Below are 43450 nucleotides of genomic sequence, written 5' to 3' on the forward strand. Positions count from 1 at the left end.
GGCCCTCGACGCCTGCCCCGGCCCCGCCTCCGCCGCCGGCCCCTCAACCGGCCCCGAAGCCCAAGCCGGATTCGGCACCGCCGGCACCGGCACCGGCCCCCGGCAGCAACGCGGGCATCGCCAACGCTGCCATCAACTTCGCGATGGCCAAGCAGGCGAACAACAAGAGCTTCTACGATTGGGGCGGCAGCGGGCCGTGGGGCTACGACTGCTCGGGACTGACGCAGGCGGCGTTTGGCAGCGCCGGTCGCTACCTGCCCCGCGTGGCGCAGGACCAGCTCGACTCCGCACCGCACAAGGTGCCGCTCGCCCAACTTCAGCCCGGCGACCTGGTCTTCTGGGGCGAGCCGAATGCCATCTGGCACGTGGCGATCTACATCGGCAACTGGCAAGTCGTCCATGCGCTAAACGACAAGGATGGTCTGACGGTGACCAATATCAGCCACATGTACGGCAAGCTGCACACGGTCGGCGCCCGCTGGGCCGTCTAGCCTGCACTGCTTAAAAGGGGCGGGCCCGGAACCTTTGAGGTTCCGGGCCCGCCCTTCTGCTACCTGCGGTTATTCGGCGTCGGGCAGGGGGCCGAAGTTGCGGCGGTCGTCCAGGCGAGGGTCATGCTTGTCCGGCACCACCATGACGGGGCCCTTGGCATGGTGCAGCACGCCCTGGCTGGTGGAGCCGAGCAGCATGCCGGCGAAGCCGCCGCGGCCGCGGGTACCAACCACCAGCAGTTCGGCGGTGCGTGACGCCTCGATCAACAGTTCTACCGGGGAGCCGTCCTGCACTTCACCGGTGACGCGCAGATCGGGGAAGTGGCTCTTGAGCCACGCCACGCCGGCGTCGAGCTGCTCACGGATATCCGCATAGAGCGCTTCGCGGTCCAGCGGTGCCGGCACCCACGCCAGCGAGCCCGTGAACGGTGGCATGGCGCAGATGACCTTCAGCGGATAGCCGAGCCGCTCGGCCTGCTCTGCGGCGACCAGGGTGGCGTTGCGGGCCTGCTCTGAACCATCAACCCCGACCACGACGACCTTCTGGATGTCCTCGGGGCGGATCGCCTGGTCCTTGGACCGGGGAAGCTCGATGTCCAGGTCACCGAGACGCGGCGCGCAGGCCAGCGGAATCGTCACCGTCGGACAGGAAGCGTGGGCCGGGACGGCGCTGCTCACGGAGCCCAGCAACCGGCCCATGAAACCACCGCGGCCGCGCGTACCGACCACGACCAGCTCGGCCTGTTCCGAGAGCTCCAGCAGCACCCCGGCGGCGTCGCCGGTTTCCACCCGCGCATCGATGTCCAGGCCGTAACCGGTAACTTTGGACACCGCCTGCTCGAGCACGGCTTCGGCGCCTTCGCGGATCACCGAATCGTCCAGGGTGGCATAGCCGGCGTCCATGCTGGAGGCAGCGAAGACCGGAACGGTGTAGGCGGTCACGACGTGCAGCGGGGTTCTGCGCCGTTGCGCCTCCTCCGCAGCCCAAACCAACGCGCAGATGCTCTGATCGGAGCCGTCAACTCCGACGACAATGCCGCGGGGTGCCGCGCCCTGTCCGGCGTCTGAACCTGTGGCTTCTGTCATTCGTTCCGCCTCCCTCAACGTCGCACGGGCATCCTCGCCCGCTACCCTCAGCTTACTCTGCAACAAAGCGCTTCTCAGTGGCCGAAAAGTTATGTAGGCTTCGATGAAAATTGTGTTAAATAACAGTTTCACAATGCGTGTGCGGGCGTCCTTTCGCCGCCCGAGGTTCTCGCTACCGTACAAGGAGTCCGTGCAGTGAGTGGCGTTTCCGTACCAGAAGTGCCTACCGAATACACCACCGCGGTGGTCATCGGTTCCGGGCTGCCCGGACTGGCCGTGGCGAGCGAGCTCAGCCGCCAGGGCGTGTCGTCAATCGTCGTTGAGGGGTTGCTCCCCCAGCCGGCCGACCAGGGACGCAGGTCCACGCTGGCGGACTCGACGCACCGGAGCGAGCGCAACGACCTGCTGCGGTTGCTGCAGGCGTACGCCGCCAGCCATGCGCTGGACATCCGCCACAGCACCCATGTCTGCGGCGTCACCAAGACGTCGGAAAAACCAGCGTCGGCGGCACCGGCGGACCCGTCCAGGCCACCGGCTGCCTCTGTGGCCCACGCACCCGCGATGAGCAGGGACAAGAACCAGAAGTGGGTCATCCGCACCGAAAACGGCTTGCTGGTCGCCGATTCCGTCGTGCTGACGGGCTGCGCGCAGAACCAGATGCGCCGGCTGCTCCGGAGCCTGGGCATCGCGGCCGGCGCAAACCTCGCCACCGTCCTGAAAGCGATCGGCCTCTACCTGGTCGGAGTGGCGGATCTGCTGGCGCCGAGCACACGGGACATCATCCGGCAGGCGAAGGTGGCCGGCAGCGCCATCGCTTCCACCTCCCGGCCGGCCGTCGCCTGACGCCGGGCGGGCGGGAAAACAGCGGCACCGTACGCTCTCCGCTAGACGCGGGGCGGCGGGAAAACAGCGGCGCCGTACGCTAGTCGCCTGACGCCGGGCAGGCGGGAAACAGCGGCACCGTACGCCGCCGCGTGCCGCAGGGGCTAGAATTTTGGGGAAATCCCTGACCATACCACTTACCTGTGGAGGACATCCCCCATGCCCCAAAAGGGAGCAGTAGCCGCCAAGACTTCGGTGCTCGACCGCTATTTCGAGATCACCAAGCGCGGCTCCAACTATTCGCGCGAAATCCGCGGCGGCCTGGCCACGTTCTTCGCGATGAGCTACATCGTGGTGCTGAACCCGCTGGTCCTGGGCGGCGCCGATTCAACCGGCGCCATGCTCGGCGCCGAACGCGTCGCGGCGGTCACGGCCCTCGTGGCCGGAGTGCTGACGATCGTGATGGGGGCGTGGGCCAAGTACCCGTTCGCCCTGGCCACGGGCCTGGGCGTCAACGCCTTCATCGCCATCACCGTTGCGACCAATCCGGGCCTGACCTGGCCGGACGTGATGGGCCTGGTGATCCTCTCCGGCATCACCATGCTGATCCTGGTCCTGACCGGTTTCCGGACCGCGGTGTTCAATGCCGTGCCGCAAAGCCTCAAGACCGCCATCGTGGTGGGAATCGGCATGTTCATTGCCCTGATCGGCCTGGTCAATGCCGGCTTCATCCGCCGCATTCCGGACGCGGCGGGCACCACCGTTCCGGTGGGGCTCGGGTTCGACGGCGTGCTGCTGGGCTGGCCGATCCTCGTCTTCGTCGTCGGCCTCATCCTGACGATCGCCCTGGTGGTCAAGAAGGTCAAGGGCGGCATCCTGATCGGCGTCATCGCCGCCACCGTGCTCGCGGTGGTCATCGAAGCGGTGGCCGACGTCGGCCCGTCGATGGGTCCCGACGGCCCCAATCCGCTGGGATGGTCCCTGGTAGTGCCCGAGCTGCCGAGCGGCAGTTGGGTGGGGCTGCCCGACCTCAGCCTGATCGGCCAGGCCAGCCTCTTCGGTGCATTCGGGACGCTGGGCGTCACCGCCGCTTCCCTGCTGGCGTTTGCGATCCTGCTGAGCATCTTCTTCGACGCCATGGGCACCATGGTCGGCCTGGCCAACGAGGCCGGGCTGACGGACAAAGAGGGCAACATCCCGAACGTCGACCGCGTCCTGATGGTCGACGCCGTGGGCGCCATCGCCGGCGGCGCGGGATCCGTCTCGTCCAACCAGATCTACGTCGAGTCCGGCGCCGGGATCGGCGAGGGCGCGCGCACCGGCCTGGCCAACGTTGTCACCGGCCTGCTGTTCCTGATCGCCATGTTCTTCACGCCGCTGATTTCGCTGGTTCCGTTCGAGGCGGTGGCGCCGGCGCTCGTCGTCGTCGGTTTCATGATGGTGTCGCAGGTGGGCAAGATCGACTGGTCCGACTGGGGCGTGGCCATCCCCGCCTTCCTGACCTTCACGCTCATGCCCTTCACGTATTCCATCGCCAACGGCCTGGGCGCGGGCTTTATCGCCTACGTGCTGGTGCGCACGTTCCAGGGCCGGGCCAAGGACATCCACCCGCTGATGTGGGCGGTGGCCGCGGCCTTCGTGCTCTTCTTCGGCATGGGCCCGGTTGAGCAGCTCATTGGCTTCCGCTGACCCCAGGTCCGTCGAGGCGAAAGGGACCGGTACCGCCCGCAACGGGTGGTACCGGTCCCTTCGGTTTTACTCGCTTGGCTTGCGCCGTTGCGACTAGGCCTGGGCCCGCACTTCTGCTTCCGTGCGTGCCAGGTCGGCCCGGTCCAGGTCGCGCAGGGAGGCGCCCTTCGTTTCGCGGGTGAAGATCACCGCCACGACGGTGATGGCCGACGCGACCACCAGGTACAGGGCAACCGGCAGCCAGTGCTCGAAGTCCTTCAGCAGCGTGGAAGCGATGATGGGGGCGAGCGAACCGGCGAAGATCGACGTCACCTGGTAGCCCAGCGAGACACCGGAGTAGCGCATCCTGGTCGGGAACATCTCGGCCATGATGGCCGGCTGCCCCGCATACATCAGCCCGTGCACGGCAAGGCCCAGGAAGATTGCGGCCAAGATGATGATCGGGTTCTGCGTGTCGAACATCGGGAAGGCGACGAAGGCCCAGACCCCCGACAGCACGGCGCCGGCCATGTAGACCGGGCGGCGGCCGATGTTGTCCGACAGGCGCCCGTAGAACGGGATCACGACGAAGTGGAAGGCGTGCGCCAGGATCAGCAGGCCCAGCACCGTGGTGACGTCGAAGTCGTGAACGGTCTTCAGGTACGTGATGGAGAAGGCCACCACGATGTAGTAGATGATGTTCTCCGCTACGCGCAGCCCCATGGCAGTGAACACGCCGCGCGGGTACTTCTTCATCACTTCCACGACGCCGTAAGACGTGGACTTCACCTTGGCGGACTCGGCCTGGGCCTCCAGGAAGATCGGCGCCTCGGTGACCTTGGTGCGGATGTAGTAGCCGACGAGCACGATGACTGCAGAGAGCCAGAAGGCGACGCGCCAGCCCCAGGCCTGGAACTCGGCCTCGGAGAGGATGCCGGACATCACCCACAGCACTACCGTGGCCAGCATGTTGCCCATCGGCACGCCCGCCTGCGGCCAGGACGCCCAGAAGCCGCGCTTGGCTGCCGGGCTGTGCTCGGCCACCAGGAGTACCGCGCCGCCCCATTCGCCGCCGATGGCAAAGCCCTGGACGAACCGCAGCACCACCAGCAGGCCCGGCGCCCAATACCCGATCTGGTCGAACCCTGGCAGGCAGCCCATCAGGAACGTGGCGGCACCGATCAGGATGATGCTCACCTGCAGCAACTTCTTCCGGCCCAGCTTGTCACCGAAGTGGCCGAACACGATCCCGCCCAGCGGCCGGGCAATGAAGCCGACGGCGAACGTGACGAAGGCGGCGATGATCGCGTCCAGTTCGGTGCCCGCATTCGGGAAGAACAGGGCGCCGAACACCAGCGTGGCCGCCGTGGCATAGAGGAAGAACTCGTACCATTCCACGACCGTGCCGGCCATGGAAGCGGTGACGACCTTGCGCAGGACCGACGGCGGCGACTCGTGCGTCGCGCCGGATCCGGGTCCGGTGGGGGTAGCGTGGGCGCTCATCATTCTCCTTGCATGGCGTGCGGTTAATGCGGCGTTCGCCGCCGGGACTCCCCCCGCACGCTGTGAGTGTGGTCACAATCAGACGTAGCCGAGTATTCCCCGCTCCCGCATGTGCATCAATGACAAACTTTGCAGGCATGGTCTGCAAAGATGCAGATATGCCTCCCGCGCCGCAGTCCGCCAAGCCGGACGACCTGATCATCCTCCTCGCCGTCGCCCGCACCGGCCGGTATACCGTGGCGGCCGAGAACCTGGGCCTGAACCACACCACCGTCTCGCGCAGAATCGCCGCCGTCGAAAAGGCCCTGGGCGGCCGCGTGTTCTCCGGGGCGCCGGGCGGCTGGGAGTTGACCGACCTGGGCCGCAAGGCGGCAGCGGTCGCCGAGCGGATCGAAGAATCGCTCACGGAGCTTGGCCGCACACCGGATCAGGCGGACCGACTGGCCGGTGTGGTGCGAATGTCGGCCACCGACGGTTTCAGCGCGTTCGTCGCCGCCCCGGCGATCGCGCGCCTGCAGCAGCGCCATCCCAGGCTCAGCGTGGAGATCGTTACCGCCGCCCGCCGGGCCACGCAACACCGGCCGGGCCTGGACTTCGAAGTCGTCGTCGGGCGGCCGCAGGTGATCCGCGCGCGATCCATCCGGCTGGGCAACTATGTCCTGGGTCTCTACGGCTCCCGTGATTATCTGGCCGAACACGGAGTACCGGACAGCGTGCGCGTGGCCATGAACCACCCGTTGGTCTATTTCGTCGACTCCATGCTGCAGGTTGACGACCTCGACGCCCCGCGCCGTTTGCTGCCTGCGATGTCCACGGCCCTGGGTTCCACCAACGTGTTCGTCCACGTCGAGGCAACCCGTGCCGGTGCCGGCCTCGGCCTGCTGCCGTGCTTCATGGCCAACCGCCATCCGGACCTGGTCCGGATCCTGCCGGGGGAACTGGAGGAGCGGCTCGGCTACTGGCTGGTGGCGCGGCCGGAGTCGCTGCGGCAACCGGCGGTGGCGGCGGTCGTCGATGCGCTCAGGCGCGAGACCCGCAGCAGGGAAGCCGAGCTGATGGGGAAGGGAACCGGCATCCGGTGAAAGGATTAATGACCGAGATGCCGGGCACTGGACCTAACTTGGGGGGATTAGGTTCTCAGCACCCGGCATCCGGCGCCGGATCAAATCCGGCTGAGCAGACATAGCGCTCCAGCCACCATCCATAGTGTCGAAGCCGTTCTTTCCATGCCTGCCTCCGGAGAGCCAGCCGCAAGCGGCTCGCTCCCGGGCCTGGTACGGCCGCTGCACGGCCGTTCTTGTCCATCTTACAAACAAATTCCGGCCGAAGTCATAACGTTCCGGGAAAGGTCCTAATTGGCCGGCCGGTCTTGCCGGATCGCCGATCCTCTGCAAAACTTCTCCACTCTCGGCCCGTCCCACAGCTGTGCCGGCATGGCACCGTGCAGCAACTCCCGGACGAGTCCGGGACCGGTTTCCAGCGGCTGGTCGCTGGCAGCGATGACCACGTTTCCGTGCCGGCGGCCCTTGAGCATCGGCGGGTCGGCGATGATCACCCGGTGCTCGAAAACCTCGCCGATGGTCGCCGCCTCCTCGCGGGCACCGATCAGCCGTGGCGTGTCGCCGCAGTTCACCAGGTAGACCCCGCCGGGTGAGAGGACTCGCCGCACCGCCCGGGTGAATTCCAGCGTGGTCAGTCCGTACGGGGTCTCGCTGCCGGAGAAGACGTCGCGGACCACCAGGTCCCGGCTGTCCTCGCTCAGTGATTCGGTGACCTCCCTTGCTTCACCCACCCGGATGCGCACCAACGGCGCACGCGGGATGTCGAACCACTGGCGCACGAGGTCGGCCAGCTTCGCGTCGATCTCGACCACTACCTGGCGCGCCTCCGGGTACGCGGCCGCCAGGTAGCGGGCCATCGAGCACGCCCCGCCGCCCAGGTGCAGGGCCCGAAGCTTAGCCCCGGGTCCCCATCGGGATGCGATCAGCGCCGCCATCCAGCGCATGTATTCGAAGTCCAGCCGCAGCGGATCGCCGACCACCACGTGGGAGGACTGGACGCCGTTGATCTTGAGCAGCCAGCTGTCCGCCGAGTCGGGCTCGCGGACCAGCTCGGCTGTCCCGGAGGAAATCTCATAGCGTCCCTCGGCCGGCCCGCCGGACGCCTCCGGCTCCCGTGCCGCCTCGGCACGGGTGCTTCGCCGCGCCATCGGCTACTTGACCAGCGCCAGCGCGAAGCCGTCCCAGCCCTTGCCGCCCACGGTCTGGATCGCCGTGGCGTCCAGGCGCGGGTCGGAGCCCAGCAGCGCCAGCGCATCCCGGGTGCCGCGGATGTCGCGGTCCTCCGCGCCGGCGTCGCCGCCGTCGGTCAGCACCTTGCCCGACCGGACGACGTTGTCCACCACGATAAGGCTGCCGGGACGAGTCAGCCGCAGGGCCCACTCCACGTAGTTCCGGTTGTTTTCCTTGTCCGCGTCGATAAACACGAGGTCGAACGGCCCGACGCCCGCTTCGGCCAGCCGCGGCAGGGTATCCAGTGCCGCGCCCACCCGGATGCTGACCTTGTCCGCGACGCCGGCTGCCTCCAGGTTCCGCTGCGCCACCTCGGCGTGCCGCGGTTCGTACTCGCAGCTGACCACTTCGCCGTCGTCCGGCAGTCCGCGGGCCAACCAGATGGTGCTGTACCCGCCCAGCGTGCCGATCTCCAGCACCTTGCGGGCACCGCGCAGCCGGGCCAGCAGCATCAGCAGCTTGCCTTGGGTTGCGCTCACCTCGATCGCCGGCAGGCCTTCTTGCGCGGCACCCTCCCTGGCTGCGACCTGGGACTGGTCCTCCCCCACCAAGGTGACGGTCAGGTAATCTTCGACGGCGGTCCACGCCGCTTTCGGATCGACGTCCGGCAGGCCCGGCTGGACGGTCACTGCTGCTCCTGCTCGGCGATGGCAGCCTCCAGGCGGTCCACCTTGCCGTTGAGCTCGCCGTAGTATCCCGGACGAATGTCCGCCTTGAGCACCAGGGACACGCGCGATCCGTGACGGCCTACGGCCTCGGTGGCACGCTTGATCACGTCCATTACCTCGTCCCACTCGCCCTCGATGGTGGTGAACATCGCGTCCGTGTGGTTTGGCAGCCCGGATTCGCGGACGATCCGGACGGCCTCGGCAACCGCGTCATGGACCGAGGCATCGTGGGGTGCGGGACCGGCGACGGGCACCCCGGAGGGTGCAACAGAGAAGGCTACAAGCATGGCTTCAGTCTTCCACAGCACCCGTGCCGGCGCACAGGTTCGGTGTCACCTGCCGCAACCACGGGGCCTTCTGCAGCACCGGACGTGACGGACTTTACATGCATTTGCATAAAAATTGCCGGGTTTCGGAGCTAGGCTGGACATGCGGGTTTCGCACCCGCACCGTTCCGCCGGTCCGTTCCACCGGTCGCCCGCGGAATGCCACCATCCGCGCCGAGCCACAGGAGACCCCATGAAAGCCTGGCAATTTACCAACACCCACGAGCCGCTTGAACTGAATGAGGTCGAGGAGCCGACCGCCGCACCCGGCGGTGTCGTCATCGACATTAAGTCGGCCGGGTTGTGCCACTCGGATGTCGGCATGCTTGAGGACGAGGGCTGGCTCTCGACGCTGGCCAAGCGCCCCATCACCCTCGGCCATGAGGTGGCCGGGGTCATCACCGAGGTCGGGGAAGGCGTCACCGACTGGAAGGTCGGCGACCGCGTGGGCTGCTGCCCCACGACTCCGGCCGGCGCTCCCGGCTACGCCTTCGACGGCGGCTTCTCCTTTAAGACTGCCATCGACCAGCAGGCTCTGGTCCGCATTCCGGACAACGTCAGCTTCGCCCAGGGTGCGGCCGGCACCGATGCCGGCATGACCAGCCACCACGCCGTCATCGCCAACGGCCAGGTCAAGGCCGGCGACAAGGTCGGCATCATCGGCTTCGGCGGCCTGGGCTCCATTGGCGCCCGCGTGGCCGTGCTGGCCGGCGCGGAGGTCTACGTCGCCGAGGTCAACGAGAAGATCTGGGACCAGGCCAAGGAGATCGGCGCCAAGGACGTGGCGAAGTCCATCGCCGAGTTCCAGGAGATCGGCCTGGACGTCGTCGTCGATTTTGCCGGCTTCGGCACAACCACCGCCGAGGCCATCGAGACGGTCCGCCCCGGCGGCCGCGTGGTCCAGGTCGGCATGGGCCGGCTGGAGTCGACCATCAGCACCAAGGCCCTGATTCTCTCCGAGGTCACCCTGGTCGGCTCGCAGGGCGGCACCCGCGACGACGTGCAGGGCGTCTACGATTACTTCGCCACCGGCAAGCTCACGCCGACCATCACCGAGATCACCTTCGAGGACATCCCGGAAGGCCTGGAGAAGCTGAAGAGGGGCGAAGTCGTCGGCCGGCTGGTCGCCAAGATCGCTGACTGACCCCTTACCGGATGCTTGACGACGGCGGTGCGAACCGCCGTCGTCAACCTGCCTTAAGCCGCGGCGCCGTGGTGCGCCGCCCGCAAGCACAATCGTCGGCGCCTTACCCAGCCGGCCGCCGTCCCCCCAGCAGATTACTGTTATCCCCAGCCGGCCAGGCGGAGCAGTGCGGCGGCGGCGGCGCCGGCGATGACCACCACCAGGAACGGGGCGCGCAGCAGCAGCGCGACCGCGGCGGCCAGCAGCGCCCCGACCCGGGCGTCGAACGCCAGGTGCTGGCCGGTGGAGAAGGCGTTGACGACGGTCAGCGACGCGAGCAGGCCGATGGTCATGGTGGCGGCGACCCGGGACATGCGCTGGTTCTTCATCCACCTGGCGGGCACCAGATAGCCGGCCAGCTTGGTGAGGTAGGAGATGGCGCAGGCGGCCACTATCCAGATCCACAGGCTCATGGCGCCTCCCTTCCGTCCCCGCTGCCGGCCGGATCGTCGCGGCCCGCCGCACGGCGCTCGGACCCGGCGAGCGTGTGGGACCCGTCGTGCTCGGAATACGGCTCGTCATAGGGCTCGATGTCCGGCGCCAGCCCGGCGGGAATGGGTTTGTGGGTGAACCAGCCGATGGCGGCCGCAACCGCCGCCGCCACCAGGATGGGCACTCCGCTGGGCACGAACGGCACGGCCAGCAGCGTGGCCAGGGCGCAGGCAACCGCAATGGCGGCCGGTTCCTTGCCTTTCAGCCTCGGCCACAGCAGCGCCAGGAACGCGGCGACGGCGGCCCCGTCCAGCCCCCACTGCCTCGGATCGCCCAACGCGTTGCCGGCCAACGCCCCCACCAGCGTGAACAGATTCCAGAGCAGGAATATACCCACGCCAGCGGTCCAAAAACCGCGCCGCTGCTCGCCGGGGTTGTCCTGGCCGGACGCCGTCGCGGTGGATTCGTCAATGGTCACGTGGGCGGCCAGCGGCCGCCACCAGCGGGACGGGGAGACGAGCGCGTTCATCTGCATGCCATAGATGCCGTTGCGGATGCCCAACAGGGCAGAAGCGGTCATCGCGGCCAGACCGGTCCCGCCTCCGCCGATCACCCCGATGAACGCGAACTGGGAGCCGCCGCTGAACAGCAGCAGGCTCAGCGCCATGGTCTGCCAGAGGTCGAGCCCCGATGCCACCGACAAGGCGCCGAACGACACCCCGTACAGCCCGGTGGCGATGGAGATGGACAGCCCCACTTTCACGGCCGGGGACTGGAGAAACTTCACCCGTCTACAGTAGCCGGGAAGGCAGCCGCCCCGCCGCCGCCCCAACCGTGGATATCGCTGTGGAAACTGTGGAAACGGTCCCTGGAAGCGGCTGCGGCTAAGCGGCTGCGGCTACACCGCTTCCTGCGCGTGGCCGTTGATCGCGTCCGCCGCACGGATCAGCGCCAGGTGCGAGAACGCCTGCGGGAAGTTGCCGGCCATGCGTTTGTTCGCGGTGTCGTACTCCTCGGCCATCAGCCCCAGGTCGTTCGCGTAACCGACCAGCCGGTCCATCAGGTCGCGGGCGTCGCCGATGCGCCCGGAGCGGGCATACTGTTCCACCAGCCAGAAGCAACAGGCCAGGAACGGGTGCTCGCCCGGAGCCAGACCGTCCACCCCCGACTCGGTCCGGTAGCGCAGGATCAGTCCGTCCGCATCCACGAGTTCCCGCTCCAGGCGGGCGACGGTACCCAGCATCAGGTCGTCGTCGTACTTCACGAAGCCCACCTGCGGCAGCACCAGCAGCGATGCGTCCACCTCGGTAGTGTCGTAGCTCTGGGTGAAGGAGTTGATCTCCCGGTTGAAGCCGTGCTCCATGATCTCTTCGCGCAGCTTGTCCCGCAGCTGCGCCCAGTGCTCGGCTTCGCCGTCCAGGCCGTGCTCCTGCACCGCCCGCACGCCGCGGTCGAACGCCGCCCACATCATCACCCGCGAGTGGGTGAAGTACTTCCGTTCGCCCCGCATCTCCCAGATGCCCTGGTCCTTCTGGTCGAAGTGCTTCTCGATGTAGTGCAGCATGGCCTTCTGCAGCGGCCAGGAGAAGTGGTCCTCGGTGCCGCCCATGTTGCGCAGCTTCTCCAGCGCGACCATGACCTCGCCGATCACGTCCGCCTGGTACTGGCCCACCGCGCCGTTTCCCACCCGCACCGGCGCCGACCCTTCATACCCGGGAAGGTGCGGGATGATCCGTTCCTCCAGGTCGCGTTCGCCGGCCACCCCGTACATGATCTGCAGGTCTTCCGGGTCTCCGGCCACCGCGCGCAGCAGCCAGTTGCGCCACTGCAGCGCCTCGTCTTCGTAGCCGTGTGTCATCATCGATTCGAGCGTCAGCGCGGCATCGCGGAGCCAGACGTAGCGGTAGTCCCAGTTCCGTTCCCCGCCGAAGGACTCCGGCAGCGAGGTAGTCGGCGCGGCGACGATCCCGCCGGTGGTCTCGTGCGTCATGGCGCGCAGCACCAGCAGGGAACGCTTGACGATGCCGTGGTAATCCCCCTGCGGCGGGAACCGTGAGCACCAGGTCTGCCAGTAGCGCACCGTTTCCGTCAGCGCCGTGTCGACGTCGATCGCCGGCGGCACCGTCCGGTGGGACGGGAACCAGCACAGCTCGAAATCGACCGTCTCGCCGGCCTTGACCGTGAATTCGCCCTCGTGCCGGCGGTTCGCGGCGCGCGGCAGGCGCTCACCGTGCAGCACCAGCGCGTCCGGGCCGGCGATGGCGACGATCGATTCCCGGCCGGTGGCTTCGTCGTGCACGCGGTTCACCCACGGCACCACGTCCCCGTAGTGGAACCGCATGATCAGTTCCTGCCGGATGGTCATTTCGCCGGAAAGGCCCTCGACGCGGCGGACAAGTGACGCCCGGCGGTCGCCCACCGGCATGAACTCCGTCACCAGTGCCTCGCCTGTTTCGCTCTTCCAGCGGGTCTGCAGCACAAACGTCGACGGAACATAAGAGCGTTCAACGACGACGGCGGACGGCGCCTCCGTTGCTTCTGCCGCCACTGCTGCCTCTGCTGCGACCGGGGTGCCGGTGCGGACCCCTGCAGTCTCGGTTCCGGCCGGCGCCGGCGCAAGGTCGCCGCGGGGCAGGGTGTCCGTAAGGGTGGAGCGCGCGGACGTCGACTCGGCGGACGTCGGACCGCCGCTGGAAGGCACGCGTACGCCGGTGGCAGCCACGGATACGCCCGCCTCGGTTGCACCGGTGGCGGCCGGGGATGCGCCGGCTTCGGCGGTGCCGGCCGCGTCGCCAAACTGTCCGGCTTCCCCGGCCCCCGGCTGCACTCCGGCAGTCTTTTTCGCCTCGTCCGTCGCAGACCGCCCGGGGTTCTCCGCGGCCGCCGAGACTGCTTCATCTTGTTCGCGCGTCGAGACCGGCGGCTGGCTGCGCTGGACTTCCAACGGGTCGCTGCTCAGGCCGCCGGGTACACCCGTCCCCATCGCTTCCCCGCTCTGCGGATGCGCACCGTCCGGCGCCAGCAGCCAGCGGCCGTGTCCGGGGTGCCCGAGAAGCGCACTAAAGACGCTGGGCGAGTCGAAGCGGGGAAGGCAGAGCCAGTCCATGCTCCCGGACCGGGACACCAGCGCTCCCGTATGCAGATCCGATATGAGTGCGTAGTCCTCAATTGGAGATGCCATCTCTCCACTCAATCACAAGGGACCCGGTTACGGCAGCGGCTGTTCAGGCCGGTGCAGCCTGCAGCTGTCGGCGGACCGCGGCGGGCCGGTTGGTAGTGATTTCGCCGAAACCCAACTCGCGGCACAGTTCCACGTCCTGCGGGTCGTCCACCGTCCAGACGCGGAACTGCGTGCCGGCGTCGAGCCAGCGCCGGACGAGCGGCAGATGCGAGCGCACGTAATCGATGCCGGGTCCGGCCCAGCCTACGCGGTGCGATTCGATCAGGCCTTCGCCTTCAGACAGCGCCCGTCGCAGCAGTACCGCGACGGCGCCGACGGTCAACTCGCCCATCATCAGGCTGGCTTTAAGTTCTTCGGCGTCGATGTCATCCAGGAGTTGGCAGAGATACTGGCCCGGTATGTGGTCGGCCAAGTACTTCACGGCGTCCGGGTGGAAGCTCATGAAGGACAGCTGGATGTTGTCCAGCCGGGAGGTTTCCGGGTCCCAGCCCTCCGCCATCAGGTACCTGAGCACCTCGTCCTCCAGCTCCTGCCCGTACGGGCTGGGGTGCTTGAGCTCCACGGCCAGGCCCAGCGGCCGGCCGGCGTCGCGCATAAGATCCACCAGGTCGTCCAGTGTCACCAGTTGGTCGGCGGTGCCGCCGTACTCGACCGGAATCGGCGTGCCCTTCCACGAACTGACGTCCAGTTGCAGCAGTTCGTCCAGCGTGTGATCGGACACGTTGCCGGTGCCGGTGGAGGTGCGGTCCAGCGTGAAGTCGTGGAAACAGACCAGCCGGCGGTCTTTGGTCAGGTGGAGATCGCACTCGATCCCATCGGCCCCGTCGGCGATCGCCTGCAGGTAGGCGGCCCGCGTATTCTCCGCATACTGCTCACTGGAACCACGGTGGGCGTAGATCCTCTGGTGCATGAATTCACCGTACGCGATGACCGGACATACGGACCCGCCGTAGGGTTGACTGGTGGGTGAACGAACGATGATCGTTCAGCAATTCGGTTTCGGAGGCAACATGGGCACTCAGACGGGCGGCGGCGTCGCACCTGACACGGCGGAAGGGCGGACGGTCGGCTACGCGGCGCACAACGCCCCCGACAACCTCCCCGGTGGCGGAACGAGCCAGCTTGCCGTGCTGCCCGACAGCGTCCGTGCCGCAGGACTGCGGCGGATGAAACTGCTCGCCACGGGGTTGCTGCTGGTTCTGGCGGTGGTCTTCGTGGTGTCGTTCGCGCTGCAGGACCGCTACCCGTGGCTGAGCTATGTCCGGGCCGCGGCCGAGGGCGGAATGGTGGGTGCGCTTGCGGACTGGTTCGCCGTGACCGCACTCTTCAAACACCCGATGGGGCTGAAGATTCCGCACACCGCGATCATCCCGCGCCGCAAGGATCAGATCGGCGCCAGCCTGGGCCAGTTCGTGGAAGAGAATTTCCTGGCCGAGGACGTGGTCAAGGCCAAGATCGGGTCCCTTGGGATCACTGCCAAGGCCGGCCTCTGGCTGGAACGGCCGGAAAACACCGAACGGATTGCCCGCGAGGGCGCCACGGCCATCCGCGGAGCCTTGACGGTCCTCAATGACGAGGACGTGCAGGAACTGATTGAGTCGCTGGCCCGCCGGCATCTGATCGACCCGCAGTGGGGACCGCCGCTGGGCCGGCTGGCCGAGCACGTGCTGCGCGACGGCCACCACCTGAAGCTGGTGGATCTGCTGCTGGACCGCGCCGCCGACTGGGTACTGGACAACCAGGACACGGTGGCGCGGCTGGTGTCCGACCGCTCACCGACCTGGGTCCCGCCGTTCCTGGATTCGCTGGTTGGCGACAAGGTGCATCTGGAGCTGTACAAGTTCATCATCGCGGTGCAGGCCGACCCGGATCATCCGATGCGCCAGCAGTTGGACGGGTACCTGAACTCCCTGGCGCAGGACCTGCAGCACGATCCCGAGATGATGGCCCGGGTGGAGGCCATCAAACACAACGCCCTGGGCGACCCCGAAGTGCGCTCCCTGGCGGCCCGCACATGGGAGACGCTGAAAACCGCCCTGCTGGAGGCGGTGGAGGACCCCCAGAGCGGGTTGAGCCTGACGTTCAAGCGGGCGGTCGGAGACTTCGGCCACCGGCTGGCCACCGATGCGGAGCTGGCGGCCAAGATCGACGGCTGGATCGAGGAGGCCGCCGGGTATCTGGTCCGCACCTATCGCTCCCAGATTGCCGCCGTCATCACCGAAACGGTGGAGCGCTGGGATGCTCAGGAGACGTCGCGGAAGATCGAACTCCAGGTGGGCAGGGACCTGCAGTTCATCCGGATCAACGGCACCGTGGTCGGCTCCCTGGCCGGGCTGGCGATCTTCACGGTGGCCACCGCCGCCTTCGGTTAGCCGCGCGGCTGGGTGCCGCCCTATGGAGCATCCGCTCCAGTTCGTGACTGGTGCTCCGGTTCAAACCGGAGCACCAGTCACGAAACGGAGCGCAAGGACTACGTCGGGCCTAGCCCGCCCAGAGGAAGCGGATTCGTTGGCCGGGCCGGGCCTGGGCCAGCGCCGGGAGGTCGGCCGCTTCCACCACGGCCGGCACCGGATAGCCGCCGGTCACCGGATGGTCGGCCAGGAACACGGTGGGCAAGCCCGACGGCGGCACCTGCACCGCGCCGGTAACCATGCCTTCGCTGGGCAGTTCCCGGCCGACCGCACGCTGCAGCGGCCGGCCCAGCAGGCGCAGTCCGATCCGGTTGCTCTCGGGGCTGACCGCCCAATGGCCCAGCACCAGGCGCTGGCGGGCGTCGGCGGTAAACCAGTCCAGCCGCGGTCCGGGGCGGAGCCGCACGGTCACAACACTGGCGGGCGGCAGCGGCACCGGCGTCCAACGGGAATCGGCGGCGGGCCGTCGGTGGGTGGCGGGTCCTCGGCCCCGGCCGGCGAGCGCGGCGGCGGGGTTCGAGCCGGTCCGTCCGGCCGGTGGAACAGCCCCGGTCTGCACCATGTCCCCGTCCCGCAGCGGAGCCGGTCCCATGCCGGAGAGCAGGTCCGTGGCCGCCGATCCCATCAGGGTCTCGGCCACGATGCCGCCGGCCACCGCCAGGTAATACCTGAGCCCGGACGCGGCGGGGGCGATCTCCAGCCGCTGGCCGGCACGGACGCGGAAGGGCCGGTAAAGATTCGGTTGGTCCTTCCGCGGCCGGCCGGGGCCCGGGGACTTCGCCGCCGCGCTTCCCGGGCCCGTCACCGAAAGTTTGCCCGAGGCCCCGGTCACCGCCACCACGGTGTCGGCGTCGAACCGCAGCACAGCGCCGCCCAGCAGCAACTCCAGTCCCGCCGCGGTGTCAGGGTTTCCGACCAGGCGGTTGGCCGTGCGCAGTGCCCGGTTATCCAGTGCGCCGGACGGGCTCAGCCCGATCGCGGCATGACCCGGCCGGCCGAGGTCCTGCACCAGGAGTTGCGGTCCCGCCGTGACCACGGTGATCACCGGCTACACCGCCCTGAACCGCACGCGCGTTCCCGGCGCAATCAGCGCCGGCCACTCCCGCGCGGCGTCCCACAGCCGCTCATCGGTCCTGCCGATCAGCTGCCAGCCGCCGGGCGACGCGGAGGGGTAGATGCCGGTGAACTCGCCCGCCAAACCCACCGACCCGGCCGGCACCCGGGTCCGCGGTTCGGCCAACCGCGGTACCTGCAGCGGGTTCCCGGGTGCCACCAGGTAGGCGAAACCCGGCGCGAAGCCGGTGAAAGCGGCAATCCATTCGCACTGCTGGTGGCGCCGCACGACGTCCGCCTCGCTCACGCCCAGGATCCGCGCCACCGCCGGCAGATCCTCCCCCGAGTAGTCCACCTCGACCGTGACCTCGTCCCCGGTGGTGCGTGCGCCGCCGTCGTGCGGCGGGGTCTGTTCCAGCCAGCGGCGGACGACGGCGGCGGCCGCCGGGTCGTCGAAGGTCGCCAGGATGGTGCGGGCCGCGGGAACCAGCTCCGTCACGCCTGGCAGCGGCGCAACCGAGAGTGCGCTGTAGTGCGCCAGGACGTCGTCGAGGGTGTCGAATTCGGCGAGGAGGGCGCCCGCACCGAAGGGCAGGATCCGCACCCTACCGTCCTGTGGTGCGGGGCCCGGAGGGAGAGGGAACGGGTGCCGCGCCGGTGGCGCGGGGACCCCCGGCGGCGGGCGGGCGGTGGCCGGCAGCGTTGCCGGCCGCACCCGTGAAGGGACGCAGCGGAATTCCGGCCGCGGCCAGCCGTTCCCGGACCACCCGCGCCATCGCCACCGCGCCCGGGGTATCGCCGTGGACGCACAGCGAATCCGCCGCCCCGGCGCGGGCGAAGTTTACGGCCCGGTCGGCGATCTCCTCCAGGTCTTCCAGCAGGGCGCCGGGCTCGCCGCGCGGAATGAGTGTTCCGTCCGCCCGGTAGCCGCGATCCACGAAAGCCTCGCGGAACACCGGCAGTCCGGCGGCGGTCGCCAGTTCGAGCGCCGCGGATCCGGGCAGCCCGAGGAGGGGAAGCCGTGGCTCGAAGGCGCCGATGGCTTCGACCACCGCCGCGGCCTGGCTGCGGTCGTGGACAATCCGGTGATAGAGCGCGCCGTGCGGTTTCACGTAGGCCACCCGGGCCCCCGCTCGCCTGGCGATCCGGTCGAGGGCGGCCAGTTGGTCAGCGACATCGGCGGTAAGGTCGGCCGCGGCGACCTCCATGCTGCGGCGGCCAAACCCGGCCCGGTCCCGGTAGGAAACGTGCGCACCCACCGCCACCCCGTGCTCCACGGCGCGGCTGCAGGCGGCCAGCATCGTCTCGTCGTCGCCGGCGTGGTAGCCGCAGGCGATGTTCGCGCTGGTGATCAGCGGAAACATCGCGGCGTCGTCGCCCATCAGCCGACCGTCGACTGATTCTCCGAGATCGCTGTTCAGGTCGATGCCCGGCCGGCCTCCCGATTCGGCTCGGACCGCATCGCCGTGGCCGGCAGGTCCGGTGCCGGATACCGTCACGGCCCGGTCCCGTCGTCGGGTCCGCCGGCGGAGCGGCCGCGGGCATCGCCGTCCTGGTCCCCGGACGCCTCGAGGGCCGGCGGCGCCGTCCGCCTGCGGCCGGGCAGCCTCTCCAGCATCCGGGCGGCGACCCGGCCGGGCACGGCCGGCAGCTCGCCCAGGCGGTACCGGTTGTCGGTAAGGTCCTCCACCAGGGACATCGGCAGCACCAGCGGCGGTTCCCCGAAGGCCGTCCTGGTGGCGTCGATGACGCGCCGGCCCATCACGTGGTTGCCGGCACCACCGACGGCCGCGCCGATGCCGAAGGGGACCGCGCGGCCGAGCATCGCCGTCCCCTGCTTGGCCAGCAGTTTGGTCAGGAAACGCTTCTTCAGGCTGTCCACCAGCGAGCTGACCATGCCGGAGGGCATACTGCTGCCCACCGCGTTTCCCCAGGCCCGCGACGGGTTTCCGCCGCGCCCGCCGGCCTGCCCGGCGAACTCCTTGATCAGGGAGCTGCCCTCGTCGCCCATCAGGATGGCCATCACCATGGCCTGGGAGCGTTCGGGGTTCTCGGTATCGATGCCATGCAGTTCGGCGATCGACTGGGCGAACAGGGCAGTGGCTTCCAGGAAGCCCACGGTAGCCGCCGCGGAGAGGCCCAGTGCCGCCACCGTGCCCACGCCCGGCACGACGGCGGATGCCCCCACCGCCGCACCGCCGGTGGTCACCGCCGCCAGGTATTTCTTTTCCAACTTCGCGGCCAGCTCGGCCGGCGTCGCGTCCGGGTTCTTGCGCCGCAGCCGGTCCAAGTTGGCCAGCACCAGCGGCCGCTGGACGTCCAGCGCCTTCATGATGCCGGTCGTCACGCCGGGCTTTGGGTTGCCGTGCTTGTCGAAAGCCGCATCGGCGGCGACGCGCATGGCTGGATTGATCTTCCGTCCTCTGGCCACAAACCCTCCTGGAGCAATCAGCACCGTGATGGTGTTCCGGCCTTAAGCGTAAGTCACCGGTTGCGGGACGTTCCCCAAAACACCAAGTATGCTGACAAAGCACCGCGTACTTCCTGTACGACGGCCGGACGCAGCGACTGCTGCGCCGGCCGCCCAACCTGAAGGAGTTGCTGGCTATGAGAATCGGATCATCAATTGCCTTGATTGCCATCGGCGCAATCCTGGCCTTCGCCGTTGCCGACGTCGTGGATTTCATCGACCTGACGCTGATCGGCTGGATCCTGATGGGTGTAGGCGTGCTCGGCCTGATCATCTCCATCATCATGGCCATGCCGCGCCGCGAGCACCGCGTGACGGAAAGCCGCCGCATCGAGGACCCGCACACGGGCGAAACCATCCGGCGGGACGAAACCCGCGGCCTCTAGGCCCACAGGCTGAGGCAGCCGCTGCACGCGGGCCTCCGCGGCCCGCGTGCCGGCCGGCCTCGCCGATCAGCGCGGTTTTTTGCTGCCCAGCGCCACGAGCGACAGCACAATCCCCGCCCCGCACACCAGCGTGGCCAGGTACGCCAGGCCCACGCCGTCCTCGCCGCCCATGCCCAGCGTCAGGCTGAGCGGAAGCCAGAGCACCGCCCAGCCGAGCACTGCGAACAACGGCGCATACCGCTCCCCGCGCGCCGTCCACCGGTAGGCAAAAACCGCGAGGACAAAGACGGCGATGGCTCCGGCCAGGGCGAAGCCCGCCAACGTTCCGCCGCCCTCCGGGTCGTGCCGTGAGCCCAGCGAGAAGGCCGTCATGGTGTCGATGGCCACGACGATGACGCCCACGGCGATGGCGAACTGCAGGACGTTGCCGGCCTGGATCAGCAACATCCGCCGCACATCGGGCCTCATGCCGTTTTCCTCCCGTCGCTCCGCCCGCTCGGGGCGCCCTCTCCTGCCACCCTATATAAGGCACAGGGCGATATCAGGCCCAGGGCGCGCCGCCCAGCGGGCGTCGCCTTCAGGACCGGCCTGCCGCATACACGGTGGCCCGGTTGGACAGGGCAGTGCCCCGGCGGAAACTTCCACCGGGGCACCGGCCGGCGCCCTCGCGGGCAGGTGTTACCAGCGGACCTTTTTCTCGGGCGGACCCTGCCGGCCGCTGGCGTGCTTCGGCTTGTGGCTGTTGCCGATGCTGTGCCAGCCGGCCAGGTCGCCGGCGTTGACCGCACGGCGGGAAGCCAGCCTCGCCTGTTGGTCCTCGGTCAGTTTGGCCGCGGCGGCCGGAGCGAGGTGGATGGTTGGTTCACGGGATTCGGCGGGTTTTGGTGCCCGCGGATCGATGTCAGTCATGGCTCTCCTTCGGTATTTTCAGGAGCCTGCCGGGAACTGGTCCGCCGCACCGGTCGTCAAGACGGGACGCCACAACACCCGGAGCATCATCCGGGCGTGAGCGGGGGTGGGATCAGGGAACCACTCGCGAGGTACAGCCTCAGCAAGCCTTGTTTGGTTGTCGGCTTGACCGGTCCAAGACCTGGTTACTCGAAAATCAGAATTCCCATGGCGCACAGCCTAACAGCGCCGCCGGGCATCCGGTAGATTCAAGCAAAGGCCGGCGAGAAGGGGGACCATGTCCGCATCACAGTTCGACCAGCGGTACGACTCGATCTACCAGCGCGGCGGCGAAACGGCTGGCATCCCAACGACCGGCACCCCGCGGACCGCGGCGGCCCGGCCGGCGGCGGCCACCCGGCCCGTCACCCCGCCGGACACCCGGATGAGCCCGGCATTCCCCACGGCCGCAACGCTGGCGGCGCCAGCGACGGACCCGCGCGGCGACAACCCCACAGCCCGGTCGACGGGCATCGCCGAAGTCATTCCGCCCGACGCCGTCGTGACGGCGGGGCCGGCAGGTGCGGCACCTATCCGCCGGACGGTTAATCCGTTCCTGGGGGCGATGTGGCTGCTGGGCGTGGGGCTGGTCGGGTTCGGGGCCTGGGGTTCGATCGCACCCCACTTCATTGAGATGGACGCCCTGCTCGGGACCACCGGCATCTACGGGCCGCCCTGGATTTTCGTCTTTAGCTCCGTCGCGCCCATGATCCTGGTCGCCGGGCTGCTCACCGTCGTCGGCACCTTGGCCTTGCATGCCGTGAGCTGGATGCGCCGGCACCCCTGACCCCGCCGCACAACCGGCGGCGGCAACCCGCCCGTGCGCGCGGCGGATCCTACGCGCGGCGGATCCTATTCGGGGCTTTCGGGCCACTCGACGTGCGGCTCGTACTCCGGGTGCCTGTGCAGCCAGTCAGCGACGTACTCGCAGTACGGCACGATCTTCCTCCCGCCGGCGACCACGTCGTCCAGCGCATGGCCCACCAACCTTCCGGCGAGGCCCCGACCGGCGAAGTCATCGAACACCCGGGTATGGGTGAACGCCACGGTACCGCCGTGCGCCTGAATCTCGGTGTACCCGGCCAAGGATCCGGCGGCCAGCACCTCATAGCGCCTGAGGTCCTCGTTCAGCCGGAAAGAGAGGTCGTCAGCCATAGCCCGAGCCTGACACACGCGGGCGGCGGTGCAAATACACCGCCGCCCGCATCGGCTGCCGCCGGCTAGATCAGGCCGTCGGCCAGGTGGTTGGGTGTGCCGAAGCGGTGCGCGGTGATGCTGACGGCCTGCTCGTGCAGGAACGGCAGCATTTCCACCCGACCGGCTTCGGTCACGTCGTGGGCGTAGACCGCAACATCCGGGCGTCCGCCGGTGGCGACGGCAAGCGCCTTGGCGTCGCCGCCAATCAGCCGGATCCGCCCGGCTCCGAGCCGTGGCACCCGGGCCAGCCAGTCGGCGTCGTCCTCCACCGTCACGGCAAGGTCCAGCTCCGTGGCCACGGCCCCCAGTGCCGCGGGGAGCTCGACGGCGGTGGACACCGTGACCTCGGATCCGGCCCGCACGGCGGCGGCCAGCACGCGGACCAGCTTGGCCAGCGGCTCGCCGTCGGACAGCCGGACCGTGACCGGCACGGGCAGGTAGCGGAACACGTTGCGCTCGGCGGTCAGGCCGGACACGTCCTTGGCCGCGCCGAACTCCGCGGCCCAGGCGGCCGCGTCCGAGTGCAGCGAGCGTTCCAGCCCGGCGAGCTCGTCCGCGGGCAGCGCCTGGTTCGCGCGCCGGGCCGCCTCCAACAGCTTCGCGGCCGCTCCCGTGATCTCGGCGGTGGCCGTCGACGGGGCGGTCTCCCAGTCGCCGAGCCCGATCAGGTAGTTCGGTCCGCCGGCCTTGGTTCCGGCTCCCACCGAGGACTTCTTCCAGCCGCCGAAGGGCTGGCGCCGCACGATGGCGCCGGTGATGCCCCGGTTCACGTAGAGGTTGCCGGCCTGGATGTTCTGCAGCCAGTAATCCAGCTCGTCCCGATCCAGTGAATGCAGGCCCGAGGTCAGGCCGTACTCGATGTCGTTGGTGATGGCGACAGCCTCTTCGAGCGTTTCGGCGGTCATTACCCCGAGGATCGGGCCGAAGAACTCGGTCAGGTGGTAGCGCGAGCCGCGCTTCACCCCGGTGCGCACGCCCGGGCTCCAGAGCTTGCCGGTCTCGTCCAGCCGTTCGGGCCGGATGAGCCAGCTCTCGCCGGCGCCCAGCGTGGTCAGCCCGTCCAGCAGCTTGCCGTCGGCCGGGGCGATGACCGGGCCCATCTGGGTGGCCGGATCCTGCGGATAGCCCACCTTCATAGAGGTGACCGCGTCCACCAACTGGTTGCGGAAGCGCGGCGACGTGGCGGCGGATCCCACCAGGATCACCAGCGAGGCCGCGGAGCACTTCTGCCCGGCATGGCCGAACGCGGAGTAGGCGACGTCCCTGGCGGCCAGGTCGAAGTCGGCGCTGGGCGTGACGATGATGGCGTTCTTGCCCGAGGTCTCGGCCAGCAGCGGCAGGTCCGGGCGGAAGGAGCGGAACAGCTCGGCGGTCTCGTAGGCGCCGGTGAGGATCACGCGGTCCACCTCCGGGTGCGAGATCAGCTGCCGGCCCAGTTCGCGCTCGCCCAGCTGCACCAGCTGCAGCACATCGCGCGGCACCCCGGCTTCGTCGAACGCCTCCCACAGCGCTTCCACCATCACGGCGCCGGTCCGCGCCGCCTGCTTGGCAGGCTTGATCACGACGGCGGAGCCCGCGGCCAGCGCCGCAAGGGCGCCTCCGGCGGGGATCGCCGTCGGGAAGTTCCACGGCGGGGTGACAACGGTCAGCCTGGACGGAACGAATTCGGCGCCGTCCACCGTGTCCAGCATGCGCGCCAGCTCGGCGTAGAAGTGCGCGAAGTCGGCGGCCTCGGATACTTCCGGGTCGCCCTGGTCAAGGGTCTTGCCGGCCTCGGCGGCCATGACCTCCAGCAGCCGGGCGCGGTGGGCATTCAGTTTGTCGCCGGCCTTGTGCAGCACCTCGGCTCGTTCGGCGCCGCTCATCGCGCCCCAGCTCTTGGACTGCTCGACGGCCGTGGCGATCACCTGCTCCAGCTGCGCTTCATCCTTGACCTCGGCGCCGGCAACGGTATCGATGCCAAGCCTTGAACCGGGGACGCGGGACAGGATCTCCCGGCCCCAGGCCAGGTTGGCGGGCAGGGACGGATCGGTGTCCGGGATGTTGTCGAAGGAATCGACGGGCCGGGCCGGTTCGGGCTTGGTGCGGTCTTGCTGCCGGTTCGGTTCCGGGACGTCGTCGTCGAGGTTATCGAGCGAGGCGAGGAAGCGCTGCTTCTCGCGCTCGAAGAGGTGCTCGTTCTTGCTCAGCTCGAAGACTGCGGACATGAAGTTCTCGCTGCTGGCGCCCTCTTCGAGCCGGCGGATCAGGTAGGCGATGGCCACGTCGAACTCGCCGGGGTGGACCACCGGGGTGTAGAGCAGCAGCGACCCGACGTCCTTCTTCACCGCCTCGGCCTGGCCCTGGGCCATGCCCAGCAGCATCTCGAAGTCGATGGCCCCCGCCAGGTGTGCGATGCCGCGCTGCTTGGCCAGCAGCCAGGCGAAGGCGACGTCGAACAGGTTGTGACCGGCGACGCCGATCCGCACGTTGCCGATCCGGTCCGGGTGCAGGGCGTAGTTGATCACGCGCTTGTAGTTGGTGTCCGAGTCCTGCTTGGTTCCCCAGGTGGCCAGCGGCCAGCCGTGCAGCGACGCCTCCACCTGTTCCATGGGCAGGTTGGCTCCCTTGACCACGCGCACCTTGATCGCGGCGCCGCCGCGGGCACGGCGGGCCGCGGCCCACTCCTGCAGCCGGATCATGGCCTTCAGCGCGTCCGGCAGATAGGCCTGCAGCACAATGCCGGCCTCCAGCTGTTCGAACTCCGGCTTGTCCAGGATCCTGGTGAAGACCGCCATGGTCATCTCCAGGTCCTTGTACTCCTCCATGTCCAGGTTGATGAACTTAGGCTTCGGGGACCTCGCGGCCTGCCGGTACAGCGGCGTCAGGCTTTCGACGACGTGCTCCACCGCCTCGTCGAAGGCCCAGTGCGAGTGCGGTGCCACGGTAGAGGAGACCTTGATGGAAACGTAGTCGACGTCGTCGCGGGCCAGCAGGCGTTTGGTGCCTTCGAGCCGGCGTTCCGCCTCGCGGCTGCCTAGGACGGCCTCGCCCAACAGGTTGATGTTCAGCCGGACGTCTTCCCGGCGGATCCTGGCGATGGCCGGGCCCAGCTTGGCATCGGTCGCGTCCACGATCAGGTGGCCCACCATTTCGCGCAGCACCCGCCGGGCCGCCGGAATGACCACGTGCGGGAGGACCGGGGCCATGGTGCCTCCCACGCGCACCGCGGCCCGCATGTACCAGGGCAGGAAGGCCGGAACCTTCGGTGCCAGTGCGGCCAGGTTGCGGGCGGCAACGCGCAGGTCCTCGGGGCGGATCACACCGTCGACGAATCCCACGGTGAAATCCAGCCCGTTCGGATCATTCAGGACGCCGGCCAGCTGGCGGGCGGAGGCGTCGGCGGGGACTTTCTCGGCCTCGGTCAGCCAGTGGCGGACCAGTTTGATGGAGTCGGCGGCGAGGTCGGCCATCTGCTCATCGGGCAGGTTAGTGGTCTGCACCGGAGCCTCCTTCAGGGCATCGTTCACGGCAGCATCTGTCCCTTCAACGAAATTGCAATGTTCCCTCAGACCAGTATGGAACTAGACTTCGTGAAGCAAAAGCGATCTTTTCCGACCGATAATCATTGGTTTTACTGATGAATGGAGTTGCCGTGCTGGATGTCCGGAGACTGCGCTTGTTGCGCGAGGTCAAAGTCCGCGGCACCTTGGCGGAGGCGGCCGCCGCGCTGAGCCTGAGCCCGTCATCCGTTTCCCAGCAGCTGGCCTTGCTGGAAAAGGAGGCCGGGGTGGCGCTGCTGCGAAAGGCCGGACGCCGGGTGCAGCTCACGCCGCAGGCCGAGATCCTCGTGGTGCACACCGAGTCGCTGCTGTCCACCCTCGAGCAGGCCGAAACGGACTTGGCGGCGTCGCTGACCGCGGTGACCGGACCCGTCCGGCTGGCGGCGTTCCAATCGGCGGCGCTGGCCCTGCTGCCGGAGGCCCTCACCGCCATGCGGCAGCGGCACCCGGACGTGCGGATCGAGATGGTCCAGCGTGAACCAGAGACGGCGCTGTACGAGACCTGGGCGCGCGACTTCGACCTGGTCATCGCCGAGCAGTACCCCGGCCACGCGGCGCCGCACCATCCGGAGCTTGACCGCCAGAAACTGACCAGCGACGCTATCCGGCTCGCGGTACCGCCCGCCGCCGTGGCCGGAACCGCCGTCACCTCGGTCGACGACGCCCGGAGGCTGCCGTGGGTGATGGAACCGCATGGCGCAGCTTCCCGGCATTGGGCGGAACAGGCGTGCCGCCAGGCCGGATTCGAGCCGGATGTGCGGTATGAGACGGCCGACCTGCAGGCGCAGATCCGGCTGATTGAATCCGGCAACGCGGTGGCGTTCATGCCGGACCTGGTCTGGACCGGCCGGGACACCACCTGCCTGCTGCTGGACCTGCCGGGCCTGCCGCGGCGCACGGTCTTCACCTCGGTCCGCCGCGGCTCTGCCAACCGACCGGCCATCCTGGCGTTCCGGGCAGTCCTGGAGGCAACGGCCCGGGAAATCGCGGCCTGAGGTCCGGGCCGCCCCGGCACCTCCGCTAGGCCCGCGCCCTACGCCGCGGGCTGTTTGCGCTGGTCCAAGCTGAGGTTTCCATGCACCGTGGCGTAGGCGCGCAGGCCTGCGGCAATGTGCGGCAACCCCTTCTCCGGTGCCAGGATCCTGCGGGCCGGACCGGTTATGCCGTCCAACCGGAGCTGCACGAACAGGTCCACCAGCACCGGGCCCAGGCCGGCCAGTTCGCTCCGGGGCAGGACGGCACGGTAGCCGCCGCCGTCGTCCCTGACGTCAAAGCCGAGCTCGGCGTCTGTCCCGCGGGCGCGTGCCACGAGCCGGACCGATTCGTACTCCGCCGCCGGTTCGAACACCAACCCGAACGACACGGACTCCCCGTCGAGCCGGGGCTGCAGGGCCCGCGGCGTCGGTTTCAGCGCTTCCTCGGTGGCGGCCAGCTTGAGCAGGCCTTCCGCATCCCGTGCCCGGACCAGCTGCGAGCGCTGCCGGTAAGGAAATGACAGCTGCTCCTCCAGCCGTTCCGGAATGTGTTGGTCCACGAAGGCGGCATGGGCCGCCACCCACCGCTGCCGCGTGCCCGGCGCCATCGACCGGTAGCGGTCGGGCACGTAGAAGCGAAGGAGTTTGCGCCGGTACAGGTCCAGCACCAGCAGCTCAGCATGTTCAGGGTCCGGATGGTTCTCCCGGATGATCCGCGCGATTTCGGCGACGGATCCGGTGTACCCCTCCGGGATGGCGCGCTCGGAGCTGATGTTGGTTCCGTCGTCGCGGGTGCGGATGAAGTAATAGTCGTAGTCGGCCGCGATCGCGTTCCTCCGGGAGGCCAGGTAGCAGCGGGTGAGCATCATGCCGTCTTCCAACCGGACTTTGCCCTCCGGGAAGCGGATGCCGTGTGTGTCCAGCAGCTCACGCCGGATCAGCTTTTGCGGTGAGAGCGTGCCCAGGATTTTGCGCACGGGCACGTCCGGCACGGTCTCGGTGAAGAGCGAAGACTGCACGCGTCGGCCGCCGATTCCGACCATGCGCGGGGCCAGCACGTCGACCTGGTACTTGTCGGCAAAGTCGACCATCCGGCGCAGTGCTTCGGGCCCCAGCTTGTCGTCCGCATCGCAGAAGAAGACGTAATCGGAACTGCTGGCGGCGATCCCTACGTTGCGGGGCTTTCCCGGCCAGCCGCTGTTCTGTTGATGGATGACCCGCCAGTTCGGATGCCGCGCGGCGTACTCGTCCAGCAGCTTGCCTCCGCCGTCGGTGGAGCCGTCGTCCACGGCGATCACCTCGAAGAGCGCCGAGTCCAGGTCCTGTGCAACCAGCGATTCCAGCAGCTCCCTCAGGTAGGGCAACGCGTTGAATACCGGGATCACCACGGCCACCCGCGCGGTCTGCGCACTGGCCGTCGGCCCGGAGTCACTCTCGCGCACGCGAAACTGCCCCGCGCGCGCGGCAATCCGTTTCAGCTTGCGCCGTGCGCCTGCCAGTTTGTCCTTGATGGCCACGCGGTCCCCTTCGATCGGCAGCAGTTAATGCATTCTGCCACTGTGATCGAGCTGAATGACGGTGAGAGGCGGAATCGTGACGGGGTGGACAGGGTGGTAAGTACTGCTCTCAGCTGTAGAGCGCCAAGAGCGCGGCCTGCTGTCCGCAGATCAAGAGGACGCACAGGACAGCCATCGCAACGGCCGATTTGTTCCAACTGGTGACGACTGCGGGTCCCGGTGGCGGTTCGGAATTCGGGAGGCTGGACCTGGATCTTGTCCACAGGCGGACGAGCGGATGCTGCTCCAGCCCCTGCCGTTGACCCGAAGAGGTAGTTCGGTCCCATGGGGTTATCGTGGCCGGTCCCACTGACGCACTGTGCTGGTTGCCGGCGGCCCGCGCATTTTGAGGAAAGGGTGCACCCCAGCTTGTGTAGGTCTTGGCCCCGGTCCTGATCCTCACGGCACTGCGTACGCTGACGTCATCAACGACGGCAAAGGGAATGGCGTGGGACCGAAAGCTATTGGTGATGAGAACGGAGTCGTCATCATAGGCAAGGCGTGGAATCCACAGGAAAATGTAGGCGAACGAAGCTGCCAGCAAAGGCCACACTATCCATCGCAGGAGGGATTCTTCCTGCGCCTGGGCGAACAGCAACACGAGCGCCGCCGCAGCGGAGACCCAGATCAGGATTGCAGTCCACATGGCCGACTTTTCCTTGAGCACGCTCCGCTTTGGCTCGGTCCGTGAGTTTGTTGCCATACGGTATGCCCCGTCCCCTTTGACTGCTGCCGTTACTGCATTCTGCCATCCCTCTCGCCGATGCATGCACGCCGCCGCGGATCACGGACGTTGCCCATGGACTTGTCCCAAACCGGGCGGGTAATTCCCCGTCTCTAACGGATTCACCTGCGGCCGGCATGTAGAACTCCTATACCGCTTCCTCCCGCATCCCCCACGGGGAACCGTAGCCCTCGGGTGCGGGCGCCGACATCAGGTCCAGGAAGGGTTTGGCGTCGAACGCCTCCGGGCCCAGGACGCCGGCTCCGCTCCAGACGCCCGAGGCCAGGAGTTCCAGGGCGATGATCGGGTTCAGCGCCGTCTGCCACACCACGCACTGGCTGCCGTATTCGGCCATGGTGTCGGCGTTGTCGGCGACATGGTAAAGGTAGGTCCGCCGCGGGGCGCCGTCCTTGTCCTTGCCTGTCACCAGGACGCCTGCGCATGTCTTGCCGGTGATCCTGGGCCCGAGCGTGGCCGGATCCGGCAGGCAGGCGGCCACGACGTCCCGCGGGCTCACGGATGTTCCCTTGACGTTGACCGGCGTGGTGGAATCGAGGCCCAGCTTGTGCAGGACCTTGAGCACCTCGATGAATTCATCGCCCAGCCCGTACTTGAAATTGACCTTGCCGGCATCCAGCCACCGGGGCATCAGCAGGACTTCCTCGTGTTCCACGTTGACGCACTCCACGGGGCCGATGCCTTCGGGAAAATCGAAGACTTCGGGGTCGCTGAAGGGCTCTGTGGTGCTCCAACCGGTCTCGGCGGAATAGATCACCGGCGGGTTGAGGCATTCCTCGATGGTGGTCCAAATGGAGAAGGACGGCGCGAAATCGTATCCCTCGACCTTCAGGTTGGCGCCGTCGCGGACGCCGATCTCGTCGATGACGGAGAACAGGTAGTCCTGGGCGTACCGGGCCAGGACGTCGGAGAGTCCCGGTTCCACGCCTATCCCGACCAGAGCCAGCCGCCCGGCTTCCTCCCACTCAGCGGCCCGCTCGAACTGCTGGTCCCCCAGCTTGACGCCGGTGAGCTCATAGGGTCGTTCCGGGTGCGGCGTGGACAGTGACATTGCCATGTCCAGATAGGTGGCTCCGGCGTCCGCGGCACCCTCGAAGACCGGCATGACGAAACGGGGGTCAACGGCGTTGAGCACGTGGGTGATGCCGTGGTCCCTGATGGCACCGGCAACGGCCTCCCTGCTTGACGCGTCCAGGGCAATCGCGCTGAACCGTCCGCGCCGGCCCTCCGGCAGCGCCTCGACTACGGCGCGGGCCCGTGCCGGGTCGTAGTCCGCCAAAACGAAGGCCTCAAAGAATTCCCGCCGGGCGGCAATGCCTGCGGCGGCGCCGCCCACTCCGCCTGCTCCAATACACAGAATCCGCATCATGCTCCCTTGGGGGTGTCTTGGCTGTTGCTGCCGGCAGGCTCGGGACTCAGGCGGAACCAGCTGTTCGTCGTCACGTCGGTGGGCGCGCCCGGTGACGCGAGCAGGGTGCCGGCCGCCGGGTCAATGCCCACGGTTGCCAGGGTCGCCCAGCGGGAGCCCAGGCCGGCACCCGGGGTCGGCACGCAGCACAGTTCGGCCCCGTCACCGGGAACCGAGCACAGGTAGGGCACGAGATCCTGCGGCTGACGGGGCTGGAACGCAGCGCTGACCCGCCTGTCCAGCAAGTCGATCCGCTGCTGGGAGTCCGGCTGGTACAGCTCGGTCTTCTCCCCCTTCGCCAGCCTTGGGGCCAGGAAATGGTTGGTGTGCAGCAGGTGACCGCCGGTCGGCTTGATCACCTCGGCCCCCTCGGGGCTGAGCTCCACGATTGCTGCGCCGGCCCTGGTGACCACGGTGATGGCGCTGGAAGTCTTGACCGGTGCGTCGAGGAGTATGTCCACGGCCTCGTCCAGCGAAGCTGCCGCGTGCAGTACCTGCGCGGCTGCGATGTGGACGGGCACCGCCCCCGGACTGTCCTGCCTGTGACCCAGCACGTTCAGGTGCACGCCGACGCCGGCGTCGTTCAGGCCGATCTTGGCGAGGATTCCGTACTCCGTCAGTCCCACGAACCGGCCCTGGCTGGTTTCAACCGACTGCAAGTGCCAGGCGGCGGCGAGTTCTTCGTGCCAGTCCCAGGTCTGCAAGGAGAAAGGCCGGGCTCCGGCGCTGACGACGGTAGAACACTCCCCCGGCCGGGCCCGTTCCGAGAGGGACAGGATTTCGGTCCGGGCATTAAGGGCGCTGACCTTCCAGACGGGCAGGCCCGCTCCCTCCGCGGTGCCGCGGATCTCGGCCGCGAGGTGCGTCGCCCAGGCTTCAGTGGCGGCCAGGCTGCGGGTGGCTTCCCGCTCCACGACGGTTTCGCTGATGCCGTGGGCCTCGAACAGTTGGCGGTAAACGTCCCAGCAGCCGGCGATACCGCTGCGTCCTTCGGTGCCGCGCTGCACGCCCAGCTGGCGGGGGTCCCCGCCTCGAAGCGTCAGCACCTGCGGGATCGTGCCTGCGGGGTCAGTCAATGTCGTGCTCCTCATCCAATGTCGCGCTGTCGCGGCGCCGCGGCTTCCAGCCGGGCCGCGGCGCGCTGTCGATCAACCGTCGGGTGTACGGGTGTGCCGGGCTGTCGAGGATCTGGTCGGCAGTGCCGGCTTCGACGATGACCCCGCGGCGCATCACCACGATGGAGTGGGCTATCTGGCGTGCCACCGCCAGGTCATGCGTGATGAAGAGATAGGTCAGCTGTTTTTCCCGCCGCAGCTGTTCGAGCATCCGCAGGATTTGCGCCTGGACGGTGACGTCCAGCGCGGAGACGGCCTCGTCGAGCACGATGACCCCCGGCGATGCCGCCAGCGCCCGCGCTATGGCCACGCGCTGCTTCTGCCCGCCGGAGAGTTCGTCCGGGAGCGCGGACATGTGGGTTTCGGTCAATCCGACTTCCCGGAACAACTCGAGGCAGCGCCTGCGTCGTGCTGCCGGGTCCAGGGAGGTGTGGGCCTTCAACACCTCGGCAACCGCCTCGGAGACCGGCAGCCGGCGGTTCAACGACCCCTGCGGGTCTTGGAAGACCATTTGGACGTCCTTTGACCGTTCCCGCCGGATTCGGCGGCTGGTCCGCGGGCTGACCGGTTTGCCGTTGAGGAAGACGGACCCGCTGTCCGGGGTTTCCAGCCCCACGAGCATCCTGGCCAACGTGCTCTTTCCCGAACCCGATTCCCCCACCACGGCCAGGCAGTGTCCGCGCTCGATGGCCAGGGACGCGTCTTTGACGGCGTGGACGTGCGTGCGGTTACGGCCGGAACCAACGGTGAACTTCTTGTTGAGTTTGCTTATGACGACGGCGGGGGCCGTGGGCTGCGTCTGCACGCCGGTCATTGCTTCACCTCTCGGGATGCCTCGCGGCTTGGTGGACCGGGCACGTTTGTCCCGGCACGAGGTCCGGCCTGCGTTTGGGGGTCGTCGCCTGTCCCGGCGTCGATGCGGTGATCCAGGCTGGGCTTGGCCGCGACCAGCTTCCGGGTGTATTCGTGTTCCGGCCGGTTCAGCACCCGGTCTGCGGGGCCGGATTCGACGATCCGGCCGCCCGACATGACGGCGATACGGTCGCACGCCGCCGCGGCCAGGTCCAGGTCGTGGGTCACGAAGATCATCGCCATGCCTGCCTCGGTCCGAGCCTCGTCCAGGATGGCCATGACGTCGGACTGCGTCGTGACATCGAGCGCCGTGGTCGGTTCGTCCGCCAGCAGCAGCTCGGTGCCCCTGGCCACCGCGCCGGCAATGACGACCCGCTGGAGCATGCCGCCGGAGAGCTGGTGCGGGTAGGAACGCAGGCAGCGGGCGACGTTGTGGATGCCCACCTGCTCGAGCACGTCCCCGGAAAGCCGCAGGGCTTCCTGGGCGGTCGCTGCAGGCCTGGCGGCTTGGATGCCTTCCACCAGGAATTTGCTGACCGGCAGCACCGGATTCAGGGCGGCCTGCGGATTCTGGGAGATCATCGAGACGGCACCGGCCCGGAAGGCGCGGAGCCGCTCGCCGGAGTACGCCAGCGTGTCCTCCCCCTTGTAGAGGACCCTGCCGGCAATGTCCGTCCGCGGCGGCAGGGTCTGGAGGATCGTCCGCATGGTCATCGATTTTCCAGAGCCGGACTCCCCCACCAGGCCGACGGACTCGCCCTTCTCCACCACGATGTTGATATCGGACAGCAGCGTCGTCCGGCGGTGCTCCGGCCCGATCTTCACGGTGACGTTCGACAGTTCGAGCATTAGATCCTCCCTGCTGCCCGGCGCCCGCCGAGCTTTTCGCCCAGGAATCCCAGCGCGGCAACGGTCAGCACAATGAGCAGGCCTGCGTAGAGGCTCTCTTGCGGGTAGCCGGCCAGAAGTGAGGACTGGCCGGAGGAAACCATGAGGCCCCAGTCCGCGTCGGGCGGTTGCACGCCAAAGCCGAGGTAGGACAGGGCGGCGAGGTCGATCATGCCGTAGCCGAAGTTGATGCTCATTCCCGTCATGACCTGCTGTTTCACGTTCGGCAGCAGGTGCCGCACGGTGATGGAAAACCCGGAGATACCCTGCAGCTCCGCCGATTTCACATACGGCAGATTCCGCTCGCGCAGGGCCACGCTGCGGATCACCCGGGCGGTATACGGGGTGAAGCCGATCGCCAGGGCAATCACGGCGGTCTCCACTCTCGCGCCGAACACCGCCACCGCCAGCACGGCCAGCAGCAGGTTTGGAAACGCGAACAGAAAATCCAGGACCCTGCTGATGAGGTTGTCCACCCAGCCGCCGAACCAGACGGCGACCAGGGCAAGGGTGCCGCCCATCACGGCGGTGAGCACGGCGACGGCGAGGGCGGCGAGAATGCTGGAGCGGGCGCCGGTGGCGAGCCGGGAGAACAGATCCCGTCCGGCCTGGTCCGTTCCGAGCCAATGCTCGGTCCCGGGAGGAAGATAGCGCTCCACGACGTTGCCGGCCGTCGGATCGAACGGTGTGAGGGCCGGCCCGATCAGGGCGAACAGTCCAATCAGCACCACCCAGCCCAGGCAGATGGCCGTCAGGACATCCGGCTTCAACCGGCTCTTCCGTGACGGGCTCCGCTTCAGTGCCCCGGAGCGTCCGGTTTCTTCCAGCGTGCTCATGACGCCGCCCCCAAACGCACCCTCGGATCGATCACGACATAGAGCAAGTCGACGGCCAGGTTGATGAGGCCGAAGGCCACGACCATGATCAACGACACTGCCTGCACCACCGCGAAGTCCTTCTGCTGCACGGCCGCCACCAGCAGTGCGCCGATGCCGTCGAGTGTGAACGCGTACTCGACCACGAAGGCGCCGGCCAGCAAGGCGGCGACGTGGACGCCGGAAACCGTTGATACGGGAAGCATCGAATTGCGCAGGACGTGGCGCCGTATGACGATCCGTTCCAGCACTCCCCGGGACCGCGCCGTCTGGGCGTGCTCGGACTCGCGCTCTTCCTTAACCGCGGTGCGGGTAATGCGCGCGACCACCGCCAGCGAGGGAAGCGCCAACGCCAACGCCGGCAGGGTCAGGTGATGGAGCCTGCCGGCCAGGCCCTCGCCGGAGCCGAAGACCGGAAACCAGCCGAGCATGACCCCGAAGACACTCATCAGCAGCAGTGCCGCGAAGAATGTCGGTACGGCAAAGCCGAGATTCGATCCGAAAAGCACCACGTTCTCCAGCCAGCCCGGCCGAAGTCCGGCCAGGCAACCGAGTCCGATGCCGCCAATCACGATGATCAGCGCGGCGTAGAGGGTGAGGGACAGTGTGGTGGGCAAGCGGCCCGCGATGAGATCGGCGACTTCCTGGCGGTTGGCCAGCGACTGGCCGAAGTCCCCCTGGACAACACCCCACAGCCAGTTGAAGTAGCGGACCAGAAACGGGTCGTCCAGGGAGTACTGCGCCCTGATGGATGCCAGTACCTCCGGCGTCACGGTCCGGCCTTGCACCAGGAACTGCTCGGGGCTTCCTGGTGCAAGGTACAGTCCGCCAAAGACCGCAAAGCTGGAGGCCAACAGGATCGTTCCCAGTGCCAAGAGCCTTTTGACGATATAGATCATGACGGCTTTTTCGTTACTCCGCGGCGCCCAGGTCCGCACCCCAGGGGTAGTAGAGATAGACGAAGGACGCCGGTACGCCCGTCACCCGCTCATTCAGGAAGAGCCGTCCTGCCGGATCGACGATGGGCAGCCAGGGCAGGTCGGCCATGGCCAACGCCTCGATTTCGGCGACCTTCGCGGCACGCTCCGTGTCGTCGGTCAGAACCTCCGCCTCGGCGATGAGTTTCTCAATCTCCGGGTTGCTGTAGTCGGAGAAGTTCTGCGACCCGCCTTCCTTCACAATGGTGCGCAGGAACACCAGGGGATCCGGAACGTCCATGTAATTGGTGGTGACGAAGGCGCCGTGCCCGGCACGGGCCTCGGGATCCGAGAAGAAGGCGCCGAATTGTGCGCTCGGCACGCCCTGGGGCTTGACCGTCAGCCCGATTTCCTGGCCGGCACGCGCCAATTCGGAAATGATGTCCGCGTAGAAGGACCGTTCGCTCGGGTACACGATGGTGATCGGCTCGCTCAGGTCGGCTTCTGCCTCCGCGAGGATTTTCTTGGCCTCCTCGACGTTCGCTTCAACCGGCGGCAGTTTTTCGCGCGCTGCGCTGAAGACGTCGTCGCCGTAAGACCAGCCGCCGTCGGGAATCAGGGACCGGGACGGCATGGCCGTGCCCTCGTACACCGTCTCCGCCAACGCCGATGTGTTCGCGGCGGTCCACAGTGCCTTCCGCACAGCAGGATCGCCCAGCGGGCCGTCGCCTGTGGCGATGATGGCCGAGAGCTGCAGGGACTTGCCGAGAATCAGCTCGCCGTTGGTCGCAGACTGAAGTTGCGGTACCGCGCTGAGCGGGACGTCGTAGGACCCGTCCACTGCTCCGGACGCTAGCGCGTTGGTGATGGCCGCGGGGTCGACGATGAACTGGATGTCGAGGTTCTGCACCTTGGGCATGCGGTCGCTGTTCCAGTAAGCATCGTTCTTGGCCAGGGAGATGCTCTGGCCGCTGTTCCACTGGTCAACCGAGAAGGGCCCGGTACACATCACGCCCTCCTGCGGCGTGCCGAACGCTTCGCCTGCCTCTTTGCGCTGTGCCTCCTGCACGATGACGCCCAGCGGTGTGGCCATGTAAGAGTTGAACGTGACGTCCGGAGAGCTCAGGCTCACGGTCACTTCGTACTCGCCCGTGGCCTTGATCGATTCGACGTTGCCGCTGACCGCGTCGCTGGCCCAGTAGCTGCCCTCGTCAGGATCCAGGTGCCGGTTCAGGCTGAAGACCACGTCCTGGGCGGTCATCCGCGTGCCGTCCCAGAAGGTCACGTCATCCCGCAGCTGGTAGATGTACGTCTTGCCGTCGACGTTCTCGAACGATTCGGCAAGGTTGGGTGCAATTGTGTAGTCCGGTTCCATCACCATCAGGCCTTCGCACAGGTTGGCCACGACGGTGTTTTCCGGGTAGTTGAAGGCCTTGATTGGATCCAGTGACGCCGGTTCGCCGAACGGCAGGTTCCAGGTGACGGTATCCAGTTCGCCCGCCGCCGGTTCGGTGGTGGTCTGCAGTTCCCCCAGGCCGCTGCCTGCCTCCGCATCCGGCGCGGCCGCTCCGCCGCCGCCGTTGCTGCACGCGGTCAGCAGCATCGCGAGGGCCACCGACGTGGCCAGCGTGACTTTCTTCATCCTGCAATCCCCTTTGCTTCACAGTGTGTGGTTCCGATGGGACGCTTGCTCTGCGTATTCCAGTAAGCTACGGGGATAAAACCTTTTATATAACGTTTTAGTTGTTCTGTTATGCAACCGTTATGACTTCAATCACGGAGGGCGGACGATGCGCCGGCGAGTCACCATCCACGATGTGGCCCAGGAAGCCGGCGTGTCCATCACCGCCGTCTCACACAGCCTGAACAACAAGGGCACGCTGTCGGCCGAAACCCGCGAGCGCGTGCGGCAGACGGCCGAAAGGCTGGGGTACCAGCCCGATCCGATGGCGCGGGGACTGCGCAACAGCCCGATCGGGGTCATTGGACTCATGCTCCGGCCGCTGGATTCGCTCGGAACGTATCGCCCGCACGGCGTGGACTACTTCACCAGGCTCTCCGGGGCCGTTGCCGTGGAGTGCCTGGAGCGCGGGCTGAGCGTCATGCTCGTCCGGGACCTGACGCGGTTGCCGCGCTCCCCGCTCGCCTTGTCGCTGGACGGCTACATCATTGACGATCCGCTCGAGGAGGATCCGGTCATCGACCTGTTAATGGGGCTGGCCGCTCCTTTCGTCACCATTGGACGCGATCCTGCACGGCCCGACTTTCTCGATTGGGTCGGTTCCCACGACTCGGAAGAGACGGAGGCAGTGCTGTCCAGGTTCCACCGATCCGGGGCACGCTCCATCTGCCTCATCACAGGCATGGACCGCAACGCCTGGAACCTCGACTCCACGGCGGCCTACCGCAGCTGGGCAGCGCGTCACGGGATGAAGCCACGCATCGCCATCCGGCCGGAGTCCGACGGCGTCGACGGCGGCAGGGCCGCCATGCAGGAACTGCTGGACGCCGGCGAGGCAATGCCGGACGCTGTCTACTGCCTGACCGGGCGGCACGCGCGCGGCGCCCTGGAGGAACTGGCGGCGCGGGGCATCGCCGTGCCCGGGCAGGTCCAGCTGATCGCCGGTTCGGATTCAGAACAGTCGCGCAACAGCAGCCCCGCGATCAGCGCCATCGATCTGGAACCGGAGCTCATCGCGGCGGCCGCGGTCAGCCATCTGTCCCGGAAAATGCTCGGGGAGTCCGGTATTCCGGCAAAGCTTTCCGCCAGGCTGATCCTGCGCGAGAGCACACTCGATTCCGGCAGCGACCGGACGTGACGGTGGCCCACCTTCCGCAGGATTCCAGCCGAAGGCGGGCCACCGCCGTCGTTGTCTATTCTGGCTGACGGAAGCTGAGATCGGCGGGTCCTTTGGCGAGCCCGTCGGCGGCGCTGGCAGACTGTTTAAATGACCCCCGAAGGCCGCGGCAAGGACGTCTTCCGGCTCCCCGGCTTCTTCGCGTGGTGGACCGCCGAGACCGTCTCCGAGTTCGGGGCGTATTTCACCACGGTGGCCCTGCAGGTACTGGTGGTCCTGACGCTCGGCGGGACGGCTGTGGAAGTGGGCCTGGTTAACGCCGCGCGCTGGCTGCCGTACGCCGTGCTGGGCCTGCTGGTCGGGGCGCTGATGGAACGGGGCCGACGTCGGCCGGTACTCATCGGCACGGACCTGGGCCGCGGGCTGCTGCTGGGCCTCATTCCGCTGCTCTGGTTGCTGGACCGTCTGGAGTTGCCGGTCCTGATCGCCTTCGTGGCCGGCTTCGGCGTACTGTCGCTGCTCAATGACTCTGCATCGCAATCGTTCCTGCCGCGGTTGGTTCCACAACATGCACTGCTCCCGGCCAACGCCCGGCTGGACCAGAGTGCATCCGTGGCCCAGGCATCGGGACCGGCCTTGGCCGGCGGACTGGTCGCTCTGCTGGGACCCCCACTGGCGGTTCTGGTGAACTCGATGACTTATCTCTACTCGGCACTTGTGGTGAGTCTGTTGAAGACTCCCGAACCGGCCCCACCCGCCACCACTGGCAGGCAGAGCCTGTGGGCCGACATCGCCGAAGGTCTGCGCTTCACCTACCGGCATCGGATGCTCGGGCCGCTGACTCTTTCAACACACGGCTGGTTCCTTGCCAACGGCGTGCTGGTGACCGTCTTCGTTCCCTATGCGCTGCTTGGCCTGGGCCTCGGCCCCTTCGAATTCGGTGCGGTGCTGGCCTGCGCCGGAGTAGGGGCCCTGATTGGTGCGTCATTCTCCAGCAGGTGGGGCCTGTCTTGGGGAGCCGGCCGCGTGGTGATCGCCTGCCGGGCTTCGATGGCTGTCTCCTGGACGATCATCGCGACGGCCTCATTCATGGACGAACCCGGCCAGGCCATCTCCATCGTCGCCGTCGGACAATTGCTGTGCGGCCTCGCCATGGGTGCCGAGAACGCCAACGAGATGGGCTACCGGCAAGCCGTCACACCGGACCGGCTCCAAGCGCGAATGAACACCACAACACGGTCCATGAACCGCGCGATGATCGTTATTGGGGCCCCGCTAGGTGGTTTAGCCGCCGATGCGTGGAGCTACGCGCCGATCATCTGGGTGGCGGCGGCCTGCTTTGTGGTGGTGGCGGCAGGACTGGCGGTGTCCGATTTCCGCCACGCCCGCCACGGCGATCTCCCCGACGATCTCCCGCAACCGGCCGGCTAGAACCAGGCTTCCGGCAACACCTCGGGCATGCAAAAGCGGTGGCCCACCGTCCGCAGGTTTGCTGCGGAAGGCGGGCCACCGCCGTCGTCGTCTGCCGTCAGTTCAGTGACGGCATTCCGGTGCTACCGGCGGCCGGGGGTGACCCCCCGGGTGCCGATGCAGTCCGGGCGCACCTGCCGGACTCAGTTAGCCGGCTCGGCCTCGATAAGCGGGTACACGCCGTTCTCGTCGTGGACTTCCCGGCCGGTGACCGGCGGGTTGAACACGCAGGCCATGCGCAGTTCGGTGGTGGCGCGGACGGTGTGCTTCTCGTGCCCGTCCAGCAGGTACATGGTCCCGTCGCGCAGGTCGTGGACTTCGCCGGTGACCTCGTTGGTCAGCGTGCCCTCGCCCTGGACGCAGTAGACGGCCTCGATGTGGTTGGCGTAGTGGAACGTGGAGGTGGTGCCCGCGTAGATCACCGTGTCGTGGAAGGAAAAGCCCACGCCCTCTCCCGCCAGCACCATGCGCCGGCTCCGCCAGGTCTCGGACTTAACGTCGCGGTCGGTGTCGTTCAGGTCGTTCAGGTTGGTAACAAGCATCGGTACTCCTCGGATAGGAAGTCAGGAAGTTTCGTTGGGGGTGCGCGGGGCTAGAGGGCTCCGACCAGTTCCGGCACCGCGGTAACGGCGCGGGTCGCGTCGATCAGGATGTCCAGGCCGCGGTCCAGTTCGGCGGCGCTGATGGTCAGGGCCGGCATCAGCTTCACCACTTCGCCCTCGGGGCCGGATGTTTCCACCAGCAGCCCGTTGTCGTAGGCCTCGGCGGCGATCTTGCCGGCGGTTTCGTTCTCCGGGAACTTCACCCCGGCGAGCAGGCCGCGGCCGCGCACGCTGGCGCCCTCCACCAGACCGGCGATCCGCTCCAGCCCCTCGTGCAGCTGCACGGCCCGGGCCTGGATCTGTTTCTGGAACTCGCCGGTCCGCCAGTAGGTCTCCAGCGCCGCCGTGGCCGTCACGAACGCCGGGTTGTGCCCGCGGAAGGTGCCGTTGTGCTCGCCGGCTCCCCAGACGTCCAGCTCCGGGCGGAACAGGGTCAGCGCCATCGGCAGGCCGTAGCCGGAGATGGACTTGGACAGGCAGACGATGTCCGGGGTAATGCCGGCTTCCTCGAAGCTGAAGAACGTTCCGGTGCGGCCGCAGCCGGCCTGTACATCGTCGACGATCAGCAGGATCTCGTGCTTCTTGCACAGGTCGGCCAGGCCGCGCAGCCAGCCGGCGCGGGCGGCGTTGAGGCCGCCTTCGCCCTGGACGGTCTCCACGATGATGCCCGCCGGCTTGTCCACGCCCGAGCCGCTGTCCTCCAGCACGCGCTCCAGCCACAGGAAGTCTGCGGTTTCGCCGGAGAAGTAGTCGTCGTAGGGGATTTTGGAGCTGTTGGTCAGCGGGATGCCCGCGCCCCGGCGCTTCATCGAGTTTCCGGTCACCGACAACGAACCGAGCGTCATGCCGTGGAACGCGTTGGTGAAGGAGAGGATGTGCTGGCGGCCCGTCACCTTGCGGGCCAGCTTCAGGGCGGCCTCAACGGTGTTGGTGCCGGTGGGGCCGGGGAACATCACCTTGTAGTCGAGGTTCCGCGGCTCGAGGATGACCTCCCGGAAGGTCTCCAGGAACGTGCGCTTGGCCGGGGTCTTCATGTCCAGCGAGTGCACGACGGCGCCGCTGGCCAGGTACTCCAGCAGCGGCTGCAGCAGCTTCGGGTTGTTGTGGCCGTAGTTGAGCGCCCCGGCGCCGGAGAAGAAATCCCGGTAGGTGGTCCCGTCCTCGGCGGTCATGGTGCTGCCCTCGGCGCGGGTGAACACGGCGGGCCAGCTGCGGCAGTAGCCGCGGACCTCGGACTCGAGGGTCTCGAAAATGTCAGTCATGGAATACGCTTCCTTCCTCAGTGCGGCAGCGGGCGGGCCCGGGTAGGGGACAGCGCCACAGCAGCCGCAGGTCGCTTCATGCGGATGTGCGTTGGTGGAGGTTGTGCTTGGCCGGCCGCGGGGCCGGCGGGATTTAATTGAGCGGCCCGATCCGGAACAGGTACTCGGTGTCGTGCCCGTCCGGGTACAGCTCTTCGGTGAAGAGCGGTTCGCGTTCCATTGGCGCCTCCCGGCGCGACGCAAAGCCGGCAAACAGCCGGACGGAGGCCTCGTTGTCCGCCGTGATGGTGGTTTCCACCCGCTCGGCCAGGACTTGCCAGGCCAGACGGTCCAGCATGTCCGCCGCCAGCCTGCGGCCGCGGAACCGCCGGTCCACGGCCACCTGCCACACCATCAAGGTGCCCGGTTCGTCGGGGCGCATGTAGCCGGTGATGAAACCGGCCGGCTCGCCGTCCACCGTGGCGATGATCGACGTCTCGGCGAAGTCGCGGGTCCACAGCAGGTAGGAGTAGGACGAGTTCAGGTCCAAGACCTGGGAATCCCTGGCCATGCGCCACAGGGACTGCCCGTCGTTCAGGGTTGGTTTACGGAAGCTTGCTTCGATCCTCGGTCTGGTCTGGGTTTCTGCTAGTTCTTCAACCATCCCTTCAAACGTAACGAGATCAGAGCCGTTATCAACTCGAAACCTGCCGACTTGACAGCGGTTCGGACGCTTTCGCCGCCCCTGCCGCCAAGGTCGCATACCGCCGAATCCCTTGTGCCAGTTGCCCTCCGGCGGCATGACGATGGCGGCGTCCGGGCGCGCTTTTATCGTTACCATTTCGTGACCTTTGCTGTGTGACGACCGGCCGAAAGTGTAGTCTCAGCCGTGCAAAGGAGCGCCCGAGTGGCCGTTACCCGCGCCTTGGCACGACCCGCGGCCGGGATTCTCCACGCCGGGAAGCCCCGGCCGTTACGCGGCGCCTCGGCACGACCCGCGGCCGGGCTTCTACGGCCGGGAAGCCCCCCCCCGGAGGCCGTTACGCGCTCGGCACCGCCCGTGGCCGCGCTTCTCCACGCCGCCCCCGAGGCCGTTACCCGGCGCACTGGAGCCCGCCCGATCGCGTGAGTCGAGCAGGGTGCAGGCATTGAGGGCGGCGGGGTAAAGCGCCGTCGTGCCGTTGTCCATGTTTTGGAGCGCCCGTAGATATCAGCGCAGGTCACGCGCTGAAGGATAGCCAAGACGTGGACAGTTCGGCCTGAACGTGGACAAGTTTGCGTGACGTGGGCGGCTGACTCGGCCTGCAAGCGGGGGCGTCCCATGAAAAAAGCGGCTCCGACCGGCAAACCGGTCGAAGCCGCTTTCGCGGTGGGCCCTGCGGGGATCGAACCCGCGACCCGCGGATTAAAAGTCCGATGCTCTACCAACTGAGCTAAAGGCCCGCCAGCCGGTCCGCTTTGCTCTAGGTAGAAACCCAGGCGAGGTCGGATTTGGCCAGTTCCCAGTTTATCCCACCCATCGCCGCCCGCCCGAATCCGCCGGGCGCGCGCCTTGCCGGGCTGCCCCGGAACGTCCCGTCGCCGGGGGCCACGCCTCTCTGTACCGGCGTCAGGGGCGGGAGTAAGGTCGAGGCATGAGCCCGAACAACGGAAACGATGTCCCCCGGCCGCATAAGCCGAAGCCTTTCGCCCCGGTGGATTTTGAGGACTTCGCCGGGGGTGCCGACCCGGCACGCGTGTCCGAGGCAGCCCACCTCGCGGCTCAGGCCCTGGTGCACCGCGGGCGCGGCTCGGACGATCCCGAGGTAACCGCGAGGCTGGTCAAGTTGGCAGACCAACAGGGGCTCGAGGCCATTGCTGAAATGTGGGCTGAAAGCCCTGCCCGTTCCCTGCCGGGCGCGCTCTGGCGGCTGTACGCCCTGCGCGCCGCGGCCCAGTCGCATCCCGACAAGCTGGCAGCCTATTTCAAGGCCGGGACGGCATCGGCAGAAGTGTCCAAGGTCATCGCCGGAGTAGCTGAACCGCCCGGCGCCGACGAAGTCCGGGCCATGGCCGACACGATTCTCTCCGGGGCCTTCGACGGTGATTTCGATGTGGCCCTTGACCGGTCGGCGGCCTTTTGCCGGATCGTCGCGCTCGGCCAGACCCACCACGCCGACTCTGCCGAGTCCGCCAACGAGAACCATGCCACCAAGCTGACGCTCAATTCACACCGGCTCGTGAAGACCGCCGAGGATCTGGAAGCGGCCGCCGTCGCCTGGCGGCGCGGCGAGCTCGACTAGCGGCCCGACGGGCCAAGGGCCCGAAACGCCGTCGCCTGGCGGCGCGGCGCGCACGACCAGCCGGCCGTCGTC

The 43450-nt window shown here is 67.8% G+C and carries 41 protein-coding genes and 1 tRNA gene; 12 read left to right on the top strand and 30 right to left on the bottom strand.

The features are described 5' to 3' along the window. Window positions 1-491 (top strand): C40 family peptidase (locus tag AC5RUH_RS12025; RefSeq protein ID WP_494128687.1); only part of this gene is annotated, 491 nt, incomplete at its 5' end. Between the two features lie 69 nt (window positions 492-560). On the opposite strand, the gene AC5RUH_RS12030 is transcribed toward AC5RUH_RS12025, so the two are convergent. Continuing rightward, the gene (locus AC5RUH_RS12030) at window positions 561-1577 is read right to left on the bottom strand and encodes a universal stress protein (protein WP_494024867.1); all 1017 of its coding nucleotides are present in this window, start codon (window positions 1575-1577) and stop codon (window positions 561-563) included. 195 nt (window positions 1578-1772) lie between these two features. Between AC5RUH_RS12030 and AC5RUH_RS12035 the strand changes: the two genes are divergently transcribed. Together AC5RUH_RS12035 and AC5RUH_RS12040 are read left to right on the top strand one after the other, a co-directional pair. Beyond that, a complete protein-coding gene (locus AC5RUH_RS12035) occupies window positions 1773-2420 on the top strand; it encodes an FAD-binding protein (protein WP_494128688.1) in 648 nt (215 codons plus the stop codon). Window positions 2421-2618: 198 nt separating this feature from the next. After that, window positions 2619-4088 carry an NCS2 family permease gene (locus AC5RUH_RS12040; protein WP_494001983.1) on the top strand — a complete coding sequence of 490 codons (1470 nt, stop codon included), beginning with the start codon at window positions 2619-2621 and terminating at the stop codon, window positions 4086-4088. A 93-nt stretch (window positions 4089-4181) separates the two neighbouring features. Here AC5RUH_RS12040 and AC5RUH_RS12045 read toward each other — a convergent pair whose 3' ends face one another. Beyond that, window positions 4182-5570: an MFS transporter gene (locus AC5RUH_RS12045; RefSeq protein ID WP_493978385.1), complete on the bottom strand. Its 1389-nt coding sequence runs from the start codon at window positions 5568-5570 to the stop codon at window positions 4182-4184. Window positions 5571-5728: 158 nt separating this feature from the next. Between AC5RUH_RS12045 and AC5RUH_RS12050 the strand changes: the two genes are divergently transcribed. After that, a complete protein-coding gene (locus tag AC5RUH_RS12050; RefSeq protein WP_494075917.1) occupies window positions 5729-6652 on the top strand; it encodes a LysR family transcriptional regulator in 924 nt (307 codons plus the stop codon). 269 nt (window positions 6653-6921) lie between these two features. Here the strand turns inward: AC5RUH_RS12050 and AC5RUH_RS12055 are convergent, their stop codons facing one another. Genes AC5RUH_RS12055 through AC5RUH_RS12065 form a run of 3 tightly spaced genes read right to left on the bottom strand, consistent with a single transcriptional unit; the run spans window position 6922 to window position 8816 of the window. Further along, window positions 6922-7779 carry a spermidine synthase gene (locus AC5RUH_RS12055; protein ID WP_494013340.1) on the bottom strand — a complete coding sequence of 286 codons (858 nt, stop codon included), beginning with the start codon at window positions 7777-7779 and terminating at the stop codon, window positions 6922-6924. A 3-nt stretch (window positions 7780-7782) separates the two neighbouring features. Further along, complete coding sequence (locus AC5RUH_RS12060; protein WP_494128689.1) at window positions 7783-8490, bottom strand: O-methyltransferase; 708 nt, start codon at window positions 8488-8490, stop codon at window positions 7783-7785. Further along, a complete protein-coding gene (locus AC5RUH_RS12065; protein ID WP_494001978.1) occupies window positions 8487-8816 on the bottom strand; it encodes a thiamine-binding protein in 330 nt (109 codons plus the stop codon). Before AC5RUH_RS12065 ends, AC5RUH_RS12060 begins: the two co-directional genes overlap by 4 nt. A gap of 232 nt (window positions 8817-9048) precedes the next feature. Between AC5RUH_RS12065 and AC5RUH_RS12070 the strand changes: the two genes are divergently transcribed. Beyond that, complete coding sequence (locus tag AC5RUH_RS12070) at window positions 9049-9999, top strand: zinc-binding dehydrogenase (RefSeq protein WP_494128690.1); 951 nt, start codon at window positions 9049-9051, stop codon at window positions 9997-9999. A gap of 140 nt (window positions 10000-10139) precedes the next feature. Here AC5RUH_RS12070 and AC5RUH_RS12075 read toward each other — a convergent pair whose 3' ends face one another. The 4 genes from AC5RUH_RS12075 to AC5RUH_RS12090 form a co-directional block, all read right to left on the bottom strand. Beyond that, window positions 10140-10451: an AzlD domain-containing protein gene (locus AC5RUH_RS12075; RefSeq protein ID WP_494013344.1), complete on the bottom strand. Its 312-nt coding sequence runs from the start codon at window positions 10449-10451 to the stop codon at window positions 10140-10142. Then, window positions 10448-11257: an AzlC family ABC transporter permease gene (locus AC5RUH_RS12080; RefSeq protein WP_494128691.1), complete on the bottom strand. Its 810-nt coding sequence runs from the start codon at window positions 11255-11257 to the stop codon at window positions 10448-10450. The genes AC5RUH_RS12075 and AC5RUH_RS12080 overlap by 4 nt, the downstream gene beginning before the upstream one ends. A 111-nt stretch (window positions 11258-11368) precedes the next feature. Then, window positions 11369-13651 carry a glycoside hydrolase family 15 protein gene (locus AC5RUH_RS12085; RefSeq protein ID WP_494128692.1) on the bottom strand — a complete coding sequence of 761 codons (2283 nt, stop codon included), beginning with the start codon at window positions 13649-13651 and terminating at the stop codon, window positions 11369-11371. A 43-nt stretch (window positions 13652-13694) separates the two neighbouring features. Further along, window positions 13695-14561, bottom strand: a complete 867-nt coding sequence (locus AC5RUH_RS12090; RefSeq protein WP_494128693.1) for a glycerophosphodiester phosphodiesterase family protein — start codon at window positions 14559-14561, stop codon at window positions 13695-13697. Between the two features lie 256 nt (window positions 14562-14817). Between AC5RUH_RS12090 and AC5RUH_RS12095 the strand changes: the two genes are divergently transcribed. Then, entirely contained in the window at window positions 14818-16023 is a 1206-nt protein-coding gene (locus tag AC5RUH_RS12095; protein ID WP_494002340.1) for a DUF445 domain-containing protein, read from the top strand. Between the two features lie 109 nt (window positions 16024-16132). On the opposite strand, the gene AC5RUH_RS12100 is transcribed toward AC5RUH_RS12095, so the two are convergent. From AC5RUH_RS12100 to AC5RUH_RS12115, 4 genes are all read right to left on the bottom strand, one after another. Next, window positions 16133-17107 carry a 5-oxoprolinase subunit C family protein gene (locus tag AC5RUH_RS12100; RefSeq protein WP_494128694.1) on the bottom strand — a complete coding sequence of 325 codons (975 nt, stop codon included), beginning with the start codon at window positions 17105-17107 and terminating at the stop codon, window positions 16133-16135. Between the two features lie 3 nt (window positions 17108-17110). Further along, window positions 17111-17719 (bottom strand): 5-oxoprolinase subunit B family protein, encoded by a 609-nt coding sequence (locus AC5RUH_RS12105; protein ID WP_494128695.1) that lies wholly within the window; start codon window positions 17717-17719, stop codon window positions 17111-17113. Between the two features lies 1 nt (window position 17720). After that, a complete protein-coding gene (locus AC5RUH_RS12110) occupies window positions 17721-18542 on the bottom strand; it encodes a LamB/YcsF family protein (protein WP_494128711.1) in 822 nt (273 codons plus the stop codon). Window positions 18543-18610: 68 nt separating this feature from the next. Then, the gene (locus AC5RUH_RS12115; RefSeq protein WP_494128696.1) at window positions 18611-19546 is read right to left on the bottom strand and encodes a hypothetical protein; all 936 of its coding nucleotides are present in this window, start codon (window positions 19544-19546) and stop codon (window positions 18611-18613) included. A 176-nt stretch (window positions 19547-19722) separates the two neighbouring features. On the opposite strand from AC5RUH_RS12115, the gene AC5RUH_RS12120 reads away from it, so the two are divergent. After that, window positions 19723-19971 carry a DUF6458 family protein gene (locus AC5RUH_RS12120; RefSeq protein ID WP_494128697.1) on the top strand — a complete coding sequence of 83 codons (249 nt, stop codon included), beginning with the start codon at window positions 19723-19725 and terminating at the stop codon, window positions 19969-19971. 66 nt (window positions 19972-20037) lie between these two features. Here AC5RUH_RS12120 and AC5RUH_RS12125 read toward each other — a convergent pair whose 3' ends face one another. Further along, window positions 20038-20439, bottom strand: a complete 402-nt coding sequence (locus tag AC5RUH_RS12125; RefSeq protein WP_494128698.1) for a hypothetical protein — start codon at window positions 20437-20439, stop codon at window positions 20038-20040. 210 nt (window positions 20440-20649) lie between these two features. Then, complete coding sequence (locus tag AC5RUH_RS12130; protein WP_494128699.1) at window positions 20650-20880, bottom strand: hypothetical protein; 231 nt, start codon at window positions 20878-20880, stop codon at window positions 20650-20652. Between the two features lie 277 nt (window positions 20881-21157). On the opposite strand from AC5RUH_RS12130, the gene AC5RUH_RS12135 reads away from it, so the two are divergent. Then, on the top strand, window positions 21158-21706 hold the full coding sequence (locus tag AC5RUH_RS12135; protein WP_494128700.1) for a hypothetical protein: 549 nt from the start codon (window positions 21158-21160) through the stop codon (window positions 21704-21706). 65 nt (window positions 21707-21771) lie between these two features. On the opposite strand, the gene AC5RUH_RS12140 is transcribed toward AC5RUH_RS12135, so the two are convergent. Together AC5RUH_RS12140 and AC5RUH_RS12145 are read right to left on the bottom strand one after the other, a co-directional pair. Then, window positions 21772-22074 (bottom strand): GNAT family N-acetyltransferase, encoded by a 303-nt coding sequence (locus AC5RUH_RS12140; RefSeq protein ID WP_494109635.1) that lies wholly within the window; start codon window positions 22072-22074, stop codon window positions 21772-21774. 65 nt (window positions 22075-22139) lie between these two features. Further along, window positions 22140-25568: a bifunctional proline dehydrogenase/L-glutamate gamma-semialdehyde dehydrogenase gene (locus AC5RUH_RS12145; protein WP_494128712.1), complete on the bottom strand. Its 3429-nt coding sequence runs from the start codon at window positions 25566-25568 to the stop codon at window positions 22140-22142. A 182-nt stretch (window positions 25569-25750) separates the two neighbouring features. Here AC5RUH_RS12145 and AC5RUH_RS12150 point away from each other — a divergent pair, with 182 nt between their 5' ends. After that, window positions 25751-26653, top strand: a complete 903-nt coding sequence (locus AC5RUH_RS12150) for a LysR family transcriptional regulator (protein WP_494128713.1) — start codon at window positions 25751-25753, stop codon at window positions 26651-26653. Between the two features lie 38 nt (window positions 26654-26691). On the opposite strand, the gene AC5RUH_RS12155 is transcribed toward AC5RUH_RS12150, so the two are convergent. From AC5RUH_RS12155 to AC5RUH_RS12195, 9 genes are all read right to left on the bottom strand, one after another. Continuing rightward, entirely contained in the window at window positions 26692-28149 is a 1458-nt protein-coding gene (locus tag AC5RUH_RS12155; RefSeq protein WP_494128701.1) for a glycosyltransferase family 2 protein, read from the bottom strand. A 109-nt stretch (window positions 28150-28258) separates the two neighbouring features. After that, window positions 28259-28855, bottom strand: a complete 597-nt coding sequence (locus AC5RUH_RS12160) for a hypothetical protein (protein WP_494128702.1) — start codon at window positions 28853-28855, stop codon at window positions 28259-28261. Window positions 28856-29060: 205 nt separating this feature from the next. After that, window positions 29061-30296: a saccharopine dehydrogenase family protein gene (locus tag AC5RUH_RS12165; RefSeq protein ID WP_494128714.1), complete on the bottom strand. Its 1236-nt coding sequence runs from the start codon at window positions 30294-30296 to the stop codon at window positions 29061-29063. Further along, window positions 30296-31414 carry a C45 family autoproteolytic acyltransferase/hydrolase gene (locus AC5RUH_RS12170; RefSeq protein WP_494128703.1) on the bottom strand — a complete coding sequence of 373 codons (1119 nt, stop codon included), beginning with the start codon at window positions 31412-31414 and terminating at the stop codon, window positions 30296-30298. The genes AC5RUH_RS12165 and AC5RUH_RS12170 overlap by 1 nt, the downstream gene beginning before the upstream one ends. Beyond that, window positions 31407-32267: an ABC transporter ATP-binding protein gene (locus AC5RUH_RS12175; protein WP_494128704.1), complete on the bottom strand. Its 861-nt coding sequence runs from the start codon at window positions 32265-32267 to the stop codon at window positions 31407-31409. The genes AC5RUH_RS12170 and AC5RUH_RS12175 overlap by 8 nt, the downstream gene beginning before the upstream one ends. Beyond that, window positions 32264-33154 (bottom strand): ABC transporter ATP-binding protein, encoded by an 891-nt coding sequence (locus tag AC5RUH_RS12180; protein ID WP_494128705.1) that lies wholly within the window; start codon window positions 33152-33154, stop codon window positions 32264-32266. Before AC5RUH_RS12180 ends, AC5RUH_RS12175 begins: the two co-directional genes overlap by 4 nt. Continuing rightward, on the bottom strand, window positions 33154-34029 hold the full coding sequence (locus AC5RUH_RS12185; RefSeq protein ID WP_494128706.1) for an ABC transporter permease: 876 nt from the start codon (window positions 34027-34029) through the stop codon (window positions 33154-33156). Before AC5RUH_RS12185 ends, AC5RUH_RS12180 begins: the two co-directional genes overlap by 1 nt. Further along, window positions 34026-34967 (bottom strand): ABC transporter permease, encoded by a 942-nt coding sequence (locus AC5RUH_RS12190; protein ID WP_494001958.1) that lies wholly within the window; start codon window positions 34965-34967, stop codon window positions 34026-34028. Before AC5RUH_RS12190 ends, AC5RUH_RS12185 begins: the two co-directional genes overlap by 4 nt. Before the next feature lie 13 nt (window positions 34968-34980). Continuing rightward, window positions 34981-36627, bottom strand: a complete 1647-nt coding sequence (locus AC5RUH_RS12195) for an ABC transporter substrate-binding protein (RefSeq protein WP_494128707.1) — start codon at window positions 36625-36627, stop codon at window positions 34981-34983. 148 nt (window positions 36628-36775) lie between these two features. Between AC5RUH_RS12195 and AC5RUH_RS12200 the strand changes: the two genes are divergently transcribed. Further along, window positions 36776-37804, top strand: a complete 1029-nt coding sequence (locus tag AC5RUH_RS12200; RefSeq protein WP_494128708.1) for a LacI family DNA-binding transcriptional regulator — start codon at window positions 36776-36778, stop codon at window positions 37802-37804. A gap of 129 nt (window positions 37805-37933) precedes the next feature. Then, entirely contained in the window at window positions 37934-39214 is a 1281-nt protein-coding gene (locus AC5RUH_RS12205; protein WP_494128709.1) for an MFS transporter, read from the top strand. A gap of 182 nt (window positions 39215-39396) precedes the next feature. Here the strand turns inward: AC5RUH_RS12205 and AC5RUH_RS12210 are convergent, their stop codons facing one another. From AC5RUH_RS12210 to AC5RUH_RS12225, 4 genes are all read right to left on the bottom strand, one after another. Then, the gene (locus AC5RUH_RS12210; RefSeq protein ID WP_494023912.1) at window positions 39397-39795 is read right to left on the bottom strand and encodes an ectoine synthase; all 399 of its coding nucleotides are present in this window, start codon (window positions 39793-39795) and stop codon (window positions 39397-39399) included. 50 nt (window positions 39796-39845) lie between these two features. Further along, window positions 39846-41117, bottom strand: a complete 1272-nt coding sequence (gene ectB, locus AC5RUH_RS12215) for a diaminobutyrate--2-oxoglutarate transaminase (RefSeq protein WP_494128710.1) — start codon at window positions 41115-41117, stop codon at window positions 39846-39848. Between the two features lie 133 nt (window positions 41118-41250). Further along, the gene (gene ectA, locus AC5RUH_RS12220) at window positions 41251-41760 is read right to left on the bottom strand and encodes a diaminobutyrate acetyltransferase (protein WP_494023914.1); all 510 of its coding nucleotides are present in this window, start codon (window positions 41758-41760) and stop codon (window positions 41251-41253) included. A 706-nt stretch (window positions 41761-42466) separates the two neighbouring features. Beyond that, window positions 42467-42539 (bottom strand) — tRNA-Lys (locus AC5RUH_RS12225). A 191-nt stretch (window positions 42540-42730) separates the two neighbouring features. On the opposite strand from AC5RUH_RS12225, the gene AC5RUH_RS12230 reads away from it, so the two are divergent. Continuing rightward, complete coding sequence (locus AC5RUH_RS12230) at window positions 42731-43378, top strand: hypothetical protein (RefSeq protein ID WP_494001952.1); 648 nt, start codon at window positions 42731-42733, stop codon at window positions 43376-43378. Window positions 43379-43450 lie beyond the last annotated feature (72 nt).

This window comes from Arthrobacter sp. Y3223166, assembly GCF_059090935.1.

Excerpts from the sequence above, each read along its gene's own strand:
- AC5RUH_RS12030 (WP_494024867.1), bottom strand. The coding sequence starts at position 1,577 with ATGACAGAAGCCACAGGTTCAGACGCCGGACAGGGCGCGGCACCCCGC.
- AC5RUH_RS12040 (WP_494001983.1), top strand. The coding sequence starts at position 2,619 with ATGCCCCAAAAGGGAGCAGTAGCCGCCAAGACTTCGGTGCTCGACCGC.
- AC5RUH_RS12045 (WP_493978385.1), bottom strand. The coding sequence starts at position 5,570 with ATGAGCGCCCACGCTACCCCCACCGGACCCGGATCCGGCGCGACGCAC.
- AC5RUH_RS12050 (WP_494075917.1), top strand. The coding sequence starts at position 5,729 with ATGCCTCCCGCGCCGCAGTCCGCCAAGCCGGACGACCTGATCATCCTC.
- AC5RUH_RS12055 (WP_494013340.1), bottom strand. The coding sequence starts at position 7,779 with ATGGCGCGGCGAAGCACCCGTGCCGAGGCGGCACGGGAGCCGGAGGCG.
- AC5RUH_RS12065 (WP_494001978.1), bottom strand. The coding sequence starts at position 8,816 with ATGCTTGTAGCCTTCTCTGTTGCACCCTCCGGGGTGCCCGTCGCCGGT.
- AC5RUH_RS12070 (WP_494128690.1), top strand. The coding sequence starts at position 9,049 with ATGAAAGCCTGGCAATTTACCAACACCCACGAGCCGCTTGAACTGAAT.
- AC5RUH_RS12075 (WP_494013344.1), bottom strand. The coding sequence starts at position 10,451 with ATGAGCCTGTGGATCTGGATAGTGGCCGCCTGCGCCATCTCCTACCTC.
- AC5RUH_RS12085 (WP_494128692.1), bottom strand. The coding sequence starts at position 13,651 with ATGGCATCTCCAATTGAGGACTACGCACTCATATCGGATCTGCATACG.
- AC5RUH_RS12090 (WP_494128693.1), bottom strand. The coding sequence starts at position 14,561 with ATGCACCAGAGGATCTACGCCCACCGTGGTTCCAGTGAGCAGTATGCG.
- AC5RUH_RS12095 (WP_494002340.1), top strand. The coding sequence starts at position 14,818 with ATGAAACTGCTCGCCACGGGGTTGCTGCTGGTTCTGGCGGTGGTCTTC.
- AC5RUH_RS12120 (WP_494128697.1), top strand. The coding sequence starts at position 19,723 with ATGAGAATCGGATCATCAATTGCCTTGATTGCCATCGGCGCAATCCTG.
- AC5RUH_RS12125 (WP_494128698.1), bottom strand. The coding sequence starts at position 20,439 with ATGAGGCCCGATGTGCGGCGGATGTTGCTGATCCAGGCCGGCAACGTC.
- AC5RUH_RS12130 (WP_494128699.1), bottom strand. The coding sequence starts at position 20,880 with ATGACTGACATCGATCCGCGGGCACCAAAACCCGCCGAATCCCGTGAA.
- AC5RUH_RS12135 (WP_494128700.1), top strand. The coding sequence starts at position 21,158 with ATGTCCGCATCACAGTTCGACCAGCGGTACGACTCGATCTACCAGCGC.
- AC5RUH_RS12140 (WP_494109635.1), bottom strand. The coding sequence starts at position 22,074 with ATGGCTGACGACCTCTCTTTCCGGCTGAACGAGGACCTCAGGCGCTAT.
- AC5RUH_RS12145 (WP_494128712.1), bottom strand. The coding sequence starts at position 25,568 with ATGGCCGACCTCGCCGCCGACTCCATCAAACTGGTCCGCCACTGGCTG.
- AC5RUH_RS12165 (WP_494128714.1), bottom strand. The coding sequence starts at position 30,296 with ATGCGGATTCTGTGTATTGGAGCAGGCGGAGTGGGCGGCGCCGCCGCA.
- AC5RUH_RS12175 (WP_494128704.1), bottom strand. The coding sequence starts at position 32,267 with ATGACCGGCGTGCAGACGCAGCCCACGGCCCCCGCCGTCGTCATAAGC.
- AC5RUH_RS12180 (WP_494128705.1), bottom strand. The coding sequence starts at position 33,154 with ATGCTCGAACTGTCGAACGTCACCGTGAAGATCGGGCCGGAGCACCGC.
- AC5RUH_RS12185 (WP_494128706.1), bottom strand. The coding sequence starts at position 34,029 with ATGAGCACGCTGGAAGAAACCGGACGCTCCGGGGCACTGAAGCGGAGC.
- AC5RUH_RS12190 (WP_494001958.1), bottom strand. The coding sequence starts at position 34,967 with ATGATCTATATCGTCAAAAGGCTCTTGGCACTGGGAACGATCCTGTTG.
- AC5RUH_RS12195 (WP_494128707.1), bottom strand. The coding sequence starts at position 36,627 with ATGAAGAAAGTCACGCTGGCCACGTCGGTGGCCCTCGCGATGCTGCTG.
- AC5RUH_RS12200 (WP_494128708.1), top strand. The coding sequence starts at position 36,776 with ATGCGCCGGCGAGTCACCATCCACGATGTGGCCCAGGAAGCCGGCGTG.
- AC5RUH_RS12205 (WP_494128709.1), top strand. The coding sequence starts at position 37,934 with ATGACCCCCGAAGGCCGCGGCAAGGACGTCTTCCGGCTCCCCGGCTTC.
- AC5RUH_RS12210 (WP_494023912.1), bottom strand. The coding sequence starts at position 39,795 with ATGCTTGTTACCAACCTGAACGACCTGAACGACACCGACCGCGACGTT.
- ectB (WP_494128710.1), bottom strand. The coding sequence starts at position 41,117 with ATGACTGACATTTTCGAGACCCTCGAGTCCGAGGTCCGCGGCTACTGC.
- ectA (WP_494023914.1), bottom strand. The coding sequence starts at position 41,760 with ATGGTTGAAGAACTAGCAGAAACCCAGACCAGACCGAGGATCGAAGCA.
- AC5RUH_RS12230 (WP_494001952.1), top strand. The coding sequence starts at position 42,731 with ATGAGCCCGAACAACGGAAACGATGTCCCCCGGCCGCATAAGCCGAAG.